Source organism: Kitasatospora sp. NPDC088346 (genome assembly GCF_044740765.1).
GTDB lineage: Bacteria > Actinomycetota > Actinomycetes > Streptomycetales > Streptomycetaceae > Kitasatospora.
On the sequence record NZ_JBIURH010000054.1, the window covers coordinates 1 to 43951 of the forward strand.

General features: G+C 71.4%; 40 protein-coding genes and 2 pseudogenes. 23 read left to right on the forward strand and 19 right to left on the reverse strand.

What is annotated here, in order from left to right; translation table 11 throughout:
- The coding region (locus ACIOFR_RS36210; RefSeq protein ID WP_401004131.1) for a helix-turn-helix domain-containing protein at positions 1-466 on the reverse strand (466 nt) is incomplete at its 3' end.
- A gap of 50 nt (positions 467-516) precedes the next feature.
- On the opposite strand from ACIOFR_RS36210, the pseudogene tnpA reads away from it, so the two are divergent.
- Together tnpA and ACIOFR_RS36220 are read left to right on the forward strand one after the other, a co-directional pair.
- A pseudogene (gene tnpA, locus ACIOFR_RS36215) lies at positions 517-945 on the forward strand (IS200/IS605 family transposase).
- Between the two features lie 100 nt (positions 946-1045).
- Positions 1046-1681 carry a dihydrofolate reductase family protein gene (locus ACIOFR_RS36220; protein ID WP_401004133.1) on the forward strand — a complete coding sequence of 212 codons (636 nt, stop codon included), beginning with the start codon at positions 1046-1048 and terminating at the stop codon, positions 1679-1681.
- Positions 1682-2107: 426 nt separating this feature from the next.
- Here the strand turns inward: ACIOFR_RS36220 and ACIOFR_RS36225 are convergent, their stop codons facing one another.
- The 3 genes from ACIOFR_RS36225 to ACIOFR_RS36235 form a co-directional block, all read right to left on the reverse strand.
- Entirely contained in the window at positions 2108-3583 is a 1476-nt protein-coding gene (locus tag ACIOFR_RS36225; protein ID WP_401004135.1) for a UbiD family decarboxylase, read from the reverse strand.
- Positions 3580-4197, reverse strand: coding sequence for a UbiX family flavin prenyltransferase (locus ACIOFR_RS36230; protein ID WP_401004137.1), 618 nt, complete (start codon positions 4195-4197; stop codon positions 3580-3582). Before ACIOFR_RS36230 ends, ACIOFR_RS36225 begins: the two co-directional genes overlap by 4 nt.
- A gap of 173 nt (positions 4198-4370) precedes the next feature.
- Positions 4371-5591 (reverse strand): alpha/beta fold hydrolase, encoded by a 1221-nt coding sequence (locus ACIOFR_RS36235; RefSeq protein WP_401004139.1) that lies wholly within the window; start codon positions 5589-5591, stop codon positions 4371-4373.
- 102 nt (positions 5592-5693) lie between these two features.
- Between ACIOFR_RS36235 and ACIOFR_RS36240 the strand changes: the two genes are divergently transcribed.
- Positions 5694-6290 carry a TetR/AcrR family transcriptional regulator C-terminal ligand-binding domain-containing protein gene (locus tag ACIOFR_RS36240; protein ID WP_401004141.1) on the forward strand — a complete coding sequence of 199 codons (597 nt, stop codon included), beginning with the start codon at positions 5694-5696 and terminating at the stop codon, positions 6288-6290.
- Positions 6291-6851: 561 nt separating this feature from the next.
- Here ACIOFR_RS36240 and ACIOFR_RS36245 read toward each other — a convergent pair.
- On the reverse strand, positions 6852-7967 hold the full coding sequence (locus ACIOFR_RS36245; protein WP_401004143.1) for an FAD-dependent oxidoreductase: 1116 nt from the start codon (positions 7965-7967) through the stop codon (positions 6852-6854).
- Positions 7968-8046: 79 nt separating this feature from the next.
- Between ACIOFR_RS36245 and ACIOFR_RS36250 the strand changes: the two genes are divergently transcribed.
- Complete coding sequence (locus ACIOFR_RS36250; RefSeq protein WP_401004145.1) at positions 8047-8727, forward strand: TetR/AcrR family transcriptional regulator; 681 nt, start codon at positions 8047-8049, stop codon at positions 8725-8727.
- Between the two features lie 1098 nt (positions 8728-9825).
- Here ACIOFR_RS36250 and ACIOFR_RS36255 read toward each other — a convergent pair.
- From ACIOFR_RS36255 to ACIOFR_RS36270, 4 genes are all read right to left on the reverse strand, one after another.
- Positions 9826-11067 (reverse strand): alpha/beta hydrolase family protein, encoded by a 1242-nt coding sequence (locus ACIOFR_RS36255; protein WP_401004147.1) that lies wholly within the window; start codon positions 11065-11067, stop codon positions 9826-9828.
- Positions 11068-11470: 403 nt separating this feature from the next.
- Complete coding sequence (locus ACIOFR_RS36260) at positions 11471-14047, reverse strand: DUF6493 family protein (protein WP_401004149.1); 2577 nt, start codon at positions 14045-14047, stop codon at positions 11471-11473.
- Positions 14044-15411 (reverse strand): SWIM zinc finger family protein, encoded by a 1368-nt coding sequence (locus ACIOFR_RS36265; RefSeq protein WP_401004151.1) that lies wholly within the window; start codon positions 15409-15411, stop codon positions 14044-14046. Before ACIOFR_RS36265 ends, ACIOFR_RS36260 begins: the two co-directional genes overlap by 4 nt.
- Before the next feature lie 411 nt (positions 15412-15822).
- Positions 15823-16629 (reverse strand): class I SAM-dependent methyltransferase, encoded by an 807-nt coding sequence (locus tag ACIOFR_RS36270; protein WP_401004152.1) that lies wholly within the window; start codon positions 16627-16629, stop codon positions 15823-15825.
- Here ACIOFR_RS36270 and ACIOFR_RS36275 point away from each other — a divergent pair.
- The 3 genes and pseudogenes from ACIOFR_RS36275 to ACIOFR_RS36285 all read left to right on the forward strand — a co-directional run.
- A pseudogene (locus ACIOFR_RS36275) lies at positions 16628-16854 on the forward strand (pyrimidine/purine nucleoside phosphorylase); the annotation flags it as partial. The gene ACIOFR_RS36270 and the pseudogene ACIOFR_RS36275 overlap by 2 nt on opposite strands.
- A gap of 422 nt (positions 16855-17276) precedes the next feature.
- Positions 17277-17831, forward strand: a complete 555-nt coding sequence (locus tag ACIOFR_RS36280; protein WP_401004154.1) for a class I SAM-dependent methyltransferase — start codon at positions 17277-17279, stop codon at positions 17829-17831.
- Positions 17832-18037: 206 nt separating this feature from the next.
- Positions 18038-18325, forward strand: a complete 288-nt coding sequence (locus tag ACIOFR_RS36285) for a hypothetical protein (protein WP_401004156.1) — start codon at positions 18038-18040, stop codon at positions 18323-18325.
- 125 nt (positions 18326-18450) lie between these two features.
- On the opposite strand, the gene ACIOFR_RS36290 is transcribed toward ACIOFR_RS36285, so the two are convergent.
- Positions 18451-19662: an FAD-dependent monooxygenase gene (locus tag ACIOFR_RS36290; RefSeq protein ID WP_401004157.1), complete on the reverse strand. Its 1212-nt coding sequence runs from the start codon at positions 19660-19662 to the stop codon at positions 18451-18453.
- Between the two features lie 125 nt (positions 19663-19787).
- On the opposite strand from ACIOFR_RS36290, the gene ACIOFR_RS36295 reads away from it, so the two are divergent.
- The 4 genes from ACIOFR_RS36295 to ACIOFR_RS36310 all read left to right on the forward strand — a co-directional run bounded on the left by ACIOFR_RS36295 (position 19788) and on the right by ACIOFR_RS36310 (position 23341).
- Positions 19788-20774, forward strand: coding sequence for a TetR/AcrR family transcriptional regulator C-terminal domain-containing protein (locus ACIOFR_RS36295; protein ID WP_401004159.1), 987 nt, complete (start codon positions 19788-19790; stop codon positions 20772-20774).
- A gap of 356 nt (positions 20775-21130) precedes the next feature.
- Entirely contained in the window at positions 21131-21448 is a 318-nt protein-coding gene (locus tag ACIOFR_RS36300; protein ID WP_401004161.1) for a DUF6221 family protein, read from the forward strand.
- Between the two features lie 934 nt (positions 21449-22382).
- Positions 22383-22766, forward strand: a complete 384-nt coding sequence (locus ACIOFR_RS36305; RefSeq protein WP_401004163.1) for a hypothetical protein — start codon at positions 22383-22385, stop codon at positions 22764-22766.
- Between the two features lie 404 nt (positions 22767-23170).
- Complete coding sequence (locus tag ACIOFR_RS36310) at positions 23171-23341, forward strand: hypothetical protein (RefSeq protein WP_401004165.1); 171 nt, start codon at positions 23171-23173, stop codon at positions 23339-23341.
- 204 nt (positions 23342-23545) lie between these two features.
- Here ACIOFR_RS36310 and ACIOFR_RS36315 read toward each other — a convergent pair whose 3' ends face one another.
- Together ACIOFR_RS36315 and ACIOFR_RS36320 are read right to left on the reverse strand one after the other, a co-directional pair.
- A complete protein-coding gene (locus ACIOFR_RS36315; protein WP_401004167.1) occupies positions 23546-23959 on the reverse strand; it encodes a hypothetical protein in 414 nt (137 codons plus the stop codon).
- Positions 23960-24264: 305 nt separating this feature from the next.
- Positions 24265-24996, reverse strand: coding sequence for an SDR family NAD(P)-dependent oxidoreductase (locus ACIOFR_RS36320; protein WP_401004169.1), 732 nt, complete (start codon positions 24994-24996; stop codon positions 24265-24267).
- A gap of 195 nt (positions 24997-25191) precedes the next feature.
- Between ACIOFR_RS36320 and ACIOFR_RS36325 the strand changes: the two genes are divergently transcribed.
- Positions 25192-26961: an MOSC domain-containing protein gene (locus ACIOFR_RS36325; RefSeq protein ID WP_401004171.1), complete on the forward strand. Its 1770-nt coding sequence runs from the start codon at positions 25192-25194 to the stop codon at positions 26959-26961.
- Between the two features lie 147 nt (positions 26962-27108).
- Positions 27109-27804: a type 1 glutamine amidotransferase domain-containing protein gene (locus ACIOFR_RS36330; protein WP_401004172.1), complete on the forward strand. Its 696-nt coding sequence runs from the start codon at positions 27109-27111 to the stop codon at positions 27802-27804.
- Positions 27805-28761: 957 nt separating this feature from the next.
- Here ACIOFR_RS36330 and ACIOFR_RS36335 read toward each other — a convergent pair.
- Entirely contained in the window at positions 28762-29526 is a 765-nt protein-coding gene (locus ACIOFR_RS36335; RefSeq protein ID WP_401004174.1) for a DUF4328 domain-containing protein, read from the reverse strand.
- Between the two features lie 562 nt (positions 29527-30088).
- The gene (locus ACIOFR_RS36340; RefSeq protein WP_401004176.1) at positions 30089-30481 is read right to left on the reverse strand and encodes a winged helix-turn-helix transcriptional regulator; all 393 of its coding nucleotides are present in this window, start codon (positions 30479-30481) and stop codon (positions 30089-30091) included.
- Positions 30482-30588: 107 nt separating this feature from the next.
- On the opposite strand from ACIOFR_RS36340, the gene ACIOFR_RS36345 reads away from it, so the two are divergent.
- The 4 genes from ACIOFR_RS36345 to ACIOFR_RS36360 all read left to right on the forward strand — a co-directional run bounded on the left by ACIOFR_RS36345 (position 30589) and on the right by ACIOFR_RS36360 (position 35872).
- Positions 30589-31197, forward strand: a complete 609-nt coding sequence (locus tag ACIOFR_RS36345; protein ID WP_401004178.1) for an enoyl-CoA hydratase/isomerase family protein — start codon at positions 30589-30591, stop codon at positions 31195-31197.
- Positions 31198-31228: 31 nt separating this feature from the next.
- Complete coding sequence (locus tag ACIOFR_RS36350) at positions 31229-32065, forward strand: transposase family protein (RefSeq protein WP_401004180.1); 837 nt, start codon at positions 31229-31231, stop codon at positions 32063-32065.
- A gap of 381 nt (positions 32066-32446) precedes the next feature.
- Entirely contained in the window at positions 32447-32980 is a 534-nt protein-coding gene (locus ACIOFR_RS36355; protein ID WP_401004182.1) for a hypothetical protein, read from the forward strand.
- A gap of 81 nt (positions 32981-33061) precedes the next feature.
- Positions 33062-35872: a BTAD domain-containing putative transcriptional regulator gene (locus tag ACIOFR_RS36360; protein WP_401004184.1), complete on the forward strand. Its 2811-nt coding sequence runs from the start codon at positions 33062-33064 to the stop codon at positions 35870-35872.
- Positions 35873-35961: 89 nt separating this feature from the next.
- Here ACIOFR_RS36360 and ACIOFR_RS36365 read toward each other — a convergent pair whose 3' ends face one another.
- A complete protein-coding gene (locus tag ACIOFR_RS36365; RefSeq protein ID WP_401004186.1) occupies positions 35962-36120 on the reverse strand; it encodes a hypothetical protein in 159 nt (52 codons plus the stop codon).
- Between the two features lie 182 nt (positions 36121-36302).
- On the opposite strand from ACIOFR_RS36365, the gene ACIOFR_RS36370 reads away from it, so the two are divergent.
- The 5 genes from ACIOFR_RS36370 to ACIOFR_RS36390 all read left to right on the forward strand — a co-directional run bounded on the left by ACIOFR_RS36370 (position 36303) and on the right by ACIOFR_RS36390 (position 39508).
- A complete protein-coding gene (locus ACIOFR_RS36370) occupies positions 36303-36908 on the forward strand; it encodes a hypothetical protein (RefSeq protein WP_401004188.1) in 606 nt (201 codons plus the stop codon).
- Positions 36909-37025: 117 nt separating this feature from the next.
- Positions 37026-37247 carry a hypothetical protein gene (locus ACIOFR_RS36375; protein WP_401004190.1) on the forward strand — a complete coding sequence of 74 codons (222 nt, stop codon included), beginning with the start codon at positions 37026-37028 and terminating at the stop codon, positions 37245-37247.
- A 178-nt stretch (positions 37248-37425) separates the two neighbouring features.
- Positions 37426-39075: a S1 RNA-binding domain-containing protein gene (locus ACIOFR_RS36380; RefSeq protein ID WP_401004191.1), complete on the forward strand. Its 1650-nt coding sequence runs from the start codon at positions 37426-37428 to the stop codon at positions 39073-39075.
- A 56-nt stretch (positions 39076-39131) separates the two neighbouring features.
- Positions 39132-39332 carry a hypothetical protein gene (locus ACIOFR_RS36385; RefSeq protein ID WP_401004193.1) on the forward strand — a complete coding sequence of 67 codons (201 nt, stop codon included), beginning with the start codon at positions 39132-39134 and terminating at the stop codon, positions 39330-39332.
- A gap of 23 nt (positions 39333-39355) precedes the next feature.
- Positions 39356-39508 (forward strand): hypothetical protein, encoded by a 153-nt coding sequence (locus tag ACIOFR_RS36390; RefSeq protein WP_401004195.1) that lies wholly within the window; start codon positions 39356-39358, stop codon positions 39506-39508.
- A 264-nt stretch (positions 39509-39772) separates the two neighbouring features.
- On the opposite strand, the gene ACIOFR_RS36395 is transcribed toward ACIOFR_RS36390, so the two are convergent.
- The 3 genes from ACIOFR_RS36395 to ACIOFR_RS36405 form a co-directional block, all read right to left on the reverse strand.
- Positions 39773-40636, reverse strand: a complete 864-nt coding sequence (locus ACIOFR_RS36395; RefSeq protein ID WP_401004197.1) for a hypothetical protein — start codon at positions 40634-40636, stop codon at positions 39773-39775.
- 58 nt (positions 40637-40694) lie between these two features.
- Positions 40695-41405 (reverse strand): GntR family transcriptional regulator, encoded by a 711-nt coding sequence (locus tag ACIOFR_RS36400; protein ID WP_401004198.1) that lies wholly within the window; start codon positions 41403-41405, stop codon positions 40695-40697.
- Positions 41406-42015: 610 nt separating this feature from the next.
- Entirely contained in the window at positions 42016-42720 is a 705-nt protein-coding gene (locus ACIOFR_RS36405) for an enoyl-CoA hydratase/isomerase family protein (protein ID WP_401004200.1), read from the reverse strand.
- Between the two features lie 384 nt (positions 42721-43104).
- Between ACIOFR_RS36405 and ACIOFR_RS36410 the strand changes: the two genes are divergently transcribed.
- Positions 43105-43353: a transposase gene (locus ACIOFR_RS36410; RefSeq protein ID WP_401004202.1), complete on the forward strand. Its 249-nt coding sequence runs from the start codon at positions 43105-43107 to the stop codon at positions 43351-43353.
- Positions 43354-43381: 28 nt separating this feature from the next.
- Here the strand turns inward: ACIOFR_RS36410 and ACIOFR_RS36415 are convergent, their stop codons facing one another.
- Positions 43382-43870 (reverse strand): suppressor of fused domain protein, encoded by a 489-nt coding sequence (locus ACIOFR_RS36415; RefSeq protein ID WP_401004204.1) that lies wholly within the window; start codon positions 43868-43870, stop codon positions 43382-43384.
- Positions 43871-43951 lie beyond the last annotated feature (81 nt).

Genomic DNA, 43951 nt, shown 5'->3' on the forward strand with positions numbered 1-43951 from the left:
TGCCGACCACCGGACGGTGCTGGTTGACCTTGACGTCGCCGACACCCTGGAGGCGGACGCGGGTCACCGGGTTGCGCGGGTCGCAGTCCCACCGGCAGCCGTCCCCGTCCTTGGGGAACTCCACCGTGTCGAACCAGTCGATCCCGCGAAAACGCGGGCAGCCGGGTGTCTCGCCCGACTTGACCCGGCGGAAGAACGCCGCGAACGCCTTGTCCAGGCGGCGAAGCGTCACCTGCTGGCTGGAGAACGACCATCGGCCCTGACCCTCCGCGTCGAACGCCCGGATCTCCTTGAGCTGCACGGACTGATCGCCGTAGCGGACGGACGTCCTGGAGACGTGCCGGTAGGCATCGCGTCGTTCCTGCAACGCCCCGTTGTACAGCGAGCAGTGATCCCGCAGCATCTCGGTGAGCGCCTGCTGCTGGCCCACGGTGGGTCGCATGAGGAACTTGTACGCACGGATCATCCGGCCCACCCCCCTCCGGTCGACCTGCTTGATCCTACTGCGCTCGGCCCATGTCGCCACGGTGGGAACCAGATCCCGATATTCGCAGGGGAAACCATGTTGCCCACCACCTGCACGCACACTTGGTGTTTGTCACCAGGTAGCGGCGTGAGATCTTCGATGACGCCATGCTGACGCGCTGCGAGGAGATCATGCGGGACGTGTGCGAGAGCCTCGGCGCACAGCTGCGCGAGTTCAACGGCGCGGGCGATCACGTCCACCTGCCGGTGCACCACCCGCCCAAGGTCGCCGTCTCCAAGCTGGTCGACACCCTGAAAGGTGTCACCTCCCACTACCTGCGCGCGGAGTACACCAGCCGGATCAACCGGATCGGCACGGGGCCAGTGCTCTGGTCACCCTCGTACTTCGCCGGGTCCTGCGGCGGCGCACCACTGAGCATCGTCAGGAAATACATCGAGAACCAGAAACGACCCACCTGACCGCCACCCCACGCGCAGAGACCCACCGCGCCCCACACCTCCGGACCAGGCATCGCATTCCCGCCGGGCCTGAAGGCCGGTTCCCTGCGAAGATCGAGGGATGGGCCTCATCCACATCGAGCTGTTCGCGACCCTCGACCTGGTCGGGCAGGCGCCCGGCGGACCCGACGAGGACCCGGTGGGGTTCCCGTTCGGCGGCTGGCAGGCGCCTTTGCTGAACGAGGTCACCGGGGCGCAGATCGGTGCCGCGTACGAGGGTACGGACGCCCTCCTGCTCGGCCGGCGGACGTACGACATCTTCGCCGCCTACTGGCCGCACCAGAAGGAGGGCGAGATCGCCGAGCTCTTCAACCGCGTCCCGAAGTACGTGGCCTCCCGGGGCACGCCCGACCTCCCGTGGGCCGGTTCCACGCGGCTCGCCCCGGACCTGGCCGGCGCGGTGCGCGAGATCCGCGACCGGCACGAGCACGTGAAGGTCGTCGGGAGCCTGGACCTGGTGCAGACCCTCCTGCGTGAGAAGCTCTTCGACCGTCTCGACCTGTGGGTGCACCCGATCGTGCTCGGCGTCGGGAAGAAGGTGTTCGACGGCGGCGCGGTCCCCACGAGCCTCACGCTCCTCGAACCGCCGGTGGCCGACCCCCAGGGCACCGTGTACCTGCGCTACGGGCTCGCCGACGGCACCCCCAGGACGGGCGACATGAGCGCACCCGACCGCGGCATCGAATCCGGCGACTGACATCGCCTCCGCGCCTGTTCGACGCCCGGGATCTGCAGCGGCGCCGTACAGGTCCATACCCTGCCGGCACCGCGCCGGTACCCCTCCGGCGGGCCCGTCCGCGGCCACTGCGGCCTCTACGAGGACCTGGACACCGTCCGACCGCACTCCGGATAACCAGGCAGGCCGGGCCCGGCTGCGGGCGGGACCAGGTTCAGGGAGCACGGGGCGCAGCCGGGCATCACCGGCCCAGGCCTCGGTGCTGCTGCCCCGGGATTTCCCGTGTGAGCCGCTCCGCAGGCAGGTGCGCGGCCGGCGGCCGCCAGCGCTCTCGGGCCCGGAGCCGGTGCGCCTCGCGCGGCACCATTTGACGGTGCGGCGCGTCAGGAGGGCAGGGTCGCCCAGGAGTTGCGACCGAGACGGGCCGGGGCAGGGCCGCGGGGTTCCTCAGTCCTCGTCCCAGTGGTCGAGGACGAGCCGGCGAATGTGGGCCGGGTAGGCCTCGGCGAAGGAGCTGTGCGGCATGCGTCCCTGGCCGGGGGCGGGCTGGAGTCCGTCGTGGAGGACGACCGGCCCGGTCATGGTGGCCCTCTCCTCGGGGTGGTAGCAGTTCATCAGGGGGTGGATCGGGCCGTTCCACGTCTGGGCGCGGTCGGTGGGGTGGATGCGGGTGGCCAGGGCCCACATCAGGTCGGTGTCGTCGGCGGGGTCGATGTCGTCGTCGAGGACGAAGACCCTGGCGTGGATCCTTCCGGTCCTGGTCCCCGCGGACATGACCTCGCCGATGCGGTGGACGAACTCCTGGGAGTCGGTGTCGGGAAGGAGGTGGCGCCAGTTCGCCGGGACGGTGAGCACCAGCCAGTGGGAGGCCGCGCGCAGGGGGGACCAGGCGGTGGTGATCGGCAGGCCGGCGGCGCGCAGGTCGTGCAGGACGTCGGCGGCGATGCCGACCCCGGTGACGGTGTGGAACTCGTCCACCGGGCGGCCCTCGGCGACGATCGGCCAGATCGGGGCGTCGCGGTGGGTGATGCACTCGACGGTGTAGACCGGCTGACGGGAGGTCTCGTCGGGGACGTATCCGGCGAACTCCCCGAAGGGTCCCTCGACGGCGGAGCGTTCCACGGACAGATGGCCCTCGATGACGACCTCCGCGCCGGCGGGCACGTGGAGGTCCGACAGCTCGCACTTCACGACGTCGACGGGCTCGCCGTGCAGGGCGCCGATGAAGTCGGCTTCGTCGACGCCGTCGGGCAGCGGGATGCCGCCGACGAAGGGGATCGCCGGATCGCCGCCCTGGACGAGTGCGTAGGGCATGGGCTTGCCGATCTTCACCCATTCCTGCCAGATGAGACCGATGTGCTGGGGCGGGATGACCAGGCCGGTCATGTGCTTGCCGTCGATCATCATGATGCGGGCTATCGACCAGTTGGTCCACGAGCCGTCCGGGGTGCGCGCGACGATGATCCCCCAGGTGTTGAGGTACCGGCCGCCGTCCTGCTCGTGGACGCGGGGTATCGGGAAGCGATCCAGTGTCGCGTCCTCGCCGAGGAGGATGTTCTGCTTGCAGGGGGCCTCGTTCCGGGACACGAGCCTGGGCGGCACCGGAGGAAGGTCCCGGGTCGCCGCCAGCGTGTCCACGAGCTGCGCGGCCGTCAGATCCGGTGGCAGTCCGAGGGAGAGCGCGATACGGGCGAGCGGTTTGCCGGGCGCGGAGCTCAGCGAGGCGGGTGCGCCCATCAGGCGAAAGCCCGGCTCCGCCCCGCTGACGTTCTCGAAGAACGGCGCGGGAGCGGTGCGCTCGTAGCAGAGCCGGGTGATCGCCGCGGCTTCCAGGTCCCAGCTCACCTCGCGCCGCACCCGCTTGAGGTCGCCGAGGGCTTCGAGTGCGGCCAGGTGCGCCCGAAGGTCCTTGGGGAGGTTCATGGGTGTGGTTCCTTCCTGGGTCGCCGCAGGGCCCGCGGGTGCGTGGCGGCGGCACGCATGCCCTCGCAGCGCCGGGCCCGTGTGGAGTCGATGCCGAACTGGTCGCAGATCCTCGCGACGATGTGGTCGACGATGTCGTCCACGGTGGCGGGATGGTTGTAGAAGGCGGGCATGGGCGGCACGACGGTGGCGCCCATGCGGGCCAGGGCGAGCATGTTGTCCGGGTGGATCTCGCTCAGGGGGGTCTCACGCGGGACGAGGACCAGCTTCCGGCGCTCCTTGAGCGTGACGTCCGCGGCACGGGCCACCAGACCGTCGGCGTACCCGGTGCGGATCCCGGCGAGCGTCTTCATGCTGCACGGGACGATCACCATCCCGTCGGCGGGGAACGAGCCGGACGCGACGGACGCCCCCTGGTCGTCGGGTGAGTGGACGACGTCGGCCAGCGCCGCGACGTCGCGGGTACTCATCGCGGTCTCCAGTTCGACGGTGGCCCGTGCCCAGCGCGTCAGCACCAGGTGCGTCTCCACGTCGGGATGCCGACGCAGTTCCTCAAGGAGCCGCACCCCCAGCACGGAGCCGGTCGCTCCCGTCATCGCGACGATCAGACGCATGTGTGTCTCCCCCTTTGCTTTCCTCGGTCGACGGACGGCCCGCAGACACACCCCCTGTCGCGGTGCCAGGGCGTCGGGGCGTCGGCGGACGGCCCGTGGACAGGGCCCGTACTGCATTTCAACGGACGACCCGCGGGCCGGTGCCCCCGTCGCGATGCCGGGTCGTCGGCTCCTCAGGCGGTCGCCTTGAGGGTGTCGTCGAGCCAGTCGTAGATGCGGGCCTGGGTCAGGCGCATGGCGCCGGGGTGGCAGTGGGCGCCGGCGCCTTCCTCGGCGGTGAACACCATCAGGGTCTTGGGGCAGGTGAGGTGGTCGTAGAGCTGCTCGGGCTGGCCCTTGAAGAACATGTCGTCCTCGGCGTCGCAGACGAGGGTGGGGCACTGAATCCGTTCGGCGATGCCGCCGGCGAGGGTGTAGTCGAGGTAGGAGGCGTTGAAGGCGCGGGGGGTGTCGACGCCCATGACGTACATGCCGTGGTTGATCGCCCAGTTGGCGATCGGGTCCTTGGCCATGATCTGCTCGAGGGCGGTGTCGAGTTCGGGAGCGGACTGTGCGCGCAGGAGCCGCTCGGCCTCCTCGCGGGTGCCGGGGATGTTGCGCACGGAGGTCTCGCCGAGGTCGTAGAGGCCGTCGACGGCGATCAGCGCGGCCAGGCGGTGCTCGAACGCGGCGGCCCTGGGGGCGAGGATGCCGCCCATGCTGATACCGAGGAGCGCGATGCGGCTGTTGTCGACGTCCGGGAGGGTCTCGGCGAAGTCCACGACGGGGGTGACGACGTTCTCCCAGTCGGGGCGGAACACCAGGCCCTCGTGGTGACGCGGACCGGGCATCCCGGGGCCGTCGAAGACCAGCACGGTGTAGCCGCGCTCGACGCCGGCCATCGCCCCGAAGAAGTGCAGCTCCTCCGCGGTACCGTCGAAGCCGTTGTGCATGATCAGCGTCGGCCGCGGGGTCCCGGAGTCGTCGACGCGGTACAGGTAACCCGGCAGGGTGGTGCCCTCGTACGGGATCTCGACCGGCTCGATGATCGGGGTGAACAGCGCGGCCGCCGACCGGAAGCACGCCACACTGCGGTCGAAGGCGTGGTCGTGACGCGGGTCGCACGGGTGGCCGTGCAGGAAGAACTCCGCCGACCGGTAGTAGTTCGACGCCCGCAGGAACCCGTCCCGGGCACTCACCCGGTGACCGGCCGCCAACGCCTTCTCGGCCTCACCGGACACCCGGTCGGCGGTGGCCAGCCACTCCGTGTACCAGCTGGTGTAGTCGCCCTCGACGATGCGCTCACCGGTGGAGACGACCTCCCCGAAGTCGGCCCCGCCGTAGGCGATGTGACTCATCGAGCGCAGGGTCTCGTACCAGAACTGGATGTTGTTCGGGAACAGCAGCTGCTTCATCGGAACACTCCTCAGGACTCGTTAAGCACTGATCTGTGCTTACGGCGAGAACTGTAGCCCCTCCGGATGCCCGAAGCAAACATCTGTGCTTACGATGTGGGGGTGAACCCGAAACAACCGACCCCACGCATCCGCAAGAGCCCCGAACAGGTCCGCGCGGCCGTCCACCAAGCGGTCATCGACCTGCTCTCCGACCCGGAGGGCGAAGACCTCAACATCCCCGCGATCGCGCAACGCGCCGGCGTCAACCACACCAGCGTCTACCGACGCTGGGGCAGCCTCGACACCCTCCTGGCCGACATGGTCACCACCCGCCTCGAACGCGACTCGCCACTCAACGACACCGGCACCCTGCGCGGCGACCTCCTCGCCTGGGCCGAAGCCAGCGTCGCGAGCATCCGCACACCCGAAGGCCGCGCCCTGGTACGCGCCGTCATCCTGTCCATGCCGAACAGCGCCCAGACACAGGACGAGCGAGCACAACACTTCCGACGCCGCATGCACTCCATCGAACAGATGCGCCAACGAGCCACCGCACGCGGCGAGAACCCACCACCCCTCGAACAGATCCTCGACCAGCTCATCGCACCCTTCTACCTACGAGCGATCTTCGGCATCGACCCACCCGCCACCGGCTACCCCGAACTCCTCGTCGACAGACTGCTCAGCAGCGCAAGCCCGGCATCCACCGCCGACTGACACCCCGCCAGTGCGGACGGAAGTGTTGTCGCCGGACCGGACACCCAGGCCGGGCCGGCGGCGCGACCACCGCCAGGCGATCCACCCGACCGCGCGGACCGGCAAGCGGGCCCCCACCACCCGCCTGCCGCGCCCCACAAGCGCCGCGGGGGGCTCGACCACGCCGGCGCGGCACGCTGCCGTGGATCTGATCGAAAGGAGGGTGCACGGTGACCGACGAGGACAACGACGCCACGGGCCGAGGCGACGAGGGGCGGACGGTGGCCGGCCGGACCACCCGCCGGGCCCCCACCGTCCCGGCCCCCAGGACTCTCGTGCCGAGGCGGACCATTCGTGGCAGGTTGGACTGTTTCCCAGCACCGCGCGAGCCCTGAGCTGCCGAGGGCTCCTACCGGCCCCGCGCCCGGGGCGACGGAGACCTCCGGCAAGCCCAGGTGCCGTCGAAACGCGGAGTCTGGCTCGACTTCTCTGAGACGCGGCCATGCTGAGGGCTTGAGGCCACCAGAGGGCACCAGGGGGCCTTCAGGACCTCCCAGAGTTGCTCGGGAGCGGGCCTTCGATTCAGGCGGCCCGGAAGAATGCGAGCATCTTCCGGCTGGCATCCGGCGAGGCCAGCATCTCCTGCACGTCCGCCGGCTGTCGGCCGACATCGCCGGTCCGGTCGAACATCTCGCGTTCGTACGCCGCGACGGCGGCGGGGAAGTCGTCCGGGTGGGCGGCCAGTGCGAGGCCCAGCAGGGCGCCGTCGAGCATCGCCATGTTGGCACCCTGCCCCACCGGGGGCATCAGGTGGGCGGCGTCGCCGAGGAGGGTGACACCCGGGGTCGACGGCCAGGTCAGGCCGGCCGGGAGGGCGGTGATCGAGCGGGGCAGGATCGTGTCCCCGCAGGCCGCGATCAGGGCGGTGAACCGCGGGTCCCAGCCGGCGAACAGATCGATCAGGTGTGCACGTGCGGCGGCCGGGTCCCCGAGCGGAATCCCGCTGGTGGCGAACCAGTTCGCGGCGGTGTTGTAGAAGCTGAGGTACACGCGTACCCGGCCGTCGCCGTTCCGCTGCGCCGACAGGGACTGCCCGTTGCCGAGCACCCAGTAGTTGCCGCGTCCGACCATAGCGGCGAGGTCGGGGTGGGTGAGGTCGATGTCGGGGACGGCGAGCTCGACGACGCTCTGGCCGGTGTGCGCCGGCAGGGCGTCGGTGAGCAGGGCGCGGACCCGGGAGTTCGCTCCATCGGCCCCGACCAACAGGTCGGCCGTCGCACGGCTACCGTCGGTGAAACGCAGGTGGCCGTCGCCGGCGGACTCGAACACGCACCCCCAGCGCACCGCATGTGCCGGGAGGGAACCCAGCAGGAGATTGCGCAGGTCGGCACGGTCGACCTCAGGCCGGTCCAGCGGGGCATCGTCAGGCGTGTCCTCCTGCAGCAGCAGGGTTCCGTCCGGTTCGAGGAGACGCATGTCCTGGCCCTGGGCACGGGCGATCGCATGGAACTGGTCGATCAGGCCGACCTCTCGCAGCGCCCGCTGGCCGGTCCCGGTGTGCAGGTCGAGCATGCCCCCTTGGCCGCGCGCTCCAGGTGAGGGTTCACGTTCGTAGACGACGGCGTCGATGCCGTGCACGTGCAGCATGCGGGCCAGGGTCAGACCGCCCAGGCCGGCCCCGATGATGGCGATGGTCACGACTCCCCCGATCCACCGTATTGATCGATACACTGTATCGATGCCATGACCGTATCACCCGCGCGGTATTGTCGGCGGCATGTTGGTGTGGGAACGGCCTGAGCCGCCGAATAGACCGGCGCTGGGCCTGCTGAGCCGGGATCGGATCGTACGCGCGGCAGTCCGGCTGGCCGACACGGACGGCCTGGAGGCGGTGTCGCTGCGCAAGCTCGCCGCCGCGCTGGAAGTCGGGCCGATGCGGCTGTACGGCTACATCGCCACCAAGGAGGAGTTGCTCGACCTGATGGTCGACGCGGTCCACGCCGAGATCCGGCCGACCGGCGACGGCTGGCGAGCGGTGCTCCGCTCCCTCGCCGAGGCCACCCGACAGGCCGTCCACCAACACGAATGGCTCGCCGACCTGATCGGCGGACGGCCACAGCTCGGACCGAACACGCTGGCCAGCGGGGAGGTCGTGGTGGCCGCGATGGGCGACGTCGACCTGGACACCGCTGTACCGGCGATCTCTGCGGTCAACGCCTACGTGATCGGCGCGGTGCGCCGGGAGATCACCGAGCGGCGCGCCGAACGGGCCACCGGGATGGACAAGGAGAAGTGGCAGGCCACCTTCGGGCCGTACCTGGAGCGCACCTTCGCCACGGGCCGGTTCCCCGCGCTGGCCTCGGTCGTCCGCGACGGCCCCCACCTGGACGCCGATCAGACCTTCCGGACCGGCCTCGAGTTCCTCCTCGACGGCATCGAAGCCCGCATCCCACGCTGACGCACGGCCGAAGGGCCGGGCGAGCACCGCCCGCGGCACCGGGTCGGCACTGACGCACCGCGACCACGCAACCTCACCCATGCGTGTGGACCTCGGGCGAACCAGCATGAACCGGGCGCCGAGTGACTGCGCCGGTGCCGCGCCGGAAAGCCCTGATGGCCTGCCAGAGCCCCGTCGGAGGTGCTCAAGGATCCAGGAGCCCTCCAGATCCAGCCAGGATGTCGTTGAGCTCGGCATCGAGGCCGCGGGCACGACGGCCGGCCGACTCCGGTTTCGCGGGCGGCGGATAGCCGCCGGGCGAGGTCGCCGGGCGTCCCCGGGCCGATCATCCGAGGGCGGGGGTCGTCGGTGGAACCGCCGGCCGCCGAACGGCCGCGGGTGGCCTGCATCTGCAGCGTCGAGCCGCGCTGCTCGGCGGCCTTGCCCACGCGCGGCCGGGCGGGCGGGAACAGGCGGTGCAACGGGGCCTGTCGCGCTCGGAGGTCCGCGACCGGCCCGGCGCATCCCACGGAGGAGCCGTACGACGAAACCACCCACCCGACCCGTTCGGCCCAGTGCTCCCGGACGCGGTTGCGACCACACCCCGGGGGCGGGGCGCGGCAGGGCCGCACCCGGCCCTCGCTCGCCGAGACGGGCCGCCCGCGCACCACACCGCACCGCGTGCTGGGCGACAGGGCCTACTCCAGCAAGGCGATCCGTCACCTGCTGAGACGCCGGGGCATCGCCGCCACGATTCCCGAAGGCCGCGACCGAGCCGCCAACCGCCGACCACGCGGAGCCCTCAGCGGCCGGGCCTCCGCGCCGCCGCGCGGACGGCAGGCTGGTCCGGTGTGCCGGAGGCGCTGCTCGGCCTCACCGAACGGCTGCTGACGGAGTGCGGGCAGCTTTCGAGGGGTTCGACCTGGCGCTGTGGGTCGACGGCCGACTGTGTCGGAACGAGGTCGCCGTGCGCGTCGACGTGCCGTGACCGACCCCTGCGGAATGCCGCTTCCGGGGCCCGGTCGGCCGAAGCCCGCCATCCGTCGCGGGCCGGCCGGTGGCCGCCCGGACGTGTGCACGCGGCGGAACGGCCGATCCTGGACCGTCCCTCCCGGGTGCTCACGGGAGGAACGTCACCGCCGGGAAGGCTGGGGACGGCCCGTCGAGCAGGTGCCCGTGACGGTGGCGCAGGTGCTCGTCGAAGAACGCGAGCGGGTATGCCTGCTGGATCTTCACCGCCTGGTCGGGGTCGAGTGTGCCGATCGCCGCCTGGAGCTGCTGCGCGCTCCATCCGAGCACCGTCGCCACCTGGGCGAACAGCGCCTCGTTGTCACCGTACGACACGTGGACGGCGCCCTGGGCCCGGATGTCCAGCCGCCACCCGCGGAGGTGCGACCAGAACGCGGCCGCGGCGGGGTCCGTGGCCCGGGTGAAGTCGGCGGTCATCATCATGAACGGCCGGTCCAGGTCGCCGGTGAGCGGCGGGTTCATCACCATCGGCCCGTCGATGCTCAGTCCGGCGCGGATCCGCCGGTCCGCCAGCGTGGCACAGGCGGTGGCGGTCCCGCCCTTCGACCAGCCGAACGCGCCCATGCGGTCCGGGTCGAGGGAGCCGAGCAGCCCGGCCGGCAGGGTCCGCCGGTCGGCGTCCGGATTGCACCCTGCGGCGAGCTGTTCGACGCAGTCGAGGACGAAGCGAAGGTCCGCGGCGAAGTCCCCCGGCATGGTGGGGGCCCGCGGGTCGTGGCTCGGGACGGCGATCCGGCCGTCGGGGAACTCGGTGTACGTGTCGTACTGGTGGGCGATGGTCACGACCGCGTACCCGTGGCTGGCGAGCTCCTGGACCATGATCGTGTGGTCGCCCTGATGGCTGTGCGCGCCGTGCGAGTACACGAGGACGGGCAGACGTGCGGCCGATCGCCGCACCGGAGCCCCCACCCGGCCGGCGGTGAGCGGCGCCAGCGGGGCCAGGGCACCGAACCCCACGTCAGTGAGGAACGCCTGGAGGGCGCCGGCCGGCATCCAGGGCGCCGGCGGGTACCCGTCGACGTTCCCGGCCGGGTACCAGACGGCCGCCATCAGCTCGCGGAAGTGACCTGGCCCCGCGATCTCGTCCGGGCGCGACCGGTCGACGAGGCGCAGTTGGACCGTGCCCACCGGGTACGGCCCGGTGGGCACGGGAAGCGTGAGCCGGTCCGGGGCAGGAGCGGGCTCGCCCGTGGCGGCGCCCGCGGCAGCCGGGGCGGCCCATGCGGGACCGGCGACGGCGGCGAGCGGCACGGCGGCGCCGGCGGCCAGCGCGGCTCCCAGAACGCGGCGGCGCGGCATGCTCTGCCGGCTGGTGAACGGCGTGATGGTCACGGTCCCTCCCAAGATGACAGATCGTCAATCGTGCTGCAGCGGATATTCGTTGGGCACGAAGGAACGCTGTCACACGCCCTTCCCGTGCGGCATCAGACCATCGATCGATGCTCGCACGGACATCCCGCCCGCGGGACTACGTCCCGGGGCCGATGCGGTCGGCCGACGGCTCCGATACACCCGCCCGCCTACTCCACCGCCTGCCGTCCCCCCCTTCACGGCAGGCGCAACCGGCCCCTCCGACAGGCCCCGCGGGCAGGCCGTTGCCCAGCGGCCTGCTTCTCCTCGGCCGCGCGGGCCGCCCGTAACCAGCCCAGCGCCGGTGCCATGGCCCGTGCCGCCGCTCGTGCCGTGGCCGGTCTCGGGGGACGACCGACCGGGAGCGCCCGTTCGCAGGCTCCCGTCAGCCGGCCAGGACGTCCCGCAGGGCCACCGCCTCCCGCGCGGCGCGGCTGGCGCCACCCCGACCGGCGACGGTCGTGACCTCGGCGATCGGCCCGCGGGCGCCGCTGCGGCGGGCACAGTCCGCACCGAGGGCGAGCAGGTCGCCGGGCCGGGCCGGGTCCTGGGCCAGCAGGCCGGGCAACAGCGCGGCCAGGACCGTCCACACGGTGCCGTACGCCCCGGTGTCGGCCGCTGCGCGCAGCGACTCGGCCAGCCGGGTCGGCTTGACCGACCCGAGGCGGATCAGCTCGGCGCTCTCGCGGCCGAGCAGGGCGCCGTCCAGGTCGTCGCGGGCGGCCAGGATCAGGAGGGCGTCCACTGCGGCGGTACGGTCCTCCCGGTGGCCGGCGCCGAGGCCGTGGCCGACCGCGAGGTGGACCGCCAGACCGGCCGGGCCGTCGGCCTCTGCCAGGTACGGGAGCACGGCGGCAGCGCCGCGTTCGTCCTGGTCGGCGGCGCCCGCCACGACGTGCAGCAGCCGCGCGGCGGTCACCTCGCGGTGGTGCGGCAGGACGGCCGCGCGGTGGGCGTCCGTCCAGGGCGACCAGTACGAGCGGCGGCGCCTCTGCTCCGTCGGGCCGAGCAGGCGGGCGGTGTCCCGCGGGAGGCCGGCCGCGAGAGGCGAGCCGTCCTGCCGGGCCAGCCTGCGGGTCGGCACCGCCCAGGGCAACAGGGTCTCGGCGGCCGTGACCTCCGCCCTGGACTCCCGGTGCGGCAGCCCGCCGGTGCGCAGCCAGTGTGCGAGCCGCTCGCCTTCCGGCGACTCCAGCCGGGCGGCTGCGGCGAGTACGTCGGGGGCACCGGTCGGGGTGACGCGCAGCAGTGCCTGGGCGAGGTCGACCGGGCCGGCGGCGGTGCCGCGTTGCTCGTAGCCTGCGAGTCGCTCCACCAGGGTGGCCGCGTCGAGCGCGCCGGTGGCGTTGGTCGGGGTGGCCAGCAGGTACGGGACCGGGCGGGTGGCCAGACGGTGGACCGTCTCCTCGATGCGGGAGGCGAGGTGGTCGGTGAGGCCGCTGCCCTCGTCGTGGCCGCGCAGTCTGTCGTCGCGGCCGCGGATCACGGCGAGTGCGCGGGGGACGGAGGTGGCCGTGGCGGCTTCGGCGACGGGGTGCAGCGGGTGCCACGAGTTGCGGCCCAGGACGGGCGCGAGCGCCTCGGCGAGCGCGGCCCGGTCGTGCCAGGCGTGCCGTACGAGGCCGTCCAGGGTGCGTTCGAAGGTGACGGGGTCCTGGTCGCCGGCGAGTACCGCGCCGAGTTCCTCGGCGAGTTCGGCCGGGGTCGCGACGGGCGGCGGCACGGGCCGCGGTGCCGGAACGGGTGGGAGCACTTCCCGGTGCGCCTCGGTGGCGATCTCGGTGCCGAACAGCTGCGCGCCGCGGGCGTGGTGGGCGGGGTCGAGTGAGGCTGCGGCCTGTCGCAGGGCCGCGAGGACGGCGGTGCCCGCCGCCGGGAGGTGACGGGCGATCACCTTGAGCGCCTGGTCCTGGAGGCTGCGGTCCTGGTGACCGAGGGCGGCGGCCGCGGCCAGTACCACCGGTCCCGATCGGTCGCGCGCCGCCCGGGCGGCGCGGTCGAGCCAGCCGAGCTGGGCGCGGACGAGCTTCTTCTCCGGTCGGAACAGCAGGACCGTGGAGGCCTGGTCGAGTACCTCGTCGGGCAGCCGGCCGGCGGTGTCCAGGCCGGCCAGCACGTGCTGGGCGTGGCCGGCGAGGGTGGAGGGGCCGTCCAGGAGGCCGAGCAGGGTGGGGACGTGTGCGGCGTACTCGTCCTCGGTGGGCGCGAACGCCTTGAGCACGGTGAGGAAGGTCCGCAGTTCGGCGGGCCGGCCGCCGCGCAGCAGCCGGGCCAGGCAGCGTTCCAGCAGGTCGGTGCGGTCCAGCACCCCGTCGTCGGCGAGGCGGGCCAGGACGGCGGGCCAGCGCTGTGAGTCGTCCTTCGCGGCCCACGGCCCGTCCAGGTTGGTGCCGACCTCCGCCACCTCGAACAGGCGGGGTGCGAGCGCGGGTGTGAACGGGTCGGCGGCCAGCCGGGCGTGCAGGTCGGGGCCGGTCGGCAGGGCGCCGCCGCGCTGGTCGGGGCGGGCCCGCTCGCCGACCCACTGCACGACGAAGGCGTCGGCGGTCGGTACGGGGCAGCCGAGTCCGTGGATCAGGCTTTCGAGCAGGAGGAAGCGTTCGGACCAGCGCCACCCGGGGGCGCGCCGCTCGGCGAGGCGGGCGACCACGGCGGTCCGCCACTCGGCCGGTTGGCGCTCCAGCACCGCCAGCAGCGCCGGGTCGCGCCAGCCGGAGCAGTCCTCGAACGCCCGGCCGCCCAGCCAGTCGGCGGCGGCCGACGGCGCGGTGTGGCAGCCGGCGCCGGCCACCAGCAGCGCCGTCCAGGCACCGGCGGTGGTGTTCCAGCTCCGCTCGTACTCTGCGCGCAGGGCCCGCAGTGCGGGCAGCTCGGTGCGGCGCTGCTCCGGGGTGAGGGTGGCGATCAGCTGGGCGGTGCGGGTGGTGCGGCCGCGGCGCACCAGGTCGGTCAGGTCGCTCACCGGGTGTCCTCCGTCCGGGCGGCGCGGGCCAGGCCGACAGCGAGCACGTGTTTGCACGGGCCGCGTCCGCCGCGGTACTTGGCCCACCACAGGCAGGTGCAGCCGAGGACGCCGTCGACGCCGGTGCGCACGTGCTGGACGTGGTCGCCGACGGTCACCACGGCGCGTTCGTCCTCCAGCCGGACGGCGCCGGCGGTGTGCAAGGCGCGGGCGGCGGTCAGCCGCGGGTTGTGGGCCTCGGCGTGGCCCGTGGTGTAGGGCAGTGCGCGGTGGAAGTACGCCGCGTCCGCGGGGTCGTAGCCGATCCGGCCGGCGGTGCCGAGGCGGGTGAGTGCGGCGTGCACCCGGGTGACGGGGATCGCGGCCTGTTCGGCGAGTTCGGCCGGGTCGATCCGCGGGTCCCAGGCGAGCAGGGCGGCCACCAGGTCGGCGTCGGCCGTGGACCCTTCGGCGGCGAGCGCGTCCAGCACCCCGCCTTCGCCGGAGAAGCCGCGGGCGACGTCCGGGGAGAGGGTGAGGGTCAGGCGCATGCCGGGCAGGACGATCTCCCAGGCGGACGCGGCGGGGCCGCTGACCTGGCCCGGGCCGTAGATCCGCAGGGCGAGGGCGTGGCGCAGGACGCGCTGGAGCGCGGCCAGGCGCTCGGGGCCGGGCAGGCAGACGGCCCCGGGGACGGGACGGGCGATCGGGCGCAGCGTGCGGCCGGCCGGGACGACCCAGCCGGGAGGGGCGGAGCGTCCGCCGCTGCGGGGCAGTGCGCGCAGGAAGCGGACGGCCTCGGCGGCGGGGAGTTCGGCGCGGAGTTCGAAGGTGGCGGCGATGACCTGGGTCTCGGCGAAGCCGCGCAGCCAGCGTTCGGGCAGAGGGACCTTCTTCTCCACGAGGGGGCCGTCGAGGGTGGTGACCTCCAGGGCGTCGGGGCCGACGGCGAGGTGCAGCGGGTCGGTGCCGCCGAGCCGTGACAGCCTTTCCCGCAGTGGGTTGTTGATGTCCACGTTGGTGGTGCCGTGGTGGACGTCGCCGCCGTCGAGGCCGTCGGCGAGGATGTCGAGGCGGGCGTGGACGCCGCAGCAGCCGGAGAAGGACTCGACGCGCAGCCGGTCGCCGTCCGCGGTGACCACGGGGTCGAGCGAGGCGCGCGAGCGCGGCTGGTGGTAGCGCGCCGCGGCGATGTCGGCGACCGTGAGGAGGGCGGCGGCCGCGGCTGCGGGGGAGGTCAGGAAGCCGCTGAAGAAGCGCGGGTTGGCGGCCTGGCCGAGTGGGGTGGCGCCGCCGGAGGTCTCCAAGGCGAGGCTGCGTCCGGCGGTGTTCCGGTGCACCGCGGAGGGGCGCAGGTAGCTGTAGGTGTGGACCGCTTGCGTCATGTCGAGGACGGTAGGGCGGGTCACTGACACCGGCGCCCGCGGCGGGGTTCCCGGTGGTGGCGGCGGGGTCGTTGCGGTCCTTCTCGCGGGGGCCGGATGTCGGTGGGCCGACCGCGGATCGGGTGGGCCGGTCGGCGACCGCGGGCGGGCGGCGGCGAGCGGGCGGCCAGGAGGTCGCCCCGTCCCGAGTGCACCGCCGATCGACGCGGGGTCAGGAACGGCCGGGAGTCGCGCGGGCACCGCGGGGACCTGGCGTGAACCCGGCGTCATTCCGGCTTCGGCCGGGTACAACGAAGTGCGAGGAGATGGCCCCGGCCGGCACGATCCCCGGCCTTCGCGTGGTCACCGAACATCCGTTCCACGCGTCGGCGACGAGGTCGGTGCCCGGGCCGGACGTCGACGGTCGTGTGATCATCGACCGGGAGCGGTCCCGTCGGCCGTCAGGACGAAGAACAGGAAGCACAGGAAGCGCGGCTTGGCCGCGATGGCCTCGGGGAACAGCTCGCGGGCGGCCGGATCGGGCTCCGGCTCGCTGATGACCGTGATCCGGAAGCCTGCCGCGGTGAAGGCCTCGACCATCGCGTGCAGCGGCCTGTGCCAGAGACTGATCAGGGCGGTCCGGCCGCCCATGGTCCACTCCTCGGTCCAATTGGTGGTGTCGAAGTAGTCGTACTCGGCCTGACGGCCCGCCTGGCGGTGCATGAGGCTGATGGCGAAGGGATGGTCGACGGATGCGATCAGCCGACCGCCGGGCCTGAGTACGCGTCGCAGCTCGGCCAGCGCCGGTCCCCAGTCCTCCAGGTAGTGCAGCACCAGGGACGCGACCACATCGTCGAACGCGTCGTCAGGGTAGGGAAGCAGGCCACCCAGGTCGGCCACGCGCAGGTCCGCGCCGTCGCCGAGCCGTCGGCGGGCCAGCTCCAGCATCCCGGCACTCGCGTCGAAGCCGCTCACCACGGCGCCACGGTCGCGTAGCGCCGCGAACAGGGGCCCGGAGCCGCAACCGGCGTCGAGGATCCGCCGGCCGGTCACGTCCCCCACGAGGGCGAGCATCGCAGGCCGCTCGTAGTGGGCGTTGACGAGGTTGGTCTCGTTCTCGGCCGCGTACCCCTCGGCGAAGCCGTCGTAGTCGTTGACCTTCGGCCGATCCGCAGCCGCCACTGACGGCGGGGTGAACCCGGCGGAGTTCTCGTGCTCCGGTTGCTCATCGGCCGTCATGGTGCGAGGGACGTCTGCTGCCTCGGCTCGGTTCCTGCCCGAGTACTTCCACGGCACGGTCAAGTCGATCGCCTTCCAGCAGGAGCACGGGCGGGCGACCACCGGTGCATGGCCCCCGGTGACCACCGGTTCGACACCGCCGGCCCGGAGACCGTGCACGTGATCAGCGGTGCCCTGACCGTCAGGCGAGGTCGAGGCGACACCGCCTACCTCTGCGCCTACCGCCGACCCCACCGGCCGGCCGCTGGCCAGGTCTCTCGTTGCGCCGGGGGCAGAGCTCAACGAACGCGCGGGCGGCCCGGCGGGCCATCCAGCGGACTGGCGGGCGAGCCGGCGAGCTGGCGAGGAACGTGTGGCCCGCCGTGCCGCCGGCCGGTGCCCGTTCGCGGTGGGTGGCGGCGTGCCCGGTGCCGGGGGCCCGGCGTGGCGGCGATACCGTCATCAGGTGACGGGGATCGACGCTGACCGGTGGTGGTCCGGTTCCATGCCAGCGGCGTACCAGCGGTACCTCGTACCGGGGGTCTACCGGCCTTTCGCCGAGGACCTGGCCGCGCGGGCGGCGGCGCGGCAACCCGGCGGATCCTAGAGTTGGCCGCGGGGACGGGTGCGCCGACGTCGGGCTGCTGAAGGCGGTGCCGTCGGCCGAGGTGACCGCCACCGACCGGAACGAGGCCATGGTCGCCTTCGGGTCGGCCCGGGCCTCGGGCACGGAGTGGCGGCAGGCCGACGCGCAGCGGCTACCGTTCCCGGACGAGCGGTCCGACCTGGTGGTCTGCCAGTTCGGTGTGATGTTCGTTCCCCACCGGGTGGCGGCCTTCGCCGAGGTCCGCCGGGTGCTGGCCCCGGGCGGCCGGTTCATGTTCACCACGTGGGGACCGCTTGCGACGCACGCGATCGCGGCCGTCTTGCAGGCCGGGCTCGAGCGAGCCTTTCCGGTCGACCTGCCGCGGCTCCTCCCGACGGTGCCGCACGGCTGTGCCGACCGCGCCGTGGTGGCCGGCGAGCCGACGGCCGCCGGTTTCGCCGTCGAGTACGCGCAGGAGCTGACGTTGGAGGGCCGGGCGGCGTCGGCGGCCGACATCGCCGCCGGGTTCCTCGCCGGGACACCGGTGCGGGCGGCCGTCGAGGAGGTGACCGCCCGCCTGGGCGCGGGACAGGTCACCGCCCCGATGACGGCGTACGTCTTCCGTGCCTGCGCCTGAACGCAGCACGCGCCCGCGCCGAGGAGACGGTGAACCGGCCGCGCGTGGCCTGGCCCGGGCGTGGCCGGGGTGCAACGCTGGGGCCGCCCGGGCCGACCCCGCCGACCGGCGGTACGGCCTTCGGCGGCCGGGCCCGGTGAACCTTTCGCGCCGAGCCTGCGTCCTCCCCTGACAGACCGCCACCGCACACCCGGGAGAACAAGACCATGGCCGACACAGCCGCCGAGCAGACCGAGAAGCGGGGTCACGTCCCGGCACCGTGGTGGGCGGAGCTCGGGACCTGGGGATCCGTCGCGCTGATCGTCATCGGGGCGGTCGCAGCGGTCTGGGTCTGGCTCCGGCTGCCCGGCGCCCCGGAGGAACTGGCCTCCGGCTACTACCAGGCCGCCAGGATCGTCGCCATCGGCCTGGTGACCGTCGGGTGCACCCTCGTGGGCCGCCGTCGTGCCCGGGCCGACGCCGTCGATGGTGCGGGCGAGCAGGAACGCGGCTGACCCACCGCACAGCAGACGGCTGCGAGCCCCTCAAGCCACTCCGGCGCGGTCCAGTGGACGATGAAGGCCCGGCCGCGTGGTCCGAGCCCTACCGCGGCCTCGACGGGCCCGGTGGAGGACTGCCGTCAGACAGTGCCCTTGGCCACGGCGACCGCCGCCGACTCGGGTGACGGCGATGCGCTGTAGTCACGCAGCCGGATCGGGGTGGTGCGGGTGCTCTCGGGTGCCTGGGCGGCCAGCATGTCCAGGATCTCCTGGGTGGGGGCGGGCATGAAGAACCGCTCTGCACCCTCGCGCCCCAGGGTCTGGTGCTCCGTCACGTAGCCGCGCATCTCGCGCTCGTACGCGGCGAAGGCCGTCGTGTGGTCACCACCAGAGGCTGCGAGTTCACCGGCCAGGATGTACGCGCCGATCAGGGCCTGCGAGGTGCCGCGGCCGGAGGTCGGGCCGGCGCAGTACCCGGCGTCGCCGAGGAGCACGACCCGCCCCTTGGACCAGGTGTCCATCTCCACCTGGGCGTTGGCGTCGAAGAAGAAGTCCGATGCCCGCGCCATCTCCTGGAGCAGGCGCGGGATCTCCCAGCCGTCGTCCGCGAAACGTTCGGCGATGATGCGCTGCTGCCCGGCGCGGTCGTGGCGGTCGTACTCCAGATGCTCGGCGGCGAAGTGGAAGGCGGCGCGGGCCTCGCTGTTGGCGCGGGCGGTGAAGATGTTGGCGGCCTTGCCCGGGGCGGCGTAGAGACGGCCGGTGTTCTGCAGGCCGAGGTAGTTGTCCAGGCTGAAGATGGCGGTGTGGATACCGAGGTGGCGCACGAACTGCTCCTCGGGGCCGAAGGTGAGCGCCCGGGTGCGCGAGTGCAGACCATCGGCGCCGACGACCAGGTCGAAGCGGCGGGGAGCGCCGCGCTCGAAGGTGACCTCGACGCCGTGCTCGTCCTCGGTCAGGCTCGCGACGGAGTCCCCGAAGACATACTCGACGTCGTCGCGGGTGGCCTCGTACAGCATCCTGGTCAGATCGCCCTTGAGGACCTCCAGGTCTCCTGCGAAGATCACGGCCGGCAGGGTCGCGTACTGGCGGCCCTCGGCGTCCACCATCGCCGCATCGCCCATCTCGGTGTCCAGCTCGCGGATCTGCTCCAGCAGTCCCATCCGGTCCAGCACGTCCAGGGCTTCGCCGCGGAAGTCCACCGCGTAGCCGCCCTCGCGTACCGCTTCGGCGCGCTCCACCACGGTGGGGACGAAGCCGTGGCGGCGCAGCCAGTAGGCGAGCGCCGGGCCGGCCACGCTGGCGCCGGAGATCAGCACGGTGCGGGTGGTGGTGGTGGTGTTCTTGGTCATCTCGGGTTCCTCTCTCAGGTCTGTGCTTACAACGTATGAGGCTCAGGTTCGCCTGTGAAGTGCGAAGATTGAGAAGGAACCCTAGTGCGCTAGGCTTCATGCACTAGTACACCAGGGAGTGCATCATGTCGGACTTGCCGCCGTACGCGAGGATCGCCGCCGAACTACGGCATCGCATCGAGGTCGGTGAGCTGCGTCCGGGTGACCGGGTGCCCTCCACGCGGGCGGTCACGCAGCGGTGGGGGGTGGCCATGGCCACGGCGACCAAGGCACTGGCGGTCCTGCGGCAGGAGGGTCTGGTCCGGGCGGTGCCGGGGGTGGGGACCGTGGTCTGCGCCGCCCCCCGCGCGCCGCGGGCGACCCAAGGGGCGGCCGACCGGCGCACGGAGGGGCCGTCGGAGGAGTCGGCGGCGCGCCGACGCCTGGTGCGGGCAGGAATCGCGATCGCCGACGCGGAAGGGGTGGCCGCGCTCACCATGCGGCGACTGGCCGCCGAACTCGGCACCTCGGCCATGTCTCTGTACCGGCACGTGCAGAACCGGGACCAGCTCCTCGCGTTGATGGTCGACGCGGCCTACGCACAGGCGCAGCTGCCAACCCCGGCCCCGCCCGACTGGCGGTCCCGCCTGGACCTCTCGGCCCGGGCCCAGTGGCGGCTCTACCAGGAGCACCCCTGGCTGGCGGCCACGATGAACCTCGCCCGGCCGCTGCTCGCACCGAACGGCATGCGCCACATCGAATGGGCCCTGGCGGCACTGGAGGGCCTCGGCCTCGACGCCGACGCCCGCATGCACGCGGCGGTCTCGCTCTTCGGATTCGTCCGGGGCTGCGCGGTCGACCTCGCGGCGGAGCAGGAGGCGGGTCGCGCCAGCGGTGTCACCGGCGATCAGTGGATGCAGGTCCAGGAGGCCCGGATGACCGCGCTGCTGTCGGACGGCACCTTCCCGGCGTTCACCACCGCCCGCACCGACCCCGGCCTGGACCTGTCCGCCGAATCCCTGTTCACCTTCGGCCTCGACCGCCACCTCGACGGCTTGGCGGCCCTCATCGCCACTGCGGACGACCAGTCAAACCTCGGCGAGACAAGCAGCGCAGTCGTCAATCTCCAGTGAGACTGGTGAACTTCGCCGAGACAGCACACGGGTGACCCGTCTCATCGAGCTTTGACGGCATCTCACCGAAGTCTGACCGGCTTGGTCAGCTCTCGGGTTCAGCGCTCGGTTCAGCTGGCGGAGTCGACGGCGTGGAAGGTGGCGGATCGTCCAGACAGTTCGGGTTCGGCTCCGCGGTGGTGGCGGAAGCCGCGGGCAGGCGGCGCGGCGGCCAGCGCAGATCCGCTGGTGCGGGGGGCGGGGCGGTCCACCGGTGGGGGGTCGCCTCGAGTGAGGGCGTGATCGAAGATCTTCGGACGTGTCGGGGGCGGGACCTGAGCGACGCACCGCAAGCGGCACGGGGGATCATGCCGGGTATGACCACCGAGCTGATCACCTGGCTGCACGAGCAGATCGACGCCGACGAAGCGGCAGCCGCAGGCCAGACACCCACGTCATGGCTCCCCGAAGGGCTGTCCCCCGACAACCCGCTTGCCGCGCTCTACTCACCGACCCGCACCATCGCCATGCGCCGCGACCTGCTCGCCGCCTGGCGCGACCCGGAACACGCCGACCCCCAGGACCACGACAGCCACCGCAGCGACTGGGCGCTGCGAGTCCTCGCAGTGACCGCCTACTCCGATCGCCCGGGATACCGCGCGGAGTGGGCCCCTGACGGCGACGAGCCGGCCTGATCGGAAGTCGAGCTGCTGCGCCCGTACAGGGTCAGCGGTCCCCACTCCGACGGCGCCTCATCGATGTTCGGCCGCTGCGCTGGACTGTGCCGGCTCCACCGCCGGTTCAGAACGGAGCTATGAGCGTACGAATCACGGGGATGTGCCAAAGGTGCGACCAGCCCGCCTCGTTCACCCCGGGCACCGAGGGCGGCCCGCGCGAGCGGAAGCACGCACGGCCGAACCCGAACTGTCCGGACCATCCGCCACCTTCCACGCCGTCGACTCCGCCAGCCGAACCCGAGCGCTGACCAAGCCGGTCAGATTTCGGTGAGACGCCGTCAAATCAGACGCGAGTCTCCCCGACATCCCGGCCCGGAGGGCGGACCGGCAACCCGGTCACGGGCCCGCTGGCGGCCGTCCAGGGCCGGACCAGTCGGACCGGCCGCGGGCGCCCGCACCGCGCGTCCCGAGCCCGCCCGGTGACCTCGGGACGGCGGGGCCGGCGCAGTTGGAGAGGCCGGGCAAGGCCTGTCGCGCCGTACGGTCGCGCCCCCACCCGGCACCGAGACAACGGGTCCTGCGCCCACGCCACCACGCGCGACCACGCCCCGCGCGACAAGGCAACACGACAGGAGCCGCGAGCACGCCCCGGCACCCTGACGGCGGGGCCGGGAAGCGGGGGCCGACGGCGGCCAGGCCGGCCGGAGCCCGCCGGGCCGGACGACCAGGACCACCCGGGAGCGGCAGCCGGGCGTCGGGCCCGTGGCCCCGCCGGCCGAGGGGTGGCCGCAGCCAGACCGGGCAGGTCCTCGACCCGACAGCGGACAAGCACTGGCGCAGCCGCAGCTCGCACTCCGCCGCACCGGAGGCCGGCCGTGTCCCGAACGGCCGGGAACCGGAGCCGGAGGGCGCGAGTCCTTCCACGGAAGACTTCGAACGGGCTGGGGAGCGAGTGAACGACAGGGACATCACGGACGATCGGCGGGGCGGCTGCGGGTTGTTCCTGGCCGTACTACTGCTCGCCACGGCCGGAGCGTTGGGAGGCACTCTCGGCCTGTGGCTGCCGACGTGGCGCGGTTGTATGTCCGAAGTCGGCAGCGACGACTATCTGATTTGTTCGGTGCTGGCAGGCCAATGGTGCGTACTGGTCACCGTCCTGCTGTGGGCCGGCAGGCTGCTCGGCCGGAGCCGGCGCGACCGCCGCTACCGGTGGCTGATCCTGCCCCTTGCCGCTGTGCTGCTGACGCTGCTCTACCAGGTCGGAATGGGCTCACCCGACTGGCAGTCCGAAAGCTCCTGTCACGGCGTCCCGCCGGTCTTCCCGCTCATCGGCTGAGCACCCGGAGCCCGAGCGCCCTTCGACCGAACGGAACAACGGCCGCCAGCTCTCGGACCCGGGAGTGATGACTTCCGCAGGACCGGCCCCGGCTGAACTTCGGCGTAACGGACGGGCCCTCGGAGGAAGTTGGGGATTCCATGCGAAAAGCAGTCCGGCCCCACCGAGGGCCTGACGGCCTTGTCCACCAGGGCCGCCCGGAGCTGTCCACCGCCACCTCAAATCTGGTCTGCAGCCTGATCCGCGGCCATCTGAAGAAGATCGGCTCGCGCCGGCGCAAGCTGCCGCCCGCCTCGCGGTCCTCCGCCACGGCCGGCGGCTTTGCGACATGGCGGGCGGCAACGACGTCTCCGCCTCCACGGTGCTCCACCGGCTGCTGGAGGTGATCGAACTGCTCGCCGCGCGTGCCCCGCGCCCGGCGTCGTCGTCCTCCTGGACGGCACCCCGGTGCGCACCGCAGCCGCACCGGCGACGAGAACCGGCCGAACCACTCCCGCAAGCACAAACCCCCGGCCCTGCTGTTCCTCGTGCCCACCGACGAGCGGGTCAACCTGGTCTGGATCTCCGCGGCGTAGCTGGGCTGCTCCAGTGAGATCACCACCGCCCGCCCCAACCAGATCACCGCACACCTTCGGGACGCCGGCCTCGATGAAAACCCTGACGACCCCGGTGATCGTCACCGGCCACAAGGCCGCCCACCGGCCGCGAGGACGAGTACCTGCATCCCATACCTGGATCCCCCACCGGGATCGGCGCCGGGCCTACGGCCGGTACGGGTGTCAGGAAGCCTCGCGGACGATCCAGAAGCGCGACTGACGGTAGGCGGTACCGTTGGGGTCGTCGGCTGCGACCCGTACCGGGGCGAGCGGGCCCAGCACCCGGCCGCCCAGCCGCTTCTCCTCGGCCGCCAACCACCGGGACTGCCAGAGCATCGCCGCGCCCACACCCGCCAGGATCAGGCCGACCGGCAGCCCGGTCGCGTAAGCGAGAGCGAGGCCGACCAGCAGCACCAGGATCAGCGGCTTGGTGAGGTTCTGGGAGAGCACGTCGAAGGTCTTGTCCCTCGCGATCACCTCGGCGGTCGGCGCGGGAGGCGTCAGGTTCTCCAGCCTCGCCTCGTACCACGGCCGACGGGCCTTCAGAAGTGCGCTGAACGTCGTCACGAAGAAGAGCAAGGCGCATCCCACACTCATCACCGGATCCACTTGCCGGGATCCCCCCGTCCAAGCCGGCGCACAGCTCACCACACTCACCGCCAGCAGCAGGAACCCCTGGATGCGTACCGATGCGACAACTCCTACCAGCCGCAGACCACTGCTCATGAAATCTCTCCCGATCAGACCAAGATCGGGAAATCCTAGCGGTCGCCGAAGGCTGCCAGACCTCCGCGGCTCCCGCCCCCGCGCCTGCTCCCGCCGTCAGACCCGCACCGACAGCGCCGAGCGGAGTCAGCTGCTTGCGAGTGCGCACAGATCGATCACTCCCGATCCCGGTTCCTTCAGAAGCCGGCGCTCTGGCCGCCGTCGACGTGCAGGATCTCGCCGGTGACGAACGAGGCCCGTTCGAGGTACATGATCGCCTCGACGACGTCGTCGATCTCGCCCATCCGCCCGAGCGGGTGCAGCGCGGCGAGCGCGCCGCCCGGGTCGTCCGGGTCGTCCGGGCCGTCCGGGTGCATCACAGTGCGGATGACGCCGAGTGAGACGGCGTTGGCGCGGATGCGGCGCGCCGCGTATTCGATGGCCAGTTCCTTCGTCGCCGCGACCAGGCCGCCCTTGGTCAGCGAGGCGAGCGCCGCGGGTATGCGCGCGTCGGCGCGGTCGACCAGCGACGTCGAGACGCACAGGACGTGCCCGCCGTCGCCGGCCGTGAGCATCGCGGGGATGGCGCTGCGCGTGATGTCGAAGAAGCCGCGCAGGTTGACACCGGTCACCAGGTCGTAGTCGGCGTCGGTGTAGTCGGTGAATGGTTTCTCCCGGTAGACGCCGGCGTTGTTCACCAGCGTGTCGATCCGGCCGAAGCGGTCCAGCGCCTGCTCGACGATCCGCGCACCGGTACCGGGCCGGCTCAGGTCGCCGGGCACGGCGAGCACGTCCGGATCGTGCGACGAGGGGATGGACCGGGCAGTCACGACGACGGCGTACCCGCGCCTGCGGTACGCGTCGGCGACAGCCGCACCGATGCCTTGTGACGCACCGGTGACGATTGCCACCTTCTTCTCCGAGCTCATGGGTACGTCCAAGCTGAGGTTCTCGCGCTGGAGGTCTCCGGCTCACGGCGGGCCACACGCGGCGACGGCGCCCACCGGCTCTCACTCTACGTGGCGCCGAGCCCCGGCGCCGCGTGGAGCCTTTCGGGTGCGGTCGGCGGCCGACCGTACGACGCTGGAGACATCGGCCTGTCGAGCGTGGGAGGAGCACCGGTCATGGCCGCTCTGGTCGCCGTGAACGTCGGCATGCCCAAGGACGTCCCCTGGCACGGCAGGACCACCCACACCGGCATCTGGAAGCGCCCCGTCGCCGGGCCCGTGATGGCGCGCCGGCTCAACCTGGACGGCGACGGGCAGGGTGACCTCGCCGGGCACGGCGGCGAGCAGCGTGCCGTGCTGGTCTACCAGTTGAGCTCCTATCGCCACTGGCAGGAGTACTTGGAGCGGGACGACTTCACGTACGGCCAGTTCGGCGAGAACCTCACGGTGGACGGACTCGCCGACGACGAGGTGTGCATCGGCGACCGCTACGAGATCGGCGGTGCGGTCTTCGAGGTCACCCAGCCCCGTGTGACGTGCTACCGCGTGGGGCTGCGGCTCGGCGAGCCACAGATGGCCGCCCTGCTGGTGGCCCATCGCCGCCCGGGCTTCTACATGCGGGTGCTGACCGAAGGGTGGGTGCGGGCCGGGGACGAGATCGTGAAGATCGCCTCGGGCCCCGAGGAGATGACCGTCGCGGAGATCGACGGGCTGCTCTACCTGCCCGGCCACGCCCGGCCTCGGCTCGAACGGGCCCTGCGAATTCCCGCGTTGAGCCCCGGTTGGAAGACGTCGCTGCGAGCCCTGCTCGACGACGCGGATCGCGGCTCCGGCGCCGTGGGCGGAAACCGCGGGCTGACCACCAGCAGCCCGCCGCCGGCCTGGCCCGGGTTCCGCCGGCTCGAAGTCGCGCGCATCGAGCCGGAGAGCGCGAGCATCTTCTCGCTCACTCTGGCGGCAGTTGACGGTGAGCCGCTCCCAGCCGCTCTGCCGGGGCAGTTCCTCACCATCCGCCTGCGGCCGGATCCCCAGCCCTCCCCGGTCATCCGCAACTACTCGCTCTCCGGCCGACCGGGCGCCGAGACGTACCGCATCAGCATCAAGCAGGAGCCACACGGCGTCGCCAGCACGTACCTGCGTCAGCACGTGGAGACCGGTGACGTTCTCGATGTCGCCGCTCCGCGCGGCACGTTCCTGCTCGCGGACGCGGACACTCCGGTCCTGCTGCTGTCCGCCGGTGTCGGTGCCACCCCGGTCCTGGCCATGCTGCACGCTCTGGCCGCAGCGCGCTCGCAGCGCGCGGTGTGGTGGCTGCACGCGGCCCGGGACGGCGAGAACCACCCATTCGCCGACGAAGCGCGCACCCTGCTCTCCCAGCTGCCCGCAGGCCGGTCGTTCGTGGCCTACAGCCGTCCGTCCGGCGCCGACCGGCCAGGTGTCGACTACACGGTCGGTGGGCGGTTCAGTCCCGAGTGGATGCTCGGCCTGGAGCCGCCCCGGGACGCCGACTCCTACCTCTGCGGGCCGAGCGCGTTCATGCGGGACATGACCGCAGCCCTGGAGGCCGCCGGCCTGCCGTCGTCCCGGATCCACACCGAGGTCTTCGGGGCCACGTCCGCGGTCACCCCAGGTGTGGTGACCGGATCCGCCCGGACGCCGCACCAGCCGGCCGCCCCTCCCGGCGGCCGCCCGGGGCCCTCCGTGGCCTTCGCGCGCAGCGGGCTGACCGTCCCCTGGCACCCTGGGTACGGGACGCTGCTCGAACTCGCCGAGGCGTGCGACGTGCCCGTGCGCTGGTCCTGCCGCACCGGAACCTGTCACACCTGCGAGACCGCGCTTCTCTCCGGCCGCGTCGAGTACGCCCCGCAGCCCCTGGAGCCCCCCGCCGCAGGAAGTGCGCTCATCTGCTGTTCGACGCCCCCGGCCGACGTGGTCCTGGACATGTGACCGCCCACGGATCACCGGGTTGCGTGCGGTCGGCGCAGCTGCCTAGCGTGATTGAGTGGGGAGGCGGAGACAACCGGCGGGGCTGGTCGGTTTCGTGAAGCATCCCGCAACCCACTCCTGGCATGCGTCCGAGAGGGGATTTCTGCCATGGCAAGGGTTCTTTTCATCATCAGCGGAGCCACCTACTGGGTGCTGAACGACGGCACACGGTACGCGACCGGCTACTGGGCCGAGGAGTTCGCGAACCCGTACAAGATCCTCACGGACGCCGGTCACGAGGTCGTCGTCGCGACGCCGAACGGTGTGACGCCGACCGTCGACATGATGAGCCTGCGCCCCGAGATGGCCGGCGGAAACGACGGCGCCTTGGAGCTGGAGGCCATCATCCGATCCGCGGAGGTGATGCGTCGACCGCTGCAGCTGTCGGACGTGCGCCTCGAAGACTACGACGCGGTCTACCTGCCGGGCGGTCACGGTCCGATGGCGGACCTGGCCTGGGACGCCGACGCGGGGCGGCTGCTGACCCAGCAGTTGGCCTCGGGCAACCCGCTGTTCATCGTCTGTCACGCTCCCGCCGCGATACTGGCCACCCGGATCCACGGTGAGTCGCCGTTCAAGGACTACAACATCACCTGCTTCACCGACGAGGAGGAGGACGGCGTCGGACTGGCCGCCAGGGCGCCGTGGCTGCTGGAGACCGACGTGAAGGCGAAGGTCGGGGTCAACTTCAGCCGTGGCCCGGTCTGGCAGCCCTACATGGTCGAGGACCGCAACCTGGTGACCGGACAGAACCCGGCCTCGGCCGCGGTCCTCGGGAACCGGATGCTGGAGATCCTCAAGTGACCTGTCCTGGAGCGATCCGGCCCAGGCACGCGCCCGCGTCGCAGGACGTCGGGTGCGTGGTGTTCCCAGCGAAAGGGCCATAACGATGGAAGCGGCCGTTTGCCCGGGCTCTGCTGGACCGGCACTGGGCCGCATCGAACAGCGGTGACGCGGACGCGGAACACGAGATCTACGCCGACGACGTCATCGAGTACCCGCAGTCCGGCGAGGTCATCCGTGGCAGGAGCAACACGCAGTACTTCGCGGACCCCGTTCGACCCGCCGGCCTGGCGGTCTCAGTGGGTCGAACCTGGGGAGTGATCCGCCAGTGGGGCTGACGGTCACGGCAGCTGTCGTACGTGATCCGAGGGTGCCGGCGCTGGTCGGCGAGGTGGGGGCCGGCTTCGAACATGATGATGGCCGTCGCGATATGACGAGGCGTGACCCGTGATCAGGAAGTGGCGGCTGCCGTCACGGTAGCGCACGGGCAGTACCTGGAGCGGTTCGACGGTCTGATGAGCCCGGCTCCAAACATGGACGAGATCTACCCCACCGAGTGATCGGCTACACCACGGAGGGGGACCTGACCCCATCTACGACCGCAACCTGGCGAAGTACGGTGACAAGCTGGGCCCGACCATCGACTATCCACGGGCCAGGGGCAAGACTTGGGAGCAGATCATCGAGAGCGCCTCGCGCACCGGCGGAGCGGTGAGTCGTGCAGGTCGAGGCAGCGTTCCCGACCGACGGCGAGGCCTTTGGACCGGTGGAGTAGGGCGACGGGCCGCTGCCCCACGTAGCGAAGCATTCCGAGGCCGCGAATGGCCGGTTCGCCGCGTCCGCCGGTCCGCCCGGGCTCCGACCCGGCCCGGCGGATCGCCACAACCACCCCAACGCTCCGACACCTGTTGGGGGGTGGGCCCTCAGCCAGCGAGCCCGACCGAGGATGCGCTCCTCGGACGGACCGTGGGCCGTCGGTCAGGCGGAAGGCCGGACCTCCGGCGCGGCCTCATGCGGCACCCCGGCAGCCGCGGGCGCGACGGGTACGGCGGCCGGGGCCGACACCAAGGCCTGGACCCGGGCCTCCTGGGCAGCCCTGGCAGCGAACGGGTTGACGTCGGCGCGGCGGGTCTGCTGCATGGTGGTCAGGCGGTTGACCACGATGATCGCCGCGACCGCCGCCGCCACGCGCAGCGCCGACCCGGTGGCCTCCATCCGGATGCTGCTGCGCAGGCTTTCGAGGTAGCTGAGAACGTACGGGTTCACGTCACGCATCCTGCCGTTGGCGATCCGGGTGACGATCAGCGAGGCGATCCAGGTGGACCACCACAGACCGATGGCCTTCTCGGAGGTCGTGCGCCGCCGTCCCTCCGCGTCCAGCGGCGCGCTGGCCCTCCAGCAGTCCACGATCAGCCGCCAGGGGAACCAGAACTGGACGATCGGGGTGAACCAGGCACCGATGGTCCAACCGCGCCCGAGGCGGTGCCCGTTCGGGAGCAGCAGCTCGGCGTTGCGGCGGATGCGGTAGAGCCAGACGATGAACACCACGGCGGTGACCAGTCCCAGGGGTAGGGCCGCCCCGTCCACTGCGTTCACCACGGATTCCATGGCGTCGAGTTCGTCGAAGCCGACGTCGTCCGCCCCGTCCAGCGCCCGGCCCAGGAGCATGTCGCACCAGAGGTCGATCGCGACGACCATCGCCGCCAACGCGGCGTTCAACGCAAGCAGGGCGTACACCGCCACGGCAAGGCCGTTCGCCGGGCGCAGCGCTGCCGCCCATCCTGGGACCGCCTCTGCGCAGCCGTAGCAGCGGCCGCTGTCCAGCCCGGCAGGGCGCGCCCCGCACACCACACACATCATCAGATCGACAACCCCCCTGAAATCGCCGCGTACTCGACCACGCACGCCGGCACATCACCGTCCGATCGGGACGGGCGCGCCGACTCTAGGGGATCCGCGGAGTCGGATGCCAGCGAGAATTTCCCAGCTCAGCGCCGGTATCGCCGGATAGCCGACAGATCACTCCGATATGCCCCCGGCGGCCTTGCGGCCCGGAGCCGGCGGAGTGGATGATGCCGGCGTACTCGACCTGCTTGGCCGTCAGGTTCCGGGACGCGCGGCAGCGGAGCGGCGCCAACCCGGCACCGCCCGGGTCGGTCCGCAGACCAGCACACGGTGACGTGGCTCCCCTGTCCGACGGCCTGTCCATGTTCGGCCGTGCCGCTCTCACGGCCGGCCTGCATTCGACCGGCTCCGGGTGATCACGGGCAGTCCCGTGTGCGCATCGCCGCCGTCAAACAGGCTGCTACGCCCCCGCCTTGGTGTCGTACGCCCGCTGGCTGCTCTGGATCTCCTCGCTGTGCTCGACGGTCCAGTCGTAGAGCTGCCCGAACGGCTCGCGCAGGGACGCGCCCAAGGGCGTGAGCGAGTACTCGACGCCGACGGGTGAGGTCGGCAGCACCGTTCGCCGGATCATGCCATTGCGCTCGAGACGGCGCAGCGTCTGGGTGAGGACGCGTTGTGTGACGCCCTCCAGACCTCGCTTCAGTTCGTTGAAGCGGGTGGGTCGCTCCAGCAGTGCCATCACCATCATCGACCACTTGTCCGCGATCTGGTCGAGGATCGGCCGGCTGGGGCAGTCCGCGCGGAAGACCGTTCGCGCTTCGGCGCCGTCGTTGTGCAGATCGGTGTCCTTCATGATCCCTGGTGCTCCCAAAGTGCGTTCTTGACCGTCTGGGCGCCGTCGCCGACGGTAGGTATGCATCGCAAACCTACATGCCCATCGGTTACCGACGGAGAGACCTCATGACGAACGATGCCTACTCGACCCTGCACGTGAGCAGCGAACGCGGCGTCGCCCGGGTCGTCCTTGACGATCCCCCGGTGAACGCGCTCGGACTGACGATGATGCGCGAGCTGCGGACGGTGCTGACGGGCCTCAGGGACGATCCATCCGTCCGTGTGATCGTCTTTTCGAGCGCCGACCCGGAGTTCTTCATCGCCCACGTGGACATGCGCATCGGGGAACAGATGGACGAGCTCCAGGAACTCGCCGCGTCCGCACCGCAGGACGTCAACGTGTTCCAGGCGATCGGCGAACTGATCCGCCACCAGCCCCAGGTGACCATCGTGAAGCTCGCCGGGAAGGCCCGCGGCGGCGGAGCGGAATTCGTGGCCGCAGGGGACATGGCGTTCGCCGCCGTCGAGACCGCTGGACTCGGTCAGATCGAAGCGCTCATGGGCATCGTCCCCGGCGGAGGCGGAACGCAGTACTGGAGGTGGCGGTGCGGGGCAAGCTGGAGCCGCTGCGGGGGAAGCTGTCCAAGCTCGCCGGGCGGGGCTGGCTGCGCAAGCTGCCCGACGGCAGGTTCACCACGCGTCTGTAACCTGCGCCGCCGCAGACCTCGGGCGTAACTTGAGGGCCCCCGGCGGTCGTTGAGATTGTGTGACGAAAAGCAACGAGCCCGCCGAGGGCGCCTCCCTTGTCTACCAGTGCCGCCTGAATCTGTCCACGAGCACCATCACCTACCTCACCGACCTGCTGCGGTCTCACCTGAAGGCGATCCGCTCCCCGTTCAGGTCGCTGCCGCCGGGCCGGATCGCGGTACTCGTGCTGGCGATGTTGCGGCACGACCAGCGCCTGCTGGACCTGGCCGGCGGCAACCGGGTGCCCGAGTCCACCCTGCGGCGCTGGCGCGACGAGATGCTCGACCTGCTCGCCGCGCGGGCCCCACGCCTGGACCGGGCGCTTCGCCAGATAGCCGCGCGGGGCGGGGAGGTCGTGCTCATCGACGGCACCCTGATCCCCACCCAGCGCCGCACCGGGAAGGCCGACCGCCCCAACTACTCCGGCAAGCACCACCGCCACGGCCTGCACTTCCTTGCTCTGACCGACGAGAAGGGCAGGCTGGTCTGGATCTCTGCCGCCCGTCCCGGCCGCACCCACGACGCCACCGCCGCCCGCCGCGACAAGATCGTCGCGCACCTGAAGACAGTGGGGCTGGGAGCACTGGCCGACCTCGGCTTCATCGGCGTGGACAAGCCCGAGGACCCCGACGACCAGGTCATCGTCACCGGCTACAAGGCCACCCGCGCCCGCAAACTCACCGCCGGACAGAAGCAGGCCAACCAGATCCTGGCCGCCGCACGCTCCCCGGTCGAACACGGCTTCGCGAACCTGAAGGCCTGGCGGATCCTCACCAAGATCCGCACCGGCCCCGGTCGCGCCACCGCCCTCCTGCGCGCCCTGCTCGTCCTGACCAACCTCGAAGTCAACCGCTGACGACACCCTGACAGATGATCAAGGCTCCAGACTCCCGCCCACGACCAGCACGAGCACCTCGATGGCCCGCCACGCCAGCCCCTCCGACCAGCACGTTCGAAGATGGCGAAACCTCCCTGGGTGAAGCGCTCCCCATTGCCCGCAGGCACCAAACGGACCGGCCGGCCACCACCTGCTTGCACCAGCCGGTGTCCGGCCGGACCGTCGGCCCGAACGCACAGCCCCGCAATCGCCGATCACGAAATCGCGACGGCAGCCGCGACCCGGCTCCAGCGTCCCATTCCGTGCTCCTGCATGGCCGGGCGTGCGCCAGTGCTGGGCGGACCTGGTGGCGCCGGCCAGCGGCGAGCCCACGGGCGTCGGGGCAGCGAGAATGGACGGATGGACGGATTGGGTGGGGTGCTGGAGCGGGCAGCTGAGGATGGCGATGTGGTGGACGGCTGGCTCCAGGGGCTGGCGGGCAATCAGGTGCTGCCGGTGGAGGTGCTGGCCCGGCTGCTGGAGTCCGACGAGCTGCCGATGCCGAGCTTCTGGCTCAAGTACAGGACCTTGGATGCCGCAGCGACGGAGCTGCTGGTGGCTTCGCCGCGGATCCAGCACCGACTGGACGCGGCGGAGAACGCGACGGCGGACCCCGGACCCGAAGGTCCGGCGGATCGTCGGCGACAGCGAGAAGCCGCCCGTCGCGGTGCAGGAGCCACCGCCGGCGCTGACGGCGGAGCAGCGGGTGACGCACCCGGCCCAGGCGGTGCGGATGAAGGCCGCCGCCTGGAGCCCGCAGTCGCGCCCGGGTGGCTGGAGCTGGTACTGGCGGGTGACCGCGGTGACCGGCTTCGTGGCACGGTCGGGGATGGGCGCGATCGTCCCGAGCCGTGGACCCCTGGTCCGGGCGGCTTCGTGATGATGGGAACATGATGGATCAGGCTCGGCCGTTCAGTAGGTGACCGCTATCGGATCCTTGGCCGCGGCCAAGGACCGGAACGGTGGAACAGCGACATGGGCGGGCTACGGATCTCAGTTCTCGGGCCGCTCCGGGCGTGGCGTGGTGAACGTGAACTGGAGATCGGTCCGGCGCAGCGACGTGCCGTTCTGGCCGCATTGGTGCTGAGGTGCGGCCGGGTCGCCCCCTTGGCTGATCTGGTGCAGGACATCTGGGGATGGAATCCGCCGGCCACCGCTTCCGGTGCCCTGCGCAACCACGTCTCGCGTCTACGGGCCGCGCTGGAGACCAGACCTTCCGTGCCGGAGGTTCTGGTCTCTCAGGCTGGTGGTTACGCGCTGAGGCTGGGTGACCGGGCGTTGGACATCGCCGAGGTCGAGAGGCTGAGCTCCGAAGCGGAGGTGGCCAGAACCCGGGGGGATCTGGAGTCGGCCGCCCGCCTGCTGGCCCAGGCAGAGGCTCTGTGGGACGGCGCACCGCTGACCGGGGTCCCCGGTGACTACGCGCAGCGGCACCGCGACCGCCTCTCGGAGCACCGGCTGGTCCTGATCGAGGCGCGGCTGGAACTGGAGCTCCAACTCGGTCGGCATACTCAGGCCGTCACCGAGCTGACCGCAATGGCGGACGAGCACCCGCTGCGCGAGCGTTTGCGCGCGCTGCAGATGACGGCGCTGTACCGCTGCGGCCGTCAGGGGGAGGCGCTGGCCGGGTTCGCGACGGCCAGATGGCATCTGGCCGAGGAACTGGGAGCCGATCCCGGACCCGATCTGGCTCGGTTGCACCAGCGCATCCTCGAAGCCGATCCGACACTGTCGGCACTGTCGCGGACGGCGTCCTCCCCGGTCGGAGAGCAGGCCGGATCCGGCGGACCGGCCCGCCCGGCATGGAAGCGTCCGGCGCAACTCCCCTCGGACGCGCCCGACTTCACCGGCCGGCAGGAGGAGGTGGCGAGAACGCTCGACACCCTCGTCAGCGGTACGCGAAGACGAGGCACCGCACCCGTCGTCTGCGTGATCCACGGCATGGGCGGCGTGGGCAAGACCGCCCTGGCCGTTCACGTCGCGCACGCCGCGCGCGATCGATTCCCCGAGGGCCAGCTCTACGCCGACCTTCGCGGGGCCGGTCGGGAGGCCGCGGACCCGTACGAGGTCCAGGAACTGTTCCTACGGGCACTGGGCGTGGCGTCGGGGAGCATCCCACAAGACCGTGACGAGCGCACCGCCCTGTACCGTTCATGGCTGGCCGATCGTGGCCTGCTCCTCCTGCTGGACAACGCGGCCGGCACCACGCAGGTGAGCGCTCTGCTGCCAGGCACGTCCGGGTGCGCCGTTCTGGTCACCAGCCGTACCCCGTTGATCTGTCTGCCCGCGACCAGCCGCACCGCGCTGGAACCACTCAGTGAGCGGGACGCCCGGGGCCTGCTGGAACGGATAGTGGGAGCCGACCGGTGCCGTCGGGAGCCTCAGGCAGCCAAGGATCTCGTGCATGCGTGCGGCATGCTCCCGCTGGCGGTTCGCATCGTCGGCGCCCGCTTGGCGGCTCGGCCGCGCTGGCCCTTGTCGTTTGCGGCGTCCCGGCTCGGCGACCGCGGACAGCGGATCACCGAGCTCGAGGCCGGGGACCTGGCCGTGGAGCAGGTCTTCCAGCTCGGCTACCTGGCCCTGGACGCCGACCATGCGCGGGCCTTCCGGTTGCTGGCGATTCCCGAGGTGACCGATATCTCGTCGGCTGCGGCAGCGGCGGTCCTGCGGTGCGAGCTCCGCGCGGCCGAGGTCATCCTGGACGACCTGGTCCCTGCCGGGCTGCTGGAGCCGGGCGGCCCCGAGTGCTACCGGTATCACGATCTCCTGCGACTGTTCGCCCGCCACCGGACACTGGAGACCGACGACCCGGAGGTACGGCGCGATGCCCTGAGTCGGACCGCCAGTTTCTACCTTTCTGGGATGGCGGCTGCCCTGCGCGCGGAGTGGCCTCACAGCCGGCTACCCGCCGAGGCCGACCGGCACGACGCGCTCGGCGGTCCGGCTCTCTCGGACGAGTCCAACGCACAGGAGTGGGTGATCAACGAGCTTGGGGCCATGCTCGCCGTCGCCGGCCAGATCATCGATCACCCCTACCGGTCGGTCAGCGTGCAGGACACCAGGACCCTGGCGAGCCTCCTGGTGTTGCTCATGCCGTACACCGACCTGTGTCTGCCATGGCATGTGCTGGAGGTGCTGGTCCGGAAGCTGCTGGATGCCGCCGAGCGGCACGGTGAGAGCATCGCCGCCGTCTTCTGCCGTGTCGTGGTGGCCATCGCCTGCGCACGCACCGAACGGCACGAGGAGGCACACGCCATGGCCCTCCGCGCCTACGAAACTCCGGGCGTGCCGCAGCAGTTGTTCCACCGCCTGGTGCACGTCATGGGAATGGTGGCCGCGATGCGGCCCGGCGGCCTGGACGAGGCGATCGCGCACTTCCGCCGCGGTCAGGCCCTGTCTCGCCGGATCGAGGACTTCGGTATGGCTGCGCAGTGCGAGTTCGGTCTCGTCCGAGCACATCTGGCACTCGACCAGCCTCATGAGGCGTTGGAAGCCGCCCAGGACGCTCTCGCGAGTTGCCGTGCGGCCGAGAGTCCCGCCGGTACCGCTCTCGCCCGTCGCGCCCTGGGAGAGGCCCTGGCGGCACTGGGGCCGGCACGACGAGGCCATGGTGGAGTACCGCGAGGCCCTCGCCCTGTGCGAGGTCCGCAGGTTGCGGTCCCAGTACGCCCACACGCTGCTGTCCTGTGCCTCGGCGCTGGCCGGTGCCGGTCGGCTGGATCAGGCCGGTCCGTTCGCGGAGCGGGCGCTGGCCGCGCTCGCGGAGCTCGGGGACACCTCCGGTGAGCAGCGGGCGCGAGCTCTTCTCGACCGAACCGGACAAGTACCCCGACCGGCCGGCGGCCCGTCGGTTCACAGCAAGTAACGGCCAACGGTTACAGGTGGCCTCCGGCCGCGGCGGTGTCGATACCGAGCAGGCTGCGGCCCGTGTGCTCGGTCGCCTGGGCGGCCGGACACGCCCGCCACCGCCCGGTACCGTCTCGCTGCACGAACACCGTCCCCGCAAGCAGGTGGAAGCGGATATCCGGGTCCACGCAGGCTCCTGGCCCGGCTCAAGGCCGGTGAACGGGGCTGTCCAGGACGGCTCCGACGCCGTGATCACACCGGACATGCGGTGATCATCCCACTGAGCGTGAGTGCGACCGCCCACTCTCCAAGTGGCCGACGCCCCAGGGCGCGGGCAGGATCGCGTCGGTCTGTCTGCGATGCTGCCCCAATGGCGTTTCCCGGTTCCCGTACGAAGACGACTGACGTCTGGCCGCTCCCCGAAGACGAAGCACTCGTCGGGCAGCGCATCAGTGACGCCCTGCCGCGATCCGGTTGGCTGTGCAGCCATCCCGGTCCGAAAGGTCTTCACCAGGTGCACCTGCACCCTTCGATTCCAACAGCCCTGACGTGCAGCGGCACCCGCCAGGCGTTTCTGCTTCTGCCGACAGGAGCAGCAGCCCCCTCGGATGTCCTGGTGACCAGCGCGACTTTCCCTCCCCGGCCGGAGCTGGCGCACCATGCGGTGCTCCAGCTGCTGTGCTCGCGGCGAATCCAGGGCCCGTATGGCGAGATCTTTGAAGCCGGCCGTCTCGCAGTGCGTTGGTCCGAGCCCGAGGTCGGGGCCGAGGTGCACCTGCTTCTGACCGAGGAGACACGCACGGTCTGGAAGGCCCTTCGTTCGGCGACTCGGCCGGCCGTGGTTGAGGACGCGCACGGGCGAAGAATCGCCGGCATGAGGATCGGTGCCGCGGCCCACGCGTTGGTGGCCGGCAGCCCGATACCGCTGACACGGGGAGGCGTGCAACGTCTGCACCTGGTTGCGCAGCCGTCCTGATGCTGGATCCGTGCCGACGTGAGGCAGATACGGGACAGCATTCAGGCTCCGTCTCGTGGGGAGTGGCTATGAGCAACTGACCTTTGATCTCATCTGATTGGCCGGACGGAGCGGGCGGTGGAGGCGGTGGCGCGCCTGGCGGTGGACACCGGTATCACCTTCGCGCTCGGCGACATCGTGGACGCGGTCGAGCGCGACCTCCCGCCTACCCGGCGCCGACGTTCGGCAGCGCCGGGAGACCACCCCACCCCGATCGCTCAGAGCATCATCCTCGCGCAGGGTCAGTCGGTGGTGGTGAGGGCAGCGAGGGTCGAATCGTGGCCGAGCGCCTGCGCGTGACGCGGCACCAGGTCCGACGGCGCCCTTGGACGAGCGGCTGTCTGACAAATGATCATCTGGTCGGTTCGCGGAGCCAGAGGATCAGGGAGGGCAGGACGATTCCGACGCGGTACAGCAGACAGCGGTCGGTGAGCCTGTCGCACGCGGTCGCGATCGCGAGGAACTCCGGCCGGGTGGATTGGACCTGCTGTTGCACGGTATCCCGCTTGCAAAAGGTGATCGCGATGGCAATCCTCGAAGGCGGCGATGCGCCGGCGCATCCCGCCCCACGCTCCCGATCACAAGATCGACCGCCGAGCGAGCATCGTCGACGACAACGGGGAGCAACGTGCCGCCCTTCGTGTACCGGATCACCAAGTACGACCCTGCCGACCGCGACGAGCACGGCAGCTACATCGGCGCTGAGGATTCCACCAGCGACCACGGACCGGTCGAGGCTGCCTACCTGCAAGCGATTTCCGCGTTCGCCGAGGACACCGGCATCGACCGCCTGGCCGTTCGTGAGCCCGGGATCTCCGGCCTCGTCCACTTCGGGCTGGAGCCGGCCATCGAGGGCCACGGCCTCGCCGGGCTGTTCCCACCCGACCTCAGCGGGTTCCACGACGGTGCACAGGTGCCGGTTTCCGTTGGCTTGGAGCTGGTCAGGGGCATGCTCCGCGACAACGGTGCCTGGTGCCGGTTGGCGGTGGAGGACAGGTTCACCGTGGAGGTCGGTTGGGACCAGTACGTCTACGTCAGCAGCGACAGACCCTGCGAGCGCGCCTTCGCGCGCACCCTGGCACTCGGTCTCCTCCCGGAGCAGTTGGAGGCCTCGCCCTACGACGAGGATCTCGACGAGCCCGGCGTACAGCGGCCCGCCGACGAGGACTTCTGGGCCCGTCTGCGCTGGTCCGTCGCCATGCGGCAGGCGGCGATATTGGAGGAGGGGTACCTGCACAATGCCTCCCGCTGGCATCGCCTGACCGAGGGCACCCTCGATGCGGTACGAGCCCGACTCACCCCTCGTGCCCGGTTGACCGTCTGGCCGGACCTGTCCGACGACGTCGACGCGGTCCTCGCCTCGCTTCCCGACGAAGGTACGGTGGAGTTCGTATGGGAGGACGAGAACGGGGTCATCTCCAGCGCGATAGCCGACGAGTCCGAGTACCGGGAACTGGCTGCCCATGTGGCCGGTGCCCGTGCCGCCACGGTCCTGGCCCTGGCCCTCGACGAACGCCACCCGATGTTCACCGCGGTCCCGCCCGACAGTGACGGCGTCCTGCGCGCGCGGTGGAGGACCGAGCCGACGCCGAGTGACCGGAACTGGGCCATCCTGAAGGATCTCCGCCGTGGGCAGATCTGCACCGGCACGGTCACGGAGATCGCCGACTGCGGTGTGACCTCCGTGGACATCGGCGGCTTCACCGCGATGATCAACATTTCCGAACTGTCCTGGCGCCGCTTCGATCACCCCTCCGACGTCGTCGCCGTCGGACAGGGAGTCTCGGCCGAGATCCTCGACGTCGACCTGGTGCGGGAGCGTGTTCTGCTGTCCCTGAAGGCATTGCAGGAGGACCCGATGCCGCAGTTCGTCCGGCAGGTCGGCCGGATCACGAACGGCGTCGTGACCGAACTCGTGCCGTCCGGTGCCTTCGTGCGCATCGAAGTCGGAGAGGACGGCCTCGAAGGCCTGCTGCACCTCACCGAGCCGGCCGAAGGACACGTGGACCGGCCCGAGGACGTGGTCCGGGTCGGAGACATCCTCACCGTGAAGATCACGGACGTCGACCTTCAACGCCGTCGGATCACCCTCTCCCGCCTGCAGGCTCTCGCGCCCGCAGAGCGTTGACCGGCGCCGGGGGGAACGGGCTGTCCGGGAGCAGGTCGGCCAGGTCGCCGTTGTCCATGTCACCCAGCCGGCATCGTCGGGGCTGGCGTAGGCGCCCCCTGCGCTACCTCACCGGCCGTGCCGTCCAGGCCCGACGCGGCACCTTCTTCCCCTGGGGCACCTTCGTCGTGAACCTCACCGCCTGCACCGTACTCGGCTTCCGCTCCGCCGGTGCGGCCACCGCCGCCCTGCCCTGCCCCAGGCCCTCCAGCACCTGATCGGCCCCGGCCTGTGCGCGACGTTGAGTACTTACTCCACCCTCTGCTTCGAAACCGTTGGACTCGTGGAGACCGGCGCGAAGATGTTGGCCGCCGCGAACATGGCCGTCAGCATCACCGCCGGGCTCGTCGCGGCCTTCCTCGGGACCTCCCTGGCCGACACCCTGCTGCACTGACGCTTCAACAAGCCAGGGCGCCCGAGCCTCATCTGCTTGTGCGCCCCGCTGGCCGGGGCCCGGCCGGCCTCGCCGACGGTGCGGGTCACCCCGAGGCGGCCGGGTCGTCGGGAGGATCGGCCCGGCAGGTGGTGCCGCGGGGGACGGCGTCCGTACGCTGTGGCTCTACTCGCTCCCGGCCCCGGCCCCGGCCCCGGCCCCGGCCGCCGTGACGTACCGCGGCGGCGAGTACGGCGCCCGCCGCCTGGGCTTCGGCCGCTGTCCTCAGCCTTTGCCGAAGTGCACCGAGGGGAAGGCGCCTGCTGCTCTGAGGGCTCTGGAGAATCCGTCTGCCAGTTCGGTGAGGCGTGCGGTGGCGGCCGGGCCCAGGTGGTCGTACGGGGCGGCGTCGAGGCGGTCGGTGAGTGCCTCGGTCTCTGCGCGCAGGGTCGCGCCCGCCTGCGTGAGGTCGCCTGCCGCGTCCAGCAGGCCGCGTTCGCGCAACTGGTCCCGGGTGGTGTCCCAATGCCGGGCGGACCACCCGCGGGTCCGCCTGAACAGTGCGGATGTCGGTGCCGTGCCGGTGGCGTTGTGCAGCACCAGTGCCTCGATGCCGGACAGGCCGGCGATGGTCAGGGCGGCGAGGTGACCGTCGCCCCGGTGCTCGCGCAGCAGGGTCGCGGCGTGCCACAGGGTCAGGTGCGGTTCTTCGGGTACGGGGAGGTCGGCGTTGGCGGCGTACAGCGGCCGTGCCTCTCGGCAGCAGGCTTCGGTGGCGTGCAGCGCCAGTTCGGCCGCCTCGGTCATGTCCGTGGACGTGAGGGACTCCTGCCCGAGCAGTCGTTGCAGTGTTCGGTCCGCGCCGCGCAGCCGTGCCGTGAGCACCTCCTGCGGTGTGGTCACGGTCCACGCGGCGGGGATGTACCGCTGCACGTGCGCGTGGTTGAAGTTGTAGAAGGTCGCGGTGACGGTGCCCGCGTCGACGGCCCCGAGCGGTGCCGCGCGGCTCGCGAGGTAGACCATGGCGCCGCGTTCCAGCCCGAGCGCCGTGAGTTCTTCCTCCGGCTCCGGTGCGAAGTACACCGATGCGTGCAGGGGGCTGACGGCGTTGTGGCAACGGCGGCCTGTGCTCGCCTCGAAGGAAGTCATGCCGTGGCTCCGATGTCAGTGATCAGGTGTGGTCGTGCGGCCGGCTGGACGAGGCGCATCAGGCGTCCTTCGTGGGTTCGTGGTGGGGGCAGTCGGCCAGTCCGGCCGCGGTCTGGGTGAGGTGCTGGGTCAGGACCTCGGCTGCGGTGTCGGCGTCACGGGCGAGGGCCGCCTCCTCCAGCCGGCGATGTTCCACGAGGCCGTCCCGGTCGGGGTTGCGGTGCGCCGACCAGCGGCGGGCCAGCTCGCTCGCGGTCCACATCCGGTCGAAGGTCTCCAGCAGGACGAGGTTGCCGCACCCCTCCAGCAGGGTGCGGTGGAAGAGACGGTGGGCTTCGGCCCATGCGCTGCTGTAGTGCTTGCCCTCCTGCGGCACGTACGCCGGGGTGCGGGCCAGACGGTGGTGGGCGGCCCGTACGCGGGCTTCCCAGTTCACATCGCCGCGTTCGACGGACAAGCGCAGCATGACCGGTTCGATGGCCCGGCGGGCCTCCGCGATCTCCTGCCAGCGACGGTCGGAGAAGGCCGGGACGGCGAAGCCGCGGTTGGGCAGCCGGTCGGCGAGGCCCTCGCCGACCACCCGCACGAGCGCCTCACGCACGACGGCCAGGCTCACGCCCTGTTCCTTGGCGAGGTCCTGGGGTTTGAGGGGTTCACCGGGGGCGTGGTCCCCGCGCATGATCGCATCCCGCACGTGTGTGTAGACCTGCTCGGAGAGCATCTGCTTCCCCGCCGGGGGCGAGGTGCGGGTCGTCTGGGGCTGGGTCATGACCAAATGATAGACGATCGGATGGATAATCTATTATCAGTCTGGTGATCGACCCCTGCGGGAGTGACAAGCGGGCCCTCGCCCGTGGCTGTTGGAACCATCGGCCTCTACCTCACCCCGCACCGCCACCCTGGCGACCTGGCCCGTGGAGGACTACCTCGCCCTGCTCGACGCCCGCTGCCGCGAGCCCCCGGCCCTGCTGCTTCGAGCGTGTCGCGCGGCTCGGTGAACGCACCTCAGGTCCATGACCCGGGCGGAATGTGGAGACGGGTGGCGCGCGTGCCGGCGACGGCGCGAAGACCGCTCCACACCTGGCCTGGGAGCACGAGGCCGCCGACCCCGGTCTCCGCGGCCCCACCTCCGCCACCGAAACGGGCCGACCGGCGAAGTCCACCCCCTTCGCACCGTCACCCACCAGCCGGCCCAGCGGACTGCGCCTCGTCAACCCGCCCATGAAGGTTCGCAGTTCAGGCGGCGTCTGTGCGCAGGCCACACCCCTGCCGTCCACGGTCTCACCAGTCCTGGCGGACGGGTCACCGCGTGAACCGTCAAACACCGCAACGGACGGGTGTGGGGCCCTTCGGTGACGTGCCATGCGGCCGTCCGGAAGTCAGCGTGCGGCGACGCTGCGCATCAGTGCCTCAAGGTCGCGTTCGCCGGCCGGCGTTTGCGCCCCGTTCTGCAGGCCCCCGCTGATCAGGTGCTGTGCGGCCGGCAGGCTGAACGTCGAGACCCAGGCGTCGTTCTCGCGGAGGAGCCCTTCCCTGAAGTCATCGGCGGGCAGCGAGCGCTTGGCTGCTTCGATGACACCGTCGGGCAGCGCGGCGATGTTCTCGGCAACACGGTCAACGTGGTCGTCGAGCCTGTCGGCCGGCAGGGCTCGGTTGATCCAGCCGTAGGCCGCCGCGGTCTCGGCATCGAACAGGTCGGCGGTGAGAACCACCTCCAGTGCGCGGTTGCGACCCACACGGTCCCGGAGTCCCAGCTCCTCGCCGACCTGCCTGGTCGACACCGGCCCGCCCGTGTCCCGCACGACGGCCAGGATCCGCTGGTAGTCCGGCGGCAGCACGTCCTGGGCCATACCGGGCCCGCGATGCGGGACCAGCAGCACCGCACGGCCCGCGACCTGCATTTCAGCCGGCGCGACCGCCGCCGCAGCGAACTGCTCGGCCATCCGCGCGAGCACCCGCTCGGCGACCGCCAGTTCCTCCTGCTCGGTCCGCACCTGATCGAGCTGTTTGGCCAGCTGTTCCTCCAGCTCGTTCAGTTCAGCGCGCCGCACGACGATCTTCCTCAGTACATCGGGATCCACCATGAGCCGGAGCGTAGGAGCCACACGGACAGAGACAGAGCGGAATCCGCAAAGACCTCCCCGCCAGACGATCTACACGCCAGACTGCCGCCCACCACCAGCAGGAGCACCCCAGAGGCCCGTCACGCCAGCCCCCGTGACCAGCACGTTCGAAGATGGCGAAGCCTCAGGGATGCCAAAACGCCACTCCTACGTCCGTCTCCTGAAGCAGGGCACCGTCACAGCACCGCCGCCCCCGGCTCTGCCGAAACCCAGGAGAGCCCTGCGCTGGATCATGAGCCGCCCCGAGCGCCTTCGCCCCGACGAGACGGTCGGCGTGAAGGAGATCCGGGCGGCCTGCCCCGAACCCGACGCCGCCTCGAGCACGTCCGAGCCTTCGGCACGCTCATGCACGAACACCGCGGCGAAGACCTCGAAGGATGGATCGAACAGGTCGGACACCACGACCCGCCCGCCCTGCGGCAGTTCGCCGACGGACTCCTCCACGACCGGGACGCGGTCGTCGCCGGTCTGTCGAGCCCTTGGAGCTCGGGCCAGGCCGAAGGCCAGGTGACCAGGGTCAAGCTCCTCAAACGCGCCGGCTACGGCAGGGCCAAACTCGACCTCTTCCGCACCCGCATCCCCCTGGAAAACTGACCCGGCCGTCCGTTGTCGGCGGAGCGGGTCAGACCACGGAAGCGCGCTTGGGATCCACGGGGTCGATCCCGTGCTCGTCGAAGAGCTGCTCAAGTGCTTCGTGGCCGTGTTCGCGGCGGAAGGCGATCTCGTTCGCCGTTACGGGGAGAGTCCAGAGGATGCGTGCGTGGCCGTTCGGCAATGGGCAGTGTTCGAGGTCCGGCCCATGGAGGTAGGGCAGGCTGACGAGCAGGTGGTCGCAGGAGGACCCGGGGATCCACGGCTCGCCGATGGGCATGCTGTGTTCAAGGTCGAGATGGTGTCCAGCGTGGTAGTACGCGATCTTCGCGAGAAGGTCGGCGAAGCTCTCGTCGCCCGCTGGAGCGGTCAGCGCGAACTCCGGCCCGTGTCCGTGTTTCTCTACCGCGGACCAGCAGCCAGCGGTGACGTATGTCCAGAGGTTGCCGCGCCGACCCGGGCCGGCCGCGATTATGCGGAGGCCCGGAACCGCTTCCCGCCGACCATGAAGTTCCCCCACTGAGCTGGACAGCCTGATACTGGGACGGTTGAGTCCCGGAGGAAGCAGTCCAGGTAGTGAGTGGCAAGAGCAACATGAGCA

Bases quoted from the DNA above. Each gene is read 5' to 3' on its own strand.
- ACIOFR_RS36235 (WP_401004139.1), bottom strand. From the start codon at position 5,591: ATGAAGCAGCTGCTGTTCCCGAACAACATCCAGTTCTGGTACGAGACC.
- ACIOFR_RS36340 (WP_401004176.1), bottom strand. From the start codon at position 30,481: ATGAAGGACACCGATCTGCACAACGACGGCGCCGAAGCGCGAACGGTC.
- ACIOFR_RS36230 (WP_401004137.1), bottom strand. From the start codon at position 4,197: ATGCGTCTGATCGTCGCGATGACGGGAGCGACCGGCTCCGTGCTGGGG.
- ACIOFR_RS36270 (WP_401004152.1), bottom strand. From the start codon at position 16,629: ATGACGGCCGATGAGCAACCGGAGCACGAGAACTCCGCCGGGTTCACC.
- ACIOFR_RS36315 (WP_401004167.1), bottom strand. From the start codon at position 23,959: ATGAGTGTGGGATGCGCCTTGCTCTTCTTCGTGACGACGTTCAGCGCA.
- ACIOFR_RS36410 (WP_401004202.1), top strand. From the start codon at position 43,105: ATGCACGAACACCGCGGCGAAGACCTCGAAGGATGGATCGAACAGGTC.
- ACIOFR_RS36250 (WP_401004145.1), top strand. From the start codon at position 8,047: ATGTTGGTGTGGGAACGGCCTGAGCCGCCGAATAGACCGGCGCTGGGC.
- ACIOFR_RS36285 (WP_401004156.1), top strand. From the start codon at position 18,038: ATGGCCGACACAGCCGCCGAGCAGACCGAGAAGCGGGGTCACGTCCCG.
- ACIOFR_RS36320 (WP_401004169.1), bottom strand. From the start codon at position 24,996: ATGAGCTCGGAGAAGAAGGTGGCAATCGTCACCGGTGCGTCACAAGGC.
- ACIOFR_RS36295 (WP_401004159.1), top strand. From the start codon at position 19,788: ATGTCGGACTTGCCGCCGTACGCGAGGATCGCCGCCGAACTACGGCAT.
- ACIOFR_RS36225 (WP_401004135.1), bottom strand. From the start codon at position 3,583: ATGAACCTCCCCAAGGACCTTCGGGCGCACCTGGCCGCACTCGAAGCC.
- ACIOFR_RS36355 (WP_401004182.1), top strand. From the start codon at position 32,447: ATGGACGGATTGGGTGGGGTGCTGGAGCGGGCAGCTGAGGATGGCGAT.
- ACIOFR_RS36330 (WP_401004172.1), top strand. From the start codon at position 27,109: ATGGCAAGGGTTCTTTTCATCATCAGCGGAGCCACCTACTGGGTGCTG.
- ACIOFR_RS36400 (WP_401004198.1), bottom strand. From the start codon at position 41,405: ATGACCCAGCCCCAGACGACCCGCACCTCGCCCCCGGCGGGGAAGCAG.
- ACIOFR_RS36265 (WP_401004151.1), bottom strand. From the start codon at position 15,411: ATGACGCAAGCGGTCCACACCTACAGCTACCTGCGCCCCTCCGCGGTG.
- ACIOFR_RS36360 (WP_401004184.1), top strand. From the start codon at position 33,062: ATGGGCGGGCTACGGATCTCAGTTCTCGGGCCGCTCCGGGCGTGGCGT.
- ACIOFR_RS36370 (WP_401004188.1), top strand. From the start codon at position 36,303: ATGGCGTTTCCCGGTTCCCGTACGAAGACGACTGACGTCTGGCCGCTC.
- ACIOFR_RS36325 (WP_401004171.1), top strand. From the start codon at position 25,192: ATGGCCGCTCTGGTCGCCGTGAACGTCGGCATGCCCAAGGACGTCCCC.
- ACIOFR_RS36395 (WP_401004197.1), bottom strand. From the start codon at position 40,636: ATGACTTCCTTCGAGGCGAGCACAGGCCGCCGTTGCCACAACGCCGTC.
- ACIOFR_RS36290 (WP_401004157.1), bottom strand. From the start codon at position 19,662: ATGACCAAGAACACCACCACCACCACCCGCACCGTGCTGATCTCCGGC.
- ACIOFR_RS36385 (WP_401004193.1), top strand. From the start codon at position 39,132: ATGTCACCCAGCCGGCATCGTCGGGGCTGGCGTAGGCGCCCCCTGCGC.
- ACIOFR_RS36300 (WP_401004161.1), top strand. From the start codon at position 21,131: ATGACCACCGAGCTGATCACCTGGCTGCACGAGCAGATCGACGCCGAC.
- ACIOFR_RS36220 (WP_401004133.1), top strand. From the start codon at position 1,046: ATGGGCCTCATCCACATCGAGCTGTTCGCGACCCTCGACCTGGTCGGG.
- ACIOFR_RS36405 (WP_401004200.1), bottom strand. From the start codon at position 42,720: ATGGTGGATCCCGATGTACTGAGGAAGATCGTCGTGCGGCGCGCTGAA.
- ACIOFR_RS36345 (WP_401004178.1), top strand. From the start codon at position 30,589: ATGACGAACGATGCCTACTCGACCCTGCACGTGAGCAGCGAACGCGGC.